General features: G+C 68.0%; 52 protein-coding genes, 1 tRNA gene and 1 riboswitch (1 of these 54 only partly in view). Of the genes, 27 read left to right on the forward strand and 26 right to left on the reverse strand.

From position 1 onward, the window contains the following. On the reverse strand, positions 1–720 hold the 5' portion of the coding sequence (locus J3367_RS06505) for a sulfite exporter TauE/SafE family protein (protein WP_029703179.1). 30 nt of this gene lie to the left of the window's left edge; only the first 720 of its 750 coding nucleotides appear in the window; its start codon is at positions 718–720; the stop codon falls past the left edge of the window. 56 nt (positions 721–776) lie between these two features. Beyond that, the gene (locus J3367_RS06510) at positions 777–1,781 is read right to left on the reverse strand and encodes a complex I NDUFA9 subunit family protein (protein WP_035694954.1); all 1,005 of its coding nucleotides are present in this window, start codon (positions 1,779–1,781) and stop codon (positions 777–779) included. Between the two features lie 526 nt (positions 1,782–2,307). Here J3367_RS06510 and J3367_RS06515 point away from each other — a divergent pair. From J3367_RS06515 to J3367_RS06540, 6 genes are all read left to right on the forward strand, one after another. Further along, positions 2,308–2,392 (forward strand) — tRNA-Leu (locus J3367_RS06515). Positions 2,393–2,723: 331 nt separating this feature from the next. Then, positions 2,724–3,002: a hypothetical protein gene (locus tag J3367_RS06520; protein WP_155898472.1), complete on the forward strand. Its 279-nt coding sequence runs from the start codon at positions 2,724–2,726 to the stop codon at positions 3,000–3,002. A 118-nt stretch (positions 3,003–3,120) separates the two neighbouring features. Beyond that, complete coding sequence (locus J3367_RS06525; protein ID WP_050767741.1) at positions 3,121–3,411, forward strand: YARHG domain-containing protein; 291 nt, start codon at positions 3,121–3,123, stop codon at positions 3,409–3,411. Between the two features lie 87 nt (positions 3,412–3,498). Then, positions 3,499–4,536, forward strand: coding sequence for an MBL fold metallo-hydrolase (locus J3367_RS06530; protein WP_024350739.1), 1,038 nt, complete (start codon positions 3,499–3,501; stop codon positions 4,534–4,536). Then, positions 4,533–5,429 (forward strand): YiiX/YebB-like N1pC/P60 family cysteine hydrolase, encoded by an 897-nt coding sequence (locus tag J3367_RS06535; protein ID WP_081651910.1) that lies wholly within the window; start codon positions 4,533–4,535, stop codon positions 5,427–5,429. The genes J3367_RS06530 and J3367_RS06535 overlap by 4 nt, the downstream gene beginning before the upstream one ends. Positions 5,430–5,558: 129 nt before the next feature. Next, positions 5,559–5,915: an SH3 domain-containing protein gene (locus tag J3367_RS06540; protein WP_024350737.1), complete on the forward strand. Its 357-nt coding sequence runs from the start codon at positions 5,559–5,561 to the stop codon at positions 5,913–5,915. Between the two features lie 48 nt (positions 5,916–5,963). On the opposite strand, the gene J3367_RS06545 is transcribed toward J3367_RS06540, so the two are convergent. After that, positions 5,964–7,157, reverse strand: coding sequence for a mandelate racemase/muconate lactonizing enzyme family protein (locus J3367_RS06545; RefSeq protein ID WP_024350736.1), 1,194 nt, complete (start codon positions 7,155–7,157; stop codon positions 5,964–5,966). 271 nt (positions 7,158–7,428) lie between these two features. On the opposite strand from J3367_RS06545, the gene J3367_RS06550 reads away from it, so the two are divergent. The 4 genes from J3367_RS06550 (at position 7,429) to J3367_RS06565 (ending at position 13,681) form a co-directional block, all read left to right on the forward strand. Beyond that, positions 7,429–9,108: an NADH-ubiquinone oxidoreductase-F iron-sulfur binding region domain-containing protein gene (locus J3367_RS06550; protein ID WP_024350735.1), complete on the forward strand. Its 1,680-nt coding sequence runs from the start codon at positions 7,429–7,431 to the stop codon at positions 9,106–9,108. After that, positions 9,105–11,900 (forward strand): formate dehydrogenase subunit alpha, encoded by a 2,796-nt coding sequence (gene fdhF / locus J3367_RS06555; protein WP_024350734.1) that lies wholly within the window; start codon positions 9,105–9,107, stop codon positions 11,898–11,900. The genes J3367_RS06550 and fdhF overlap by 4 nt, the downstream gene beginning before the upstream one ends. Before the next feature lie 366 nt (positions 11,901–12,266). Beyond that, positions 12,267–13,355 (forward strand): isocitrate/isopropylmalate dehydrogenase family protein, encoded by a 1,089-nt coding sequence (locus J3367_RS06560; protein ID WP_024350733.1) that lies wholly within the window; start codon positions 12,267–12,269, stop codon positions 13,353–13,355. After that, positions 13,352–13,681, forward strand: coding sequence for a putative quinol monooxygenase (locus J3367_RS06565; protein ID WP_024350732.1), 330 nt, complete (start codon positions 13,352–13,354; stop codon positions 13,679–13,681). The genes J3367_RS06560 and J3367_RS06565 overlap by 4 nt, the downstream gene beginning before the upstream one ends. Before the next feature lie 96 nt (positions 13,682–13,777). Here J3367_RS06565 and J3367_RS06570 read toward each other — a convergent pair whose 3' ends face one another. Genes J3367_RS06570 through J3367_RS06580 form a run of 3 tightly spaced genes read right to left on the reverse strand, consistent with a single transcriptional unit; the run spans position 13,778 to position 16,581 of the window. Then, entirely contained in the window at positions 13,778–14,476 is a 699-nt protein-coding gene (locus tag J3367_RS06570) for a GntR family transcriptional regulator (protein WP_029703173.1), read from the reverse strand. Between the two features lie 2 nt (positions 14,477–14,478). After that, positions 14,479–15,534, reverse strand: coding sequence for a Gfo/Idh/MocA family protein (locus tag J3367_RS06575; protein ID WP_024350730.1), 1,056 nt, complete (start codon positions 15,532–15,534; stop codon positions 14,479–14,481). A gap of 27 nt (positions 15,535–15,561) precedes the next feature. Beyond that, positions 15,562–16,581, reverse strand: coding sequence for an SMP-30/gluconolactonase/LRE family protein (locus tag J3367_RS06580; protein WP_024350729.1), 1,020 nt, complete (start codon positions 16,579–16,581; stop codon positions 15,562–15,564). A 138-nt stretch (positions 16,582–16,719) separates the two neighbouring features. Here J3367_RS06580 and J3367_RS06585 point away from each other — a divergent pair, with 138 nt between their 5' ends. The 7 genes from J3367_RS06585 to J3367_RS06615 all read left to right on the forward strand — a co-directional run bounded on the left by J3367_RS06585 (position 16,720) and on the right by J3367_RS06615 (position 23,695). Next, a complete protein-coding gene (locus J3367_RS06585; protein ID WP_024350728.1) occupies positions 16,720–17,727 on the forward strand; it encodes a Bug family tripartite tricarboxylate transporter substrate binding protein in 1,008 nt (335 codons plus the stop codon). 91 nt (positions 17,728–17,818) lie between these two features. After that, positions 17,819–18,583 carry a hypothetical protein gene (locus J3367_RS06590; RefSeq protein WP_024350727.1) on the forward strand — a complete coding sequence of 255 codons (765 nt, stop codon included), beginning with the start codon at positions 17,819–17,821 and terminating at the stop codon, positions 18,581–18,583. Between the two features lie 9 nt (positions 18,584–18,592). After that, a complete protein-coding gene (locus J3367_RS06595) occupies positions 18,593–20,137 on the forward strand; it encodes a tripartite tricarboxylate transporter permease (protein WP_024350726.1) in 1,545 nt (514 codons plus the stop codon). A gap of 358 nt (positions 20,138–20,495) precedes the next feature. Then, the gene (locus tag J3367_RS06600; RefSeq protein WP_162142663.1) at positions 20,496–21,461 is read left to right on the forward strand and encodes a TRAP transporter substrate-binding protein; all 966 of its coding nucleotides are present in this window, start codon (positions 20,496–20,498) and stop codon (positions 21,459–21,461) included. Between the two features lie 90 nt (positions 21,462–21,551). Next, positions 21,552–22,103 carry a TRAP transporter small permease gene (locus J3367_RS06605; RefSeq protein WP_024350724.1) on the forward strand — a complete coding sequence of 184 codons (552 nt, stop codon included), beginning with the start codon at positions 21,552–21,554 and terminating at the stop codon, positions 22,101–22,103. Continuing rightward, positions 22,103–23,380 carry a TRAP transporter large permease gene (locus tag J3367_RS06610; protein ID WP_024350723.1) on the forward strand — a complete coding sequence of 426 codons (1,278 nt, stop codon included), beginning with the start codon at positions 22,103–22,105 and terminating at the stop codon, positions 23,378–23,380. The genes J3367_RS06605 and J3367_RS06610 overlap by 1 nt, the downstream gene beginning before the upstream one ends. A gap of 63 nt (positions 23,381–23,443) precedes the next feature. Further along, positions 23,444–23,695: a hypothetical protein gene (locus J3367_RS06615; protein ID WP_060576925.1), complete on the forward strand. Its 252-nt coding sequence runs from the start codon at positions 23,444–23,446 to the stop codon at positions 23,693–23,695. 24 nt (positions 23,696–23,719) lie between these two features. On the opposite strand, the gene glgX is transcribed toward J3367_RS06615, so the two are convergent. Next, positions 23,720–25,954: a glycogen debranching protein GlgX gene (gene glgX, locus J3367_RS06620; RefSeq protein WP_024350721.1), complete on the reverse strand. Its 2,235-nt coding sequence runs from the start codon at positions 25,952–25,954 to the stop codon at positions 23,720–23,722. Between the two features lie 289 nt (positions 25,955–26,243). Between glgX and J3367_RS06625 the strand changes: the two genes are divergently transcribed. Beyond that, positions 26,244–26,654 carry a hypothetical protein gene (locus tag J3367_RS06625; protein ID WP_050767596.1) on the forward strand — a complete coding sequence of 137 codons (411 nt, stop codon included), beginning with the start codon at positions 26,244–26,246 and terminating at the stop codon, positions 26,652–26,654. Positions 26,655–26,687: 33 nt separating this feature from the next. On the opposite strand, the gene J3367_RS06630 is transcribed toward J3367_RS06625, so the two are convergent. Next, the gene (locus J3367_RS06630; RefSeq protein ID WP_024350719.1) at positions 26,688–27,491 is read right to left on the reverse strand and encodes a polyphosphate kinase 2 family protein; all 804 of its coding nucleotides are present in this window, start codon (positions 27,489–27,491) and stop codon (positions 26,688–26,690) included. 218 nt (positions 27,492–27,709) lie between these two features. Between J3367_RS06630 and J3367_RS06635 the strand changes: the two genes are divergently transcribed. Further along, on the forward strand, positions 27,710–28,843 hold the full coding sequence (locus tag J3367_RS06635) for a YbfB/YjiJ family MFS transporter (protein WP_051141588.1): 1,134 nt from the start codon (positions 27,710–27,712) through the stop codon (positions 28,841–28,843). Positions 28,844–28,870: 27 nt separating this feature from the next. Here J3367_RS06635 and J3367_RS06640 read toward each other — a convergent pair whose 3' ends face one another. The 8 genes from J3367_RS06640 to ugpB all read right to left on the reverse strand — a co-directional run bounded on the left by J3367_RS06640 (position 28,871) and on the right by ugpB (position 38,095). Further along, on the reverse strand, positions 28,871–30,286 hold the full coding sequence (locus tag J3367_RS06640) for an alpha,alpha-trehalose-phosphate synthase (UDP-forming) (protein ID WP_024350717.1): 1,416 nt from the start codon (positions 30,284–30,286) through the stop codon (positions 28,871–28,873). A gap of 78 nt (positions 30,287–30,364) precedes the next feature. Continuing rightward, positions 30,365–31,108 (reverse strand): trehalose-phosphatase, encoded by a 744-nt coding sequence (gene otsB, locus J3367_RS06645; RefSeq protein ID WP_024350716.1) that lies wholly within the window; start codon positions 31,106–31,108, stop codon positions 30,365–30,367. A gap of 125 nt (positions 31,109–31,233) precedes the next feature. Beyond that, complete coding sequence (locus J3367_RS06650) at positions 31,234–32,067, reverse strand: N-acetylmuramidase domain-containing protein (RefSeq protein ID WP_024350715.1); 834 nt, start codon at positions 32,065–32,067, stop codon at positions 31,234–31,236. Positions 32,068–32,194: 127 nt separating this feature from the next. Continuing rightward, entirely contained in the window at positions 32,195–33,490 is a 1,296-nt protein-coding gene (locus tag J3367_RS06655) for a D-amino acid dehydrogenase (protein WP_024350714.1), read from the reverse strand. A gap of 150 nt (positions 33,491–33,640) precedes the next feature. After that, a riboswitch (glycine riboswitch) is annotated at positions 33,641–33,730 on the reverse strand. A gap of 124 nt (positions 33,731–33,854) precedes the next feature. Then, entirely contained in the window at positions 33,855–34,928 is a 1,074-nt protein-coding gene (locus tag J3367_RS06660) for a sn-glycerol-3-phosphate import ATP-binding protein UgpC (RefSeq protein WP_024350713.1), read from the reverse strand. A gap of 2 nt (positions 34,929–34,930) precedes the next feature. Then, the gene (gene ugpE, locus J3367_RS06665) at positions 34,931–35,779 is read right to left on the reverse strand and encodes a sn-glycerol-3-phosphate ABC transporter permease UgpE (protein WP_009211221.1); all 849 of its coding nucleotides are present in this window, start codon (positions 35,777–35,779) and stop codon (positions 34,931–34,933) included. An 18-nt stretch (positions 35,780–35,797) separates the two neighbouring features. Then, entirely contained in the window at positions 35,798–36,679 is an 882-nt protein-coding gene (gene ugpA, locus J3367_RS06670; protein WP_009211220.1) for a sn-glycerol-3-phosphate ABC transporter permease UgpA, read from the reverse strand. A gap of 108 nt (positions 36,680–36,787) precedes the next feature. Further along, complete coding sequence (ugpB, locus tag J3367_RS06675; RefSeq protein ID WP_024350712.1) at positions 36,788–38,095, reverse strand: sn-glycerol-3-phosphate ABC transporter substrate-binding protein UgpB; 1,308 nt, start codon at positions 38,093–38,095, stop codon at positions 36,788–36,790. A 342-nt stretch (positions 38,096–38,437) separates the two neighbouring features. Here ugpB and J3367_RS06680 point away from each other — a divergent pair, with 342 nt between their 5' ends. Next, the gene (locus J3367_RS06680; protein WP_024350711.1) at positions 38,438–39,568 is read left to right on the forward strand and encodes an iron-containing alcohol dehydrogenase; all 1,131 of its coding nucleotides are present in this window, start codon (positions 38,438–38,440) and stop codon (positions 39,566–39,568) included. Positions 39,569–39,650: 82 nt separating this feature from the next. Here the strand turns inward: J3367_RS06680 and J3367_RS06685 are convergent, their stop codons facing one another. Beyond that, positions 39,651–41,390, reverse strand: coding sequence for a DEAD/DEAH box helicase (locus tag J3367_RS06685; protein ID WP_024350710.1), 1,740 nt, complete (start codon positions 41,388–41,390; stop codon positions 39,651–39,653). A gap of 320 nt (positions 41,391–41,710) precedes the next feature. Here J3367_RS06685 and J3367_RS06690 point away from each other — a divergent pair, with 320 nt between their 5' ends. Both J3367_RS06690 and J3367_RS06695 read left to right on the forward strand, forming a co-directional pair. Continuing rightward, entirely contained in the window at positions 41,711–41,923 is a 213-nt protein-coding gene (locus tag J3367_RS06690; protein WP_009211216.1) for a cold-shock protein, read from the forward strand. Between the two features lie 213 nt (positions 41,924–42,136). Further along, positions 42,137–42,694 carry a metallophosphoesterase family protein gene (locus J3367_RS06695; RefSeq protein WP_024350709.1) on the forward strand — a complete coding sequence of 186 codons (558 nt, stop codon included), beginning with the start codon at positions 42,137–42,139 and terminating at the stop codon, positions 42,692–42,694. Between the two features lie 3 nt (positions 42,695–42,697). Here J3367_RS06695 and J3367_RS06700 read toward each other — a convergent pair whose 3' ends face one another. After that, positions 42,698–43,951: an ATP-binding protein gene (locus tag J3367_RS06700; protein ID WP_024350708.1), complete on the reverse strand. Its 1,254-nt coding sequence runs from the start codon at positions 43,949–43,951 to the stop codon at positions 42,698–42,700. Next, entirely contained in the window at positions 43,948–44,697 is a 750-nt protein-coding gene (locus J3367_RS06705) for a response regulator transcription factor (protein ID WP_024350707.1), read from the reverse strand. Before J3367_RS06705 ends, J3367_RS06700 begins: the two co-directional genes overlap by 4 nt. Before the next feature lie 215 nt (positions 44,698–44,912). Between J3367_RS06705 and J3367_RS06710 the strand changes: the two genes are divergently transcribed. Continuing rightward, a complete protein-coding gene (locus tag J3367_RS06710; RefSeq protein ID WP_024350706.1) occupies positions 44,913–45,854 on the forward strand; it encodes a hypothetical protein in 942 nt (313 codons plus the stop codon). A 66-nt stretch (positions 45,855–45,920) separates the two neighbouring features. Here J3367_RS06710 and J3367_RS06715 read toward each other — a convergent pair whose 3' ends face one another. The 6 genes from J3367_RS06715 to J3367_RS06740 form a co-directional block, all read right to left on the reverse strand. Beyond that, complete coding sequence (locus tag J3367_RS06715) at positions 45,921–46,994, reverse strand: tartrate dehydrogenase (RefSeq protein WP_009211212.1); 1,074 nt, start codon at positions 46,992–46,994, stop codon at positions 45,921–45,923. A gap of 99 nt (positions 46,995–47,093) precedes the next feature. Further along, positions 47,094–47,705, reverse strand: a complete 612-nt coding sequence (locus tag J3367_RS06720) for a glutathione S-transferase family protein (RefSeq protein ID WP_024350705.1) — start codon at positions 47,703–47,705, stop codon at positions 47,094–47,096. 33 nt (positions 47,706–47,738) lie between these two features. Beyond that, a complete protein-coding gene (locus J3367_RS06725; protein WP_024350704.1) occupies positions 47,739–48,623 on the reverse strand; it encodes an SMP-30/gluconolactonase/LRE family protein in 885 nt (294 codons plus the stop codon). Positions 48,624–48,750: 127 nt separating this feature from the next. Continuing rightward, complete coding sequence (gene phnN, locus J3367_RS06730; protein ID WP_024350703.1) at positions 48,751–49,350, reverse strand: phosphonate metabolism protein/1,5-bisphosphokinase (PRPP-forming) PhnN; 600 nt, start codon at positions 49,348–49,350, stop codon at positions 48,751–48,753. Further along, on the reverse strand, positions 49,340–50,476 hold the full coding sequence (locus tag J3367_RS06735) for an alpha-D-ribose 1-methylphosphonate 5-triphosphate diphosphatase (RefSeq protein WP_024350702.1): 1,137 nt from the start codon (positions 50,474–50,476) through the stop codon (positions 49,340–49,342). Before J3367_RS06735 ends, phnN begins: the two co-directional genes overlap by 11 nt. Before the next feature lies 1 nt (position 50,477). Beyond that, on the reverse strand, positions 50,478–51,161 hold the full coding sequence (locus J3367_RS06740; protein WP_024350701.1) for a DUF1045 domain-containing protein: 684 nt from the start codon (positions 51,159–51,161) through the stop codon (positions 50,478–50,480). Between the two features lie 375 nt (positions 51,162–51,536). Between J3367_RS06740 and J3367_RS06745 the strand changes: the two genes are divergently transcribed. The 4 genes from J3367_RS06745 to J3367_RS06760 all read left to right on the forward strand — a co-directional run bounded on the left by J3367_RS06745 (position 51,537) and on the right by J3367_RS06760 (position 55,545). Further along, a complete protein-coding gene (locus J3367_RS06745) occupies positions 51,537–52,649 on the forward strand; it encodes an ABC transporter substrate-binding protein (RefSeq protein ID WP_024350700.1) in 1,113 nt (370 codons plus the stop codon). Between the two features lie 72 nt (positions 52,650–52,721). Beyond that, positions 52,722–53,639 carry an ABC transporter permease gene (locus J3367_RS06750; RefSeq protein WP_024350699.1) on the forward strand — a complete coding sequence of 306 codons (918 nt, stop codon included), beginning with the start codon at positions 52,722–52,724 and terminating at the stop codon, positions 53,637–53,639. Continuing rightward, positions 53,636–54,460, forward strand: coding sequence for an ABC transporter permease (locus J3367_RS06755; RefSeq protein ID WP_024350698.1), 825 nt, complete (start codon positions 53,636–53,638; stop codon positions 54,458–54,460). The genes J3367_RS06750 and J3367_RS06755 overlap by 4 nt, the downstream gene beginning before the upstream one ends. Continuing rightward, the gene (locus J3367_RS06760; RefSeq protein WP_024350697.1) at positions 54,457–55,545 is read left to right on the forward strand and encodes an ABC transporter ATP-binding protein; all 1,089 of its coding nucleotides are present in this window, start codon (positions 54,457–54,459) and stop codon (positions 55,543–55,545) included. Before J3367_RS06755 ends, J3367_RS06760 begins: the two co-directional genes overlap by 4 nt. A 19-nt stretch (positions 55,546–55,564) precedes the next feature. On the opposite strand, the gene purU is transcribed toward J3367_RS06760, so the two are convergent. After that, complete coding sequence (purU, locus tag J3367_RS06765) at positions 55,565–56,419, reverse strand: formyltetrahydrofolate deformylase (RefSeq protein ID WP_024350696.1); 855 nt, start codon at positions 56,417–56,419, stop codon at positions 55,565–55,567. Between the last annotated feature and the right edge of the window lie 7 nt (positions 56,420–56,426).

Raw genomic sequence — 56,426 nt, forward strand, 5'->3', positions numbered from 1 at the left:
GAGGTCGAGCGAGATCACGACGAGGATCGCCGTCAGGACGAAGCGGAACAGCCGCTCGTCGATGCGTTTGAGCAGCGCCGTTCCGGCCAGCGTGCCGGCAAAGCCCGTGACGATCATCGCGGCGATCAGCGGCGCATAGGCGGCGAGCCCGACGCCGAGGGCGAAGAAGGCGAGGCTCTTGAACAGATGCTGCAGGAAGGTCGTCGCCGCCAGCGTCGCGACCAGTTCCGAGCGGTCGTCGAAGGCCTTGGCGAAGAACGCCGCGTTGATCGGCGCGGTGGCCCCGACGAACATCGACAGAAACGTCGTGGCGAGACCCGCAAAGGCAAAGCCCGGCGGCCCGATCCGGCCGATCGCCGGCAGCTTCGCCAGGGCAAGGATCAGGATGAACGCCCCGAGCGTCGTCTGCAGCACCGCTTCCGGCAGGGTGACGACGAAGCGTGCGCCGATCAGCGCGCCCAGCGCCGCGCCGGCCAGAAACGGCAGCAACGCGCGCCAGGACACGGCCCGCCGCTGCACCAGCACGCGTCCGAGATTGGAGGCGAGCTGCACCAGGCCATGGACGGGAATCAGCACCGCCACCGGCAGCACCGTGCTCATGATGGCAAGGAGCGACAGCCCGCCCCCGATCCCGAAGGCGGCGGTGGCGGCCGAGGTGAAGAAGCTCGCCACGACCAGCAGCAGCGCGGTGCCGGCCGCAAGGCCCGGCGGAAGCAGCATCGCGTCCAAGCCGGTCAGCCGGTCACGGCCATGTGGCGCTCACCGATCGCCGTGGCTCAGACCGCCTCGTCGTCGGGCATCCGCACGCCGCCGGCCTGGGGCTGCGGGTGGGTGAACTGCCCGTGCTTGCGGAAGCGGACGAGATAGGTCGGCAGGATCGCGTCGACGGTGCGCGGCCGGATGCCGAAGGCCTCCAGCGTGCGGCCGTCCTCGATGGCGTCCTGCGACACGACATTGTCGGTCTGCAACTGGGTGACCTGGTCGGGCGTCAGCGGCGCGCCCGGCAGGAAGCGCATCAGCTTCGCCATCGAGGCGGCGGCGCCGAACGGGATGGTGACGAAGTTGCGTTTGCGCTCGATGATGCGCAGCATCTCCTCCATCATCTGGCGGAAGGTCAGCACTTCCGGCCCGCCGAGCTCGTAGACCCGTCCGCCGGGAACCTTGCCGTCCACCGTGTCGGCGATCGCCTCGGCGACATCGCCCACATAGACCGGCTGGAACCGGGTCTTGCCGCCGCCGATCAACGGCAGGAACGGCGAGAACCGCGCCATGTCGGCGAAGCGGTTGAAGAACTGGTCCTCGGCGCCGAAGACGATCGACGGACGCATGATGTAGGCGCCGGGGATGGCGTCGAGCACCGCCTTCTCGCCCTCGGCCTTGGTGCGGGCATATTCGGATTCGGAGGTCTCGTCGGCGCCGATGGCCGAGATCTGCGTCATGCCGGCGCCGATCTTCGCGGTCGCCTCCGCCACCGTGCGAGCGCCGAAGGACTGCAGCGCGTCGAAGCTCTGCTGGCCGCTTTGTGCCAGAATGCCGACGAGGTTGACGACATGGTCGGCCCCCTCGACCGCCCGCTCGACGGACCACGGATAGCGCAGATTGGCCTGGATCGGCATGATCTGGCCCATATTGCCGTTGGGCTGCAGGTGATAGGCCAGATCCGGGCGCCGGCAGGCGACGCGAATGCGATGGCCGCGGCGGGCGAGCGCCTGCACCAGGTAGCGGCCGACAAAGCCCGAACCGCCGAACACCACCACCGTCTTGTTCGTGTCGACACTCATCGTACTCAAGCTCCTGCCTTGCCTGTGGCCCGTCGGCCCGGTTCGCGTCCGGGCGGGGCCGGATGATTCGCGCCGCCCGGCGCGGGCCCCGTTCCGCCGCGTCATAGCCCGTCTGCGGCGTCAGGTGAAGGCGGCGCCGCGCCGCGAGCCGGCTGTTTCACGCCGCGTCCGCCGGACCGGGGACGCCGGTCCCGCACAATCGCGCAGATGGCGCACCGCACCCGATCCGCAAGCCCGCGGCACAAACCGTCGCAGGGCGCTGCCGCGGCCACGGGAACGCCCGCCGCCCGGCGCCATTGCCCCGCTCCCGCCGCGCGCCCTGGCATGGCCCGCGACAGCCGGCGGGCGCGTCCGGCATCCGCGTCCCGGTCTCCCTGCACTTGGCGGAACGGCGCGCCATCGCCTGCGAAAAACCGCGCCGTCCACGCCGGTCCGCTGCACTGCGACAGAAAATTCGTGTGCCGGCGCCAATCGTCGCAAAACTGCGTTGACAGCGACCCGGCCTCCCTCTAATGCTCCGCGCCGTGCCCAGGTGGCGGAATTGGTAGACGCGCACGGTTCAGGTCCGTGTGCCGCGAGGCGTGGAGGTTCGAGTCCTCTCCTGGGCACCAATTGACTGTTCGAGATGATCCGCAGCGATCCGGACAGTAGCCACACCCCCCCGAACACTTCGCGATATGATGGCTCCGGCATCGGCCGGGCATGGCGTGCGCACCATTTTGCTTCGGCGCGCGGATGCCGGGTGGTGCCTGCGCGCTGCCGTCACGGCTGGACAAAGTGCTGGTCTGCGATCCGGGCGCAATCGCCTGATGTTCCTCACGATATCCGGACCTGCTTGCAGCCTGCCGAAAGACTGACGTTAATCCTGCGCGTGCCGCAGGGCCTGTCGTCATGCTGCTTTTCCGGACGCCGGGGAGCGTGCCACGGAATCGGGGAAAAAGCGTGGCGAATCTCGAGTGTATTGTCTGCGGAGAGTTCCAGGCGAGGAACGCGAAAGCCGTCGGGATGTGTGGTTTGGGATGGATGACGACGGCAATTGATCGTCGCCTGCGCGGCGCGAGCGTCGAGGTCTCGATGAGCGACACTGCTGCCAACGGCGCGCCGCGCTTCAGGATCGGCGAAGATATCGTCACCGAGACCGTCTGTGCCTCGGTCGACCATCGGCCGGACGCCCATGTGGAAACGTTGATCCTGACCGCCGACGACGACTCCTGGGCTTAGCGCGTCCAGCCTGTCTTCCGCTGGGGAAGAAACGCGGGTAGTTTTGATGCACGTCAAGTCGGAGCGCGCGAATGGCCGTCACGCTCGGGCATCGACAACCCGGCGGGAGGCGCCCAACATGAAGATGCAGACAACTGGAACCCTGCGAGGCACGCTGATCGTCGCTGCGCTCGTCTCGTTTGCCGGCGCATCGCAGGCGGTGGCCCAGAGCTACCGGAGCATGAGCTGCGACGAGCTCTGGTATGCCCGCAACGCCATCTATGCCGACAATGGCTATTGCTTCGAAACCCGCCGGGCGCGCCGCGCCTTCGGCCGCAGCTGCTTTCCGCCCTATGGCGAGCTGTCGGGCCCCGACAGGCGGGAGGTCGCCGCGATCCAGCGATGGGAGCGCCGCAAGGGCTGTCGCTAGGCGGCGAACGCCACCGCTGATCCGTCGCCGGCCCACTCCTGGGTCGGCTCGCGTCGCAGCCTGTTTCCGCGTTCCGGGAAATTCCTCATGTTGCGTCTTCGGGGCATCCGGGCTGCGCTGTGCCTGACGGTCTTGCTCTGCGGCTGTGCCGCGTCTTTGCCGGGCAGACCGCCGCGCACCGACGCGGCACCGGTTGTGCTCGCGCCGCAGCCGCTGCGCGGTGTCGGCCTCGCCATCCATCATGTCTCGATGGCTTCCGGCGTCTATGCGCTCGCCGAACGCCTGCGGGGACCGGGCGAGCCCCCCGGACCGGAGGAGGCGCGCGAAGCACCGACATCCGCCAGGCCGACGCAACGGGGCGGGATGACGGTGGCCTGGTACGGTCATTCGACCGTTCTCCTGCAGATGGGGAAGACCGTGATCCTGACCGATCCGGTGCTGGCGGGTGCCGTCTCGCTCGCAAGCCCGCTGCCGGTTCGCTATGGCTGGCCGCAATTGCACCTCGACCAGCTTCGAGGAATCGATGCGGTGGTGCTCTCCCATGGCGACTTCGACCATCTCCACGCCCCCTCCCTGCGGATGCTCGCCGGACGGTTTCCGGAGGCGGCCGTCGTCGTGCCGGACGGTCTCGCACATCTGGCGGCCGATGCCGGATTCCGGCGCATCCATGCGCTCCCGCTGAACGGATCCGCCAGGATCGGCGCGGTCACGATCACCGGCCTGCCGGCGATCCACGCCACCCGGCGCAACCTTCTCGGCATCCCGGACGGGACGGCGTTCTCCTGGAAGCTCAGGGACCCGTCCCACCGCGTCCTGTTCATCGGCGACAGCGGCTACGCGCCGGTGTTTGCAGAGATCGGTCGCCGGCGCGGGCCCTATGACCTCGTGCTGGTGCCGATCGGCGCTTCCGAGCCCCGGCACCTGGTCGGCGACATGCACATGACCCCGGAAGAGGCGGTCCGGCTGGCGGGCGATGTAGGGGCGAAGGCGGCGATCGGCATTCACTGGGGCACCTTCGCCCAGTCGCCGGAGCCCCGCGCCGAACCATCGCGGCGGTTTCTGCGGGCCGGCGCCACGAGGAATGCCCGCACCCTGTCGATCGGCGAAACGGCGCGCTTTCCATGACAGGCCCCAGGCACCTGACGGCGCGTTGGCCGATACGCCTGCTGCTCCTGCCCTGCGCCCTGATGCTATCGGCGCTCGCCGGCTGCGTCACCGGTTCGGCAGGCGGCGATCTCGGCCCGGAGCCACCGCCGCCGGCGATCCGCAAATGCTGCGCGAATGTCGAACGCTATCCCGACTGGCTGGTGGCGGTGCTCGACCCGGTCGCGCCGGTGATCGGCCGCGTCGTGGCGGCGGTCGAATGGCGCAATGGCCATCTGTATGGCCGGGACGGGGCCGTCCGGCTCCTGCGGCGACATCTGCGGCCGCTCGACATCGTTCTCGTAACCTCGGGCGGGCGGCTGACCAACGCCACCCTGCCGGGCCTGTTCAAGCATGTGGCGATCCATCTGGGGTCGGACGCCGACATGCGCCGGCTGGGCATCTGGAGCGATGCGGTCGCGCAGGGGCAGGCACCGGACATCCTCGCGGGCCGGACCTTCATCGAAGCGGATCAGGACGGGGTGCATCTGAGTTCGGCCGAGACCGTCCTCAACGCGGATTATCTGGTCGTGCTGCGCCCGACGCTCGCCGCGCGCGCCGAACGCCGCCGGGCGATGCGGTTCCTGCTCGGCGCCATCGGCCAGCCCTTCGATTTCCGCTTCGACGCGGATACGGCGGATTGCTTCTTCTGCAGCGAACTCGTGCGCCGGGCCCTTCCGAGCCTGCCGGTGGAGGCCCGCCACATCTACGGCCGGCACGTCTTCGTACCCGACCAGTTTGCCGATCTCGCGGCCGCCCGTCCGTCGCGGCTGCGGCCGGTCCTCTATCTGGTGGGCCATCGCGACGAATGGGGAACGCGATCGCCGGCCCGGCTGCGCAGCGATCTTGCGCGCTACTGGGCGGCACAGCCCTGACGCCGACCTGTCGGCGCGGAAAGGCCCGAGCCCGCCGCGCCGCTTGATGCGGATCAAGGGGCTTGCCGCCGTCTTCGGCAGGATGGGCGCGGCACCTGCCCACGACGGGCGCTTCGAAAGGACGATCGGATGACGCGACTGACATCTGGGATCGCAGCGGCGGTTCTCGTCGCTGCGGGGCTTGGCACCGCGCCCCAGGCGCTCGCCGGCGACTGCACCGGACGGGTGAGCGGCGTGCGCCCGATCTCCTCCTACGACCACCGGACCGGCGCGGGATTTCTGGCGGTGCGGCGCGGGCCGTCCTCCAGTACGCGGCAGATCGGCGAGGTCTATGCCGGCGATCTCCTGTCGGTCTACGACCGGCGCGGCAACTGGTACCACGTGACCTGCATGGAAGGGGACTGCGAGGACCCGTTGTGGGGCCCGGCCTCTCCGTCCGGCTGGGTCTCCGCCCGCTATGTCCGCGCCCGGGGCGTCTGCCCCTGAGGCATCGCTGGATGCCGGTCCTGGCGACGGTCGCCAAAGGCCGGCCTGTCAGGAGCCGGCGTCGATCGTCTCGTGCCGCACGCAGTGCCGGCGCACGGCGCCCTCGTCGACCGTGACACCGAGGCCGGGGCCGGTGGGGATCGCCAGGCACTCGTCCTCGAGCACGAATGCCTCCGTCAGGATGTCGTCGCGCAGCGGATTGTAGGTGCGGTCGAACTCGATCATCGTCTCGTTCTGCAGCGGCACCGGACGCGCCGTGTAGGGCGCATGGGGCACGATCGCCAGCGCCTGCAGGGCCGCGGCGACGGCCACGCCCGATCCCCAGACATGCGGCACCACCATGATGTTATGGCTCGTCGCCAGCGCCAGGATGTTCTTCCATTCGGTGAAGCCGCCGGCCGCGCAGATGTCCGGCTGGGCGATGTCGATGCAGCCGCCGCCGATGAGGTCGCGGAAGCCGAAGCGGGTGAATTCGGCCTCGCCGCCGGCGATCGGCACGTCCAGCGTCTCGCGCAGGCGGCGATAGCCCTCGCGGTCCTCCGGCACCACCGGCTCCTCGAACCAGCGGAAATCCAGCTCTTCCATGACCCGGCCGATCCGCACGGCGGAGGCGTAGTTATAGGCGTGGTTGGCATCGGCCATGATCTCGACGTCGTCGCCGAGGGTCTCGCGCACGAGGCGCATGCGCTCGATGTCGTCGCGGATCGGCAGGAGGCCGATCTTCATCTTGACCGCGGCGACGCCGGTGGCGCGGATGCGCAGCACCTCTTCGCGCAATTTGTCCAGCATCACCGGGCGGTCGGCATAGTCCGGCGGATAGTAGCAGCCGGTCCCGTAGGCCCGCACGCGCTGGCGGATCGCGCCGCCGAGAAGCGCGTGGACAGGCTGGCCGACCATCGTGCCGAAGATGTCCCACAGGGCGATGTCGATGGCGCTGAGCGCCTCGACATAGGCGCCCTTCTGGCCGAAATCCCGCGTGCGGGCGTAGAACTCCTCGAAGATCGCCGTCGGTGCGGCCGGATAGCGTCCGATCAGCCGCGGGCCGATGACGTCCCGGATGCAGCTGGCCGGCGGCTCGGGCGGGCCGTACTGGCCGCCTTCGCCCCAGCCGGTCGTCCCGTCGTCGCAGGTGATCCGGACCAGAAGGCTGGTGCGTTCGGCGAAATAATCCTGCGACGAATAGAACGCGTTCTCCCGGCTGGAGACCTTGAGAACATAGGTGTCGATGCGCTCGATCTTCATCGGCGTCCCCTCCCTTGCAACCGGTGCGGCCGCGAAACGGCCGCTGGAGCCCGCGCGGGTGCGGACCGATGGCGCTCACGCGAAACCGGCCTGCCCGCGTCTCCCTCTCCCCTCGTCAGGCTGACGCATCGTTCCGTAAGCTACAAGTACGAAAATCGCCGGTTCGGGGCGCCGTTGCGGTCGCCATGTCGGGATATTTTTTGGTACGGTCTTTTGCCTCAAGGCGTTATGCGGCATTGAGGTTCATGGTGGGCACCGTGAAGGAGGAAGAATGGCGGTGCGGGAGCTTCGGCCACGGGATCGTGGGCCCAAGGGACGGGAACTCGACGAGACGGCGTGGTCGGACATACGGGAGCTCCTCGGCGAAGGGGAGCGGCGACGGGACCTACTCATTGAATATCTGCATCTGATCCAGGATCGCTTCGGCTGCCTGAGCGCGGCCCATCTGCGCGCCCTGGCCGAGGAGATGCGGCTGTCCCAGGCGGAAGTCTACGAGGTGGCGTCCTTCTACGACCATTTCGACGTGGTGCGCGAAGGCGAGGAGAAGCCGGCGCCGCTGACCATCCGGATCTGCGATTCGATCAGCTGTGCGCTGGCCGGCGCCGAAGCGCTGATCGGTGAAGTGTCGGCAGGCGTCGATCCGGCCGCCATCCGCGTCGTGCGCGCACCCTGCATGGGCCGCTGCGCCACCGCGCCGGCCGCCCGCATCGGCGACCGCGAGGTCGACAACGCCAGCGCCGAGGGGTTGGCTGCCCTGGCCGCTGCCGGCGAGACCACCGTCCGCGTGCCCGACTACACCAATCTGGCCGATTATCTCGCCGCCGGCGGCTACAAGCTGCTCGCGAAGATCCGCGACGGGTCGCTCGCCGTCGACACGCTGATCGAGACCATGCAGTCCGCCGGCCTGCGCGGGCTCGGCGGTGCCGGCTTCCCGGCCGGCAAGAAATGGGGCTTCGTGCGCTCCTATCCGGGGCCGCGCCTGATGACCATCAATGGCGACGAGGGCGAGCCCGGCACCTTCAAGGACCGCTACCACCTGGAGCGCGACCCGCACCGCACACTGGAAGGCGCGCTCGTCGCCGCCCATGCGGTCGAGGCCGAGCGCATCTACTTCTACATGCGTGACGAATACCCGGCCGTGCTGCACATCCTGCGCACCGAGATCGCCGCGCTGGAAGCCGGCGGCCTGATCACGCCGGGCTTCATCGAGCTGCGCCGCGGCGCCGGCGCCTATATCTGCGGCGAGGAAAGCGCGATGCTGGAGAGCATCGAGGGCAAGCGCGGCCTGCCGCGGCACCGGCCGCCCTACATCGCCGAAGTCGGCCTGTTCGGGCGTCCGACGCTGAACCACAATGTCGAGACCCTGTGGTGGATCCGCGACATCGTCGACAACGGGCCCGAATGGTTCACCGGCCTCGGCAAGCCGGGCTTTCCGGGACTGCGCTCCTGGTCGGTCTCGGGCCGCGTGCGCGAGCCGGGCGTCAAGCTCGCCCCGGCCGGCATCACCGTGCGCGAACTGATCGAGGAGCATTGCGGCGGCATGGCCGAGGGCCATGCGTTCAAGGCCTATCTGCCCGGCGGCGCCTCGGGCGGCGTCCTGCCCGCCTCCCTCGGCGACATTCCGCTGGATTTCGGCGGCGAGCTCGCCCGCCACGGCGCCTTCGTCGGCTCCCATGCCGTCGTGGTGTTCTCCGACCAGGACGATATCAGGGAGGCCACGCTCAACCTTCTGCGCTTCTTCGAGCATGAGAGCTGCGGCCAGTGCACGCCCTGCCGCGAGGGCACCGGCAAGCTGGTGTCGCTGCTGGAGTCCCGGGGGCCGATCGACGAAACGGCGATCCGCGATCTGGAGACCGTCCTGCGCGACGCCTCGATCTGCGGTCTCGGCCAGGCGGCGCCCAATCCCGTGAATCATCTTCTGACGCATTTCCGCGAGGAGCTGTCGCGATGACGAGCAAGATCACCTTCGAACTCGACGGCAAGTCCGTCGCCGCGGATGCCGGCGAGACCATCTGGGAAGTGGCCAAGCGCGAGGGCACGCGCATCCCGCATCTGTGCCATGTCGACATGCCGGGCTACCGGCCGGACGGCAATTGCCGCGCCTGCATGGTGGAGATCGACGGCGAACGGGTGCTGGCCGCCTCCTGCATCCGCAAGCCCGCCGAGGGCATGGTGGTGCGCACCGCCACCGAGCGCGCGGTGAAGTCGCGCCAGATGGTGGTTGAGCTTCTGGCCAGCAACATGCGGCCGCCCGAGGAAAGCCCGGACAACCAGTCGATGTTCTGGGACTGGGCGTCCTCCATGGGGGTGGCCGGCAGCGACCGCTATCCGTCGAAATTCGCCGACGGGCACGCCACGGCCGAGTTCGACGTGACCAATCCGGCCATCGCGGTCAACATGGACGCCTGCATCACCTGCGGCGCCTGCGTGCGCGCCTGCCGCGAGGTGCAGGTCAACGACGTCATCGGCATGGCCGAGCGCGGCAACCGCTCCGTGCCGGTCTTCGACATCCACGACCCGATGGGCCTGTCGACCTGCGTGACCTGCGGCGAATGCGTCCAGGCCTGCCCGACCGGTGCATTGTACGAGAAGTCGCTGATGGACGAGACACGCACCGTCCGCGCGATCCAGGACTTCGACAAGGTCGTCGACAGCGTCTGCCCGTTCTGCGGCGTCGGCTGCCAGACCAAGGTCGCGGTCAAGGACAACCGCATCGTCCAGGTCGACGGCCGCGACGGCTATGCCAACGAGAACCGGCTGTGCGTGAAGGGCCGCTTCGGCTTCGACTACGCCATGTCGCCGGAGCGCCTGACCAAGCCGCTGATCCGCCGCGACGATGCGCCGAAGGCCGGCGACATCGACATGCGCAACGTCGATCCGCTGACCGTTTTTCGCGAGGCGACCTGGGAAGAGGCGATGGAGCGCGCCGCCGGCGGGCTGACATCGATCATGGCGGCCCATGGCGGCCAGGCGCTGGCCGGCTTCGGCTCGGCCAAGGGATCGAACGAGGAGGCCTATCTCTTCCAGAAGCTGATCCGGCAGGGTTTCGGCACCAACAATATCGACCATTGCACGCGGCTCTGCCACGCCTCCTCGGTGGCCGCGCTGATGGAGGGCGTCGGCTCCGGCGCGGTCTCGGCGCCGTTCAACGACGCCATGAAGGCCGAGTGCATCATCGTCATCGGCGCTCGCCCGACGACCAACCACCCAGTCGCCGCGACCTATTTCAAGCAGGCCGCCAAGCTGGGCAAGCAGCTCATCGTCATGGACCCGCGCGGCCAGGACCTGATGCGTCACGCGACCCACTCGCTGAAGTTCAAGCCCGGCACCGACGTCGCCATGCTGAACGCGCTGATCCACGTGATCATCGAGGAACAGCTTTATGACGAGCAGTATATCCAGGCCAATGTCGCCGGCTTCGAGGCGCTGAAGGAGAAGGTCAAGGACTTCTCGCCCGAGGCCATGGCCAACATCTGCCGGGTGCCGGCCGAGACGCTGCGGGACGTCGCCCGCACCTATGCCAAGGCCGAACGCTCGATCATCTTCTGGGGCATGGGCATCTCCCAGCACACCCACGGCACGGACAATTCCCGCTGCCTGATCGCGCTGGCGCTGATCACCGGCCAGATCGGCCGCCCGGGCACCGGTCTGCATCCGCTGCGCGGCCAGAACAACGTCCAGGGCGCGTCGGATGCCGGGCTGATCCCGATGTATTATCCCGACTACAAATCCGTCGAGAATCCCGATATTCGCGGGACCTACGAGAATTTCTGGGGCCAGACGCTCGACCCCAAGACCGGGCTGACCGTCGTCGAGATCATCGACGCGATCCATGACGACGTCATCAAGGGCATGTATGTGATGGGCGAGAATCCGGCCATGTCGGATCCCGACCAGGCCCATGCCCGTGGTGCGCTGGCCAAGCTCGAGCATCTGGTGGTGCAGGACATCTTCCTCACCGAGACCGCCTGGCACGCCGACGTCGTCCTGCCGGCCTCGGTCCATGCCGAAAAGCTCGGCACCTTCACCAACACCAACCGGCAGGTGCAGATCGGCCGGCCGGCGCTCGACCTGCCCGGCGAGGCCCGGCAGGACCTCGACATCATCATCGACCTTGCCCGCCGCATCGGCCTCGACTGGAATTACGGCCATGTCTCGGAGGTCTATACGGAGATGGCGGCGGTGATGCCGTCGCTGAAGCATATCTCCTGGGAGCGCGTGGAACGGGAGGAATCGGTGATCTACCCGGCCGACGGCCCCGACCAGCCGGGCAACGAGATCATCTTCTCGACCAGCTTCCCGACCGCCGACGGCCGTGGCCGCATCGTGCCGGCCGATCTGCTGCCGCCGGACGAGGTGCCCGACGCGGACTATCCGCTCGTGCTGACCACGGGGCGGCTGCTCGAACACTGGCACACCGGCGCCATGACCCGAAGGGCCGGCGTGCTGGACGCCATCGAGCCCCAGGGCATCGCCTCGATGAACCCGCGCGAGATCGGTCGCAGGGGCCTGCAACAGGGCGAGATGATCGCGATCGAGACCCGGCGCGGCACGGTCGAGGCGATCCTGCGGGCCGACCGGGAGGTCGCCGACGGCATGGTCTTCATGCCGTTCTGCTTCAACGAGAGCCCGGCCAACATGTTGACCAACCCGATGCTCGATCCTTTCGGCAAGATCCCGGAGTTCAAATACTGCGCCGCCCGCATCGTCGCGCCCGCGACGACCCGAGAAGCCGCGGAGTAGCCCGATCACGGACCGTCGGCGCTCCTCGTAGCGCCGGCGGTCCACCCGGGCAGCCCCCGTGCGGCACGCCCTCGGCAGCTGCCTTCCTTCACTTGCGACCCGCCTCGTGGGCGCTCAAGCGCTGCCGTGGAGTGACCCTGGCGGCTTGCCGTTCACGTGCCACCCCACCCATTGCCCGCAGGCATGCGTTCAGAGGCGACAGCTCCGGGAGCGCGGCTGAATCCGGCTAACCAAACGCAATCAGGCGCGATCGACAGGCGCGCCAAGCTCGAGATTCGCGACCGCTGCAACAATGCATGCATTGACGCATTCATTGAATGGGGCTAGGCCTGATCGCGAGGATTGAGTGGCGACAGGAGTGTCCGAATGAGTGATCTGGAGATCGTGGTCCTTCCCGGTGACGGGATCGGAGTCGAGGTGATGGACAGCGGTCTGGCGGTTCTGGACGCTCTGGAGGCGCGTTGCGGCTTCCGTCTCGTGCGCCACCAGCATCCAGGCGGTGCGGCCTATTACAAGGAAACCGGCATCGCCCTGACCGACGAGGCCGCCGACGCGACGAGGTCCTGCGACGCGATCCTTTTTGGCGCCATGGGCCTTCCCGACATCCGCTATCCGGACGGCACCGAGATTGCCCCGCATCTGGAGATGCGCCGGGAATTCGGCCTCTATGCCGGCGTCCGCCCGGTCCGCCATCTGCCCAATACGCCGAGCCCGCTGGCCGATCCGCGCGCCAAGGACATAGACCTCGTCATCATTCGCGAATCCACCGAGGGGCTGTTCTATTCCCGCGGCAAGGGCACGATTGAGGACGACAAGGTCGCGCGCGAGACCATGGTCATCACGCGCTCGACCTCCGAGAAGCTGTTCGATTTCTCCTTCCGCCTCGCCGAGCGGCGCCAGCGGCTGCGCGGCAAGACCGGCCGCGTCACCTGCGTCGACAAGTCGAACGTCTTCGTGGCCATGGCCTTCTTCCGCAAGATCTTCAACGAGCGGGCCAAGAACTTCCCCGGCGTGGACGCCGATTCCGCCTATGTCGACGCGACGGCGCTGGATCTGATCCGCAAGCCGTGGGACTTCGACGTCATGGTCATGGAGAACATGTTCGGCGACATCATCTCCGACCTCGGCGGTGGTCTCGTCGGCGGCATGGGGCTGGCACCCTGCGCCGAGATCGGCGACGAGCATGCGCTGTTCCAGCCGAGCCATGGCAGCGCGCCGGACATCGTGGGCACCGGCAAGGCCAATCCGACCGCTATGCTCCTGTCGACCGCGATGATGCTGGACTGGCTGGGCGCCCGTCACAAGCTGGACGCGCTGACCGATGCCTCGCTGATCCTGGAAGCTGCGATCGACAAGGCCTATGCCGAGCGCATCCGGCCCTTCGAGTTCGGCGGCAGCAACGGCACCGCCGACATCACTCGCGCCGTCATCGCGGAAATCGAGGCTGCCAAATGAGCGAAGCCAAAGCGGTCGCCGCCGCACCCTACGTCATTCTCGTCGAATTCGCGGTCGCCGAGGGCTCCGGCCCGGCCTTCGAGAAGCTGATCGTCGAGAACGCCCGCCGGTCTTTGGCGGACGAGCCCGGCTGCCGCGTCTTCGACGTGTGCGCCCGGCCCGGCGACGCCTACGGGATCATCCTCTACGAAGTCTATGACGACCGCGCGGCGTTCGAGGCCCATCTGGCCTCGCCGCATTTCCAGACCTTCGACGCGGCGTCGCGGGACATGGTGACGGGCAAGCGCGTGACCGAGCTCACGCTTCTGGCTGGCGCGTCGGGCTGATCGCCCGGCTGCGACGGGGCGTGGCGGGCGAGGGGGCAAGCCACGCCCATTCTTCTGAGACGGGCGACCGCGGGTCCGTGCGCCGTCCGCCGGCGGCTAAAGCTGGGTCAGGCCGTAATCGCGCAGCAGGCCGACCAGCATGCGGCCATTGCGGAAGCGATGTTCGCGGTGGATCTGCCGGGCGGCATCGGCGTCCCGGCGCTCGATCGCATCGAGCAGCGCTTCGTGGTCCTCGTTCGACCCCACCGGCTTGGGGCGCAGGCGCAAGGTGAGCATGCGGACCCGGTGCGACTGGGCAAGGAACTGCGAGACCAGCGCGCGCAGACGCCGGTTCGGACAGTTCTCCATCAGCAGGCGATGGAAATGATCGTCGGACTGCGCCCAGGCCAGGAGGTCGTCGCTCTTGAGCGCGGCGTCCATGTCGTCCACCGCCTGGCGCATGGCCTTCATCGCTTCGTCGGCGACGCCCTCGCGGGCGATCTCCTCGGCCGCCTCCGATTCCAGCGCCGTCAGGATCTGGTAGATTTCCTGCATGTCGTCGGCCGAGACCGGCAGGACGCGCATGCCGTGCCGCGGCTTGATCTCGACCATGCCTTCCTCGGCGAGGCGGATCATGGCTTCGTGGATCGGCGTGCGGCTCATCTCCAGAAGAACCGACAGTTCCTTTTCCAGGACATGCGTGCCGGCAGGCATCTCGTTGTTCAGGATCAGCCTGCGGATCTCACGATACGCACGCTCGGCATAGGAGATCCGCTCCTCCGCGACGGAAGCGGGCGTTCCAGTCTCTGTCGCCACTGTCACAAGGCACCTTCCGCATGAGAATCATCTTGGACCGTCTTTAGCATTCCGTCGCGGGCGGAGGCATAGATGGCCGCCTCGATCCGCAGATTGGCCAGATAGTCCGCCGCCGCGTTGACGACAGGTATCTGGCGCAGGAGATGGTCCACCACATGGCGTTGCAGGGCGAGGACGCTGTCCCCGCCGAACCCCTCCATGTTGCGCTCATAGGCGATCTCGCTCTCGTCATTGCTGCCGAAGGCGCGGAAGAACAGCCGTCCGTAGCCGTCGAGCCGGATCGTGCCGTCCGAGCCCTCGACCAGCATCTCGCCCATGGTCAGGCGCCGGTCGTCGGCCTGATGGTCGCCCAGCCGGTTGCCGTCCAGCATGGCCCGCGCGCCGTTCGCGAACTCGAACAGGATGATGCCGGCATCCTCGCCGACGATCGCCGGATTGAGCCGCACCAGCCGGGCCATCACCGCCTCGACAGGGCCGAAGAGGTAGCGGAACGTGTCGATGAAATGGATCGCCGTCTCGTGGACGAGGAAGCGCTCCATCTTCTGGAAATAGGGCTGGCGATCGAGATAGGCCCGCGGGCCCTGCCCGTCGCCGGGCCGCAGGCGGAAGCTGGCCTGGTAGACGCTGCCGATCCGTCCGGCCTCGATCTGGCGGCGGATCTCACGGTGCCAGGGCTGGAAGCGGAAATTCTCGTGCACCACCAGCATGGTGTCCGCCTCGGCTGCGATCCGCGTCGCCTCTTCGGCTTCCGCGACGCTGGTGCAGAAGGCCTTCTGGCAGATCGTCGGAATGCGCCGCGCCGTGGTCTTGCGGATCAGGTCCAGATGGGTGTGCGGCGGGGTGATGATGTCGACGAGATCGGGGCGCTCGGCCTCGAGCATGGCGTCGACATCGGTATAGACCGCGGGCACGGCGAAGCGCTCGGCATAGTCCTGCGCCTTTGCCGCATCCTGGTCGCAGACCGCGACCAGCGAAGCGTCCTCGATGCGCGACCAGGCATCATGGTGGAAGCGGCTGAAATAGCCGGCGCCGATGGTCGCAACGCGCAGTGTGCTCATGGGTCTCGGGCTCCTCGGCGTTCAAGATCAGGACGGGTTCGGGGCGACGGTCGGCAGGTCGGCGATCCGCCGTTCCAGCGCATCGATCGGCAGCGACCAGTGCAGCGGCGCGAAACCGGCCACCGGGCTCTCGAAACTGGCGATCGCCTCGCCCTGCAGGCAGCCGAGATAGGCGGTTCGAAGGTCGGGCCCGCCGAAGGCGAGGCTGGAGATCGCCCGCAGCTTCTCGCTCTTCATCGTGTCGAGATGCGAGCGCTCGATGGTCTTCGACGCATAGGCCGCCTCGACATAGGCGACGTGACCGGCATCGCAGTCTTCCAGCATCAGGGTCTGGTCGCCGCCGGGGCTGACCCGGATGACCCGGTTGCTGACGATGCTGGTGATCCACAGATGACCTTCTGCATCGAAGGTCATGCCGTCGGGATAGGTGCCGGGGCCGAACTCGGCCACCACCTGCCGCGCCTCCAGTTTCCCCTCCGCGATGGTGAAGCGGGTGAGGCGCCGGGTGAAGGTCTCGTTGATATAGAGATGGCGGCCGTCGGGGGAGACGAGGCATTCGTTGCTGAAGCCGATCCCGTCGGCGACGATCCGCGCATGTCCGTCCTCGACGAGGACGATGAAGCCGTCGGCAACGTCGCCGCGCGCCGCCAGATGGCGCGGATTCATGCGCGTGCTGACCGTCACCCACATGCGGCCGGCCGCATCCAGATGCACGAAATTGGACGGCGGCAGCGGCGTGCCGTCCACCTCCAGCAGCACCGGGTCCACCGTGCCGTCCGGGTGAAGCCGCCACACGCCGCCGGTGTCGACGCCGAGCTCGGTCAACAACAGGCTGCCGCCGCGCTCCAGCGCGATGCCGTTCGGTCGCAGCGGCCGGGGCGGGTTCTGCGCCAGATGCCGGCTGACCCGCCCCGACGGCTCGATGATCGAGACGCCGCCGCCACCGGTCCAGTCGGCGGTGATCAAAAGCCCTGACGCATGGGCAAGGACGCATTCCGGACGGTTCAGCCCGTGGCCGTGAAAAGCGATCCCGGAAAGACTGAGCATCAGGCGACCTCGACAAGGATATAAAAGAGCAGTACCCTATCAGTAGACTAATACATAAGCGCATACAATGTGCCGAGATTGCTCCGACTGGGAGGTCGGAGGAATACCGAGTGGAACGTCTCATGGGAGGAAAATCAGATGCTTGACTGGAAAACTGCAGGCGCGGCAGCGCTGCTGGCCGGGGCCCTCGCAATGCCCGCAATGGCGCAGGACTACCCGGATCGCGACATCTCCAACGTCGTCGTCTGGGCCGCCGGCGGCGGAACCGACACGCTGAACCGGCTGATTTCGGCGGAGATGCAGGACGGGCTGGGCGTCAATATCAACGTCTCCAACCGCACCGGCGGCGTCGGCGGGTCGGTCGGCATGAGCTACGTCCATTCGCAGCCCGCCGACGGCTACACGCTGGCCGGCATTTCGGAATCCGTCGTCACCGCCGGCATCCAGGGCGGCTGGGACCAGCGCATGGACGTCTGGGACTTCTTCCTCGTCGGCGGCTCGCCGGAAATCATCTCGGTCTCGGCGAACGCCCCGTACCAGACCCTCGACGAGCTCATCGCCGCCGCCAAGGAGGCTCCCGGCACCATTCGCGCCGGCGCCAGTGCGGCCGGCTCGATCCACCATCTCAACCTTCTGGCCCTGCAGAAGGGAACGGGGACGGAGTTCAACTTCATTCCCTATACCGGCTCGGCCCCGGCCCAGAATGCGGCAATTTCCGGCGAGGTCACGTTGGTCGTCACCTCGCTCGCCGAGCAGCAGCAGCTCATCCAGGCCAAGCGTCTGCGGCCGCTCGCCATGCTGGTGGCGGACGCCACGGAGCTTCCCGACATCGGTACCGTGCCGTCGGCCTTCGACGCCTATCCGGGCCTGACCGAGACGCTGCCGGTCAAGCAGGCCATCGGCCTCGCCGTGCGGGCCGACACGCCCGACGACGTCAAGGCCAAGCTGGTCAGCGCCTTCGATGCGGCCATGGCCACCGACGCGGTCGTCGAATGGGCGGCGGACAATCACTACACCCTGTCCGGCCTCACCGGCGAAGAGGCGAGTGCCGAGATGAACCGGCTGGAATCGCTGTTCGCCTGGACGCTCGAGGATCTCGGCGCGGCGACGGTCAGCCCGGAGAAACTGGGGATTCCGCGCCCGTAACCGGCAGACCCGACAGGACCATCACCGGGGGCGATGCGGCCAGGCCGCCTTGCCCCCGGCCTTTCCGGGAATGTGAGGAGTGCCGCAGGGCATGGATCGAGATCGCTCGCTCAAGGACGCCCGCGCCGATTTCTGGGCCGGGCTCGCCATTCTGGCCGCCGCCACGGCGATGCTGGTTCGGTCGCTGACCTACCCCCTGCAGGGCAGCTATGCCGGCGTGCGCAACGCTTGGTACGTGTCGCCGGCGCTGTTTCCGCTCATCGTCGCCACCGGCCTGGTCGTCTTGAGCCTGATGCTGCTGGCCCGCGCCCGGCGCGCCGGCGGGGCCGCAGCGGCGCTGGCGTCGATCCGCCAGATGGCGCCCGGCCGCCTGTCCGAGCGCAGCGCCACCTTCTGGCTGATCGCCGCGCTCATCGTCTTCTATGTCTACGCCCTCGTGCCACGGGTCGACTTCATCGCCGCGACGGCGCTGTTCCTGCTGGCCTTCGCGACGCTCTTCCACCTCACCGCTGCGCCAGCGACCCGGCTGATCCTGGCGCTGTTCTTCGGCGTGTCCCTCGCGGTCGGCGGGGCGGCGCTCCTCGGAGTGGAGACCGGCGTGCGGACGCCTGCCGCGCTGATCGTCGACGCGCTGATCTGGCTGGCCGTCCTGGCCGCCTGCGCCGCGCTTCTGCGCGCCACCCGCATGCCGAAGGATGCCGCGCGCCATGCAAGGCAATGCGTCGGCCTCAGCCTCCTCGCGCCACTGATCCTCGGCATCGTCTTCAAATACGGGCTCCTGGTGCCGCTTCCCCACGAGGGGCTGACGATCGTGGCGAGCGACCATGTCCGGGCGCTGCTCCGCTCCAGTTTCTAGGCGATCTCCATGTGGCTCCTCGACACCTTCGGTTCGTTCTTCGCGGCCCTCGGCACGCTCTTGGCGAGCCCGTCCAACTGGGCGCTCCTCATCGGATCGAGCCTTCTGGGGATCGTCTTCGGGGCGCTGCCCGGCTTGACGGCGACCCTCGGCGTCGGGCTCCTGGCGACGCTGACCTACGGCTTCGACCTCGACGTCGCCCTGATCGCGCTCCTGTCCATGTATGTCGGCGCGGTCTATGGCGGCTCCTATTCCGCCATCCTCATGAACATTCCCGGCACGGCCGCCTCTGCCGCTTCTGCCCTCGACGGCTACCCGATGGCGCGGCGCGGCGATGGTGGCCGCGCGCTGGGACTGACCACCACCGCCTCCTTCATCGGTACCGTCATCGGCATGCTGGCCCTGGTCGTCTCGGCGCCGCTGATCGTCGAACTGGCGCTGCAGTTCACCTCCTACGAATTCTTCGTCCTGGCCCTGTTCGGCATCCTGATCTCCGGCACCCTGACCAGCCCGGACCTGGTCCTGAAGGGCTGGATCGCCGGCTTCATCGGTCTCGCTTTGTCGACAGTCGGGCGCGATCTCCTGATGTTCTTTCCGCGCTTCACCTTCGGCCTGCCGGAACTCGATTCCGGTCTCGAGGTGGTGCCGGTGCTGATCGGCGCCTTCGCCGTGCCGCAGATCATCCGGTCGCTGCAGGAGCGGCACGTCGCCGGTCCGATCCAGAAGGTCGGCCGGGTGCTGCCCGATTTCCGCACCATCTTCGGCAATCTGCGCCATATCGTGCGGTCCGGCCTGATCGGCGTCGGCATTGGCGCGGTGCCCGGCATCGGCGAGGACATCGCCGGCTGGGTCTCCTACGGCACCGCCAAGAGCATGTCGAAGACCCCGGAGGAGTTCGGCAAGGGCGAACCGGCCGGCCTGATCTCCGCTGAAACCGCCAACAATGCCTGCATCGGCGGTGCGCTGATCCCGCTGGTCACGCTCGGCATCCCCGGCAGCCCGCCGGCGGTCATGCTGCTGGGCGCGCTGATGCTGCACGGCCTGACGCCGGGCCCCATGGTCTCCATTGAGCGCCCGACCTTCCTGACCGAACTGGCCGCCATCATGGTGCTGGCGTCGCTCGCCATGTGGCTGAACGGCATCTTCCTCGCCCGCCAGGTGGTGCGGGTGCTGAGCATTCCGGTGACCCTGTTCATGCCGGTCGTCGCCGTGATCAGCGTTCTCGGCTCCTATGCGCTCGGCCTCAGCGTCTTCAATCTCTACCTGATGGTGCTGGTGGGGCTTGCCGCCTACCTTCTGACCGAGATGGACTATCCCATCGCGCCGCTGGTCATCGGGGTGATCCTCGGGCCGATGGCCGATACCAATCTGCGCCGCGCGCTGATGGTGGGGCAGGGCGATGTCACCGGCTTCTTCACCCGTCCGGTCAGCCTGATCCTGATCCTTGCCATTATCCTGATGGTGCTGGTCCAGCTGCCGGCCTATCGCCGTCTGCGCCAACGGCAGAACGCTTGGCTGGGGCGGGCCTTTTCGCGGATCCGGAACCGCGACTGAGCGACCGGTTGATGCCGCTCGGGCGTCGATGACGGAGACCGCTGCCTTCGCCTGAGGGGCGGTCCGTCACCATATGTTCGCTGTAAGCGACGGACACATCACGCGATGATCGCCGATCAGTCATGGCGCTCGCCCAATCGCCTCCCGGAACCTCAAGTGAAGGTGCCTCAGCGCCAGATCTCCCAGCCTGCCACCGCGCATTCTTTCCGTACAATCTAACGTATGCATTGACGAATGCGCTGGCATGCGACCATAGTGCGGCCGGATCGCGGGGAGCGCGAAGGCGGCCAGCGGCACCCATCGTGCCGGTCCGCTCTTCGCATGTGCGGTCCACTGGCTCTAGGGAGGAGAGATGACCATGAAGATGATGACGGCCGCGATGGCCTTGCTTCTGGGCGGTGCGCTGACGGCGCAGGCCGATGCGCGCGAGATCAATCTGGCGCATCTCGCACCGATCAACGATCCGCGCCACGAGACGCTGGTCGAGTTCGCCGAGCAGGTGAAGGAAGAGACCGGTGGCGAGATCACCGTCAAGATCTTCCCGAACTCCACCCTCGGCAAGGACCGCGAGGTGTTCGAGCAGCTGCAGGGCGGACTGACCCAGCTTGCCCTCAACGGCGAGATCGTCTCGAACTTCTATCCGAAATGGTCGATCATCAACCTGCCCTTCTTCTGGCGCGACCAGGACCACCTCAACGCGTTCCTCGCCAGCGACACCGCCAAGGGCTGGACCGAGGACATGGCCGAACAGGCCGGCGTGCGCACGCTCGCCTTCCTCAACCGAAACCCGCGCATCCTGTCCACCAAGGAGACCGAGGTGAATTCGGTCGACGACATCCAGGGCCTGAAGATCCGGGTGCCGCGCATCGACATCTACATGGACACTTGGCGGGCCTTCGGCGTGCAGCCGACGCCGCTGTCCTCGTCGGAATTCTTCCTGGCGCTGAAGACCGGCACGGTCGACGGCATGGAGAACCCGATCGAGGTCATGCACGACTGGAAGATCTACGAGGTCGCCGGCAATCTGTCCCTGACCAACCACATGCAGACGCGGCTCTTCCTGAACGCCAGCGTGAGCTTCCTCGACAGCCTCAGCGAGGAGCACCGCAAGGTCATCGTCGACGCTGCGGCCGATGCTGAAACCCGGCATGCCGAGAAGATGAGCAGGATCAGCGGCGAGTATGTCGCGCTGCTGCGCGAAAAGGGCATGACCATCGTCGAGGACCCGGACGTCTTCGGCTTCAAGGAACGCGCCGAAGAGGTCCACGAGGCCTATCGCGAGGTGATCGGCAACGACGTCTTCGAAGCCGCCAAATCCATGTGATCCCGGCGGGGGGCGGGGGGCGCCCCCGCCCGGCCGCGCGCCGCCGAATGCTTGTCTGAGACATATCCGCGACCGCTTGAGAGGCGAAACATGTCCCTGTCCACTGCCGACCGGCCGGGCCCGGCGCGCGCGCTCGCCCTGCTCAACCGGCTGGTCGCGTTCGTCATCATCCTCGCCTTTCTCGCCATGGTCTCGTCGGCCTGGCTGCAGGTCATCTCGCGCTATTTCTTCGGCTATTCCCTCGGCTGGACTGAGGAGGTCGCCCAGATCTCGCTGTTCTGGGTCACCTTCATGACGGCGGCACATCTGGCCGCCGGGCGCCGCCTGATGAAGGTCGACGCCTTTCTCGTCCTCGCCCCGCCGCGCCTGCGCCTTGCGCTCTCGGCGCTGATGCAGCTGATCGCGGCGCTCGGCTTCGCCTATCTCGCCTGGCTCGGCATCCGGCTGATGGGGCTGGCGGCCAACCAGACCTCGACGGCGCTGAAGATCCCCTATTCGGCGATCTATCTCAGCCTGCCGGCCGGCGTCGGCATTCTCGTCCTGCACCTTGTGATCCACGCGGTCCACGATGCCCGCTACGCCCTGCGTGGCGAGGTCCGTCCCGACGATCCGACCGCGTCCCGCGATCTGAGGGATCAGTAATGACCTATCTTCTCGTCTTCTTCCTGCTGCTGGCAGCCGGCATGCCGATCGCCGCCGTCATGGTGGTGGTCGGCCTCGGCTACGTGGTGCTGGTCATGGGCATGGACCCGCTGATCGCGGCCCAGCGCGTGGCGACCGGCATCGATTCCTTCCCGCTGCTGGCGATCCCGTTCTTCATGCTGGCGGCCGAGCTGATGAACCATGCCGGCATTACCGACCGCATCTTTCGCCTGGCCAAGGCGATCGTCGGCGCTGTGCCCGGCGGCCTCGGCCACGTGAACGTCGTCGCCAGCATGCTGTTCGCCGGCATGTCCGGTTCGGCCGTGGCGGATGCCGGCGGGCTCGGCAAGATCGAGATCAAGGCGATGAAGGAGGACGGCTACGACGTCGAATTCGCCGCTGCCCTGACCGCCGCCTCCTCGACCATCGGGCCGATCATCCCGCCCAGCATCTCCTTCGTCATCTACGGCCTGACCGCCGGCGTCTCGATCGGCGGGCTCTTCGCCGCCGGGCTGGTGCCCGGCCTGATGATGGGCGGCGCGCTGATGGTGATGGTCGCCGTCTATTCGATGAAGCGGGGCTATGGCCGTTCGCAGCCCTTCGGCTTCGGCGAGCTCGGCGCGTCCTTCGTCCACGCCTTTCTCGCTTTGATGACACCGGTGATCATCATCGGCGGCATTCTGGGCGGCGTCTTCACCCCGACCGAAGCGGGGGCCTTCGCGGTTCTCTACGCCTTCATCCTCGGCAAGTTCGTCTATCGCACAGTGCGCTGGGCCGACGTGCCGGAACTGGTGATGGAAACCGCCCGCAGCTCGGCCAACGTCCTGTTCATCATCGCCGCCAGCGCGCTGCTCGGCTGGATCCTGACCGCCGAGCAGGTGCCGATCCATCTGGCCGAATCGATCATCGGCTTTTCCGCCGAACCCTGGGTCTTCCTGCTGCTGGTGAACCTCATCCTGTTCGGCCTCGGCTGCTTCATGGCCTCCGCGCCGGTGATCATCATGCTCGCCCCGGTGCTGCTGCCCTCGGCGACGCTGCTTGGCGTCGACCCGCTGCATCTGGGCGTCGTCATGGTGCTGAACCTGATGATCGGCCTGATCACGCCTCCGGTGGGGCTGTGCCTCTTCGTGGTGGCGGATGTCGCCAAGCTGCCGGTCACGCAGCTCGCCCGCGCGCTGGTGCCGTTCTTCATTCCGCTGGTCGTGGTGCTGCTGCTGGTGACCTACGTTCCCCAGCTCACCCTCGCCCTGCCGGCGGCGCTCGGCTATGGTGGATGACGTTGGCGGCCGGTCTGGTTGGCCGGCCTGTCACGATGCAGCGACGATGAGGACTTTGCGCAGATGATGAGCAGCAACGAGGCCGCGCACCCGTTCTACCGCCCGCTCTGGGTGCGGGTCTGCCTGGTCGCGTCGCTGATCGGCTGGTCGGCGCTGGAGTGGTTCCACGCCGCGTCCTTCTGGGGCATCGTCACGGCGGCCGCGGCGGTCTGGGCGATCTGGACCTTCTTCGTCACCTACGATCCGAACGCGGCGAAGGGCACTCAAAACGACACCGGCCCGCACGCGCCGGAAGGCGCGAACGAGCCGGATTGATGCGACGGGCCGTGGCCCGCGCCCTCAGGGCCGCGAGATGTCCAGCGGCCGCTCCTTGATGTCGAGGATGGCGCCGATCGCCTCGCGCAGGTTCTTCGGCTGCCGGTCTTCCTGGCTGAGAACGAAGACGAGCAACGAGCGCCCGGTCACCTCGAAGACCTCACCGAATTTGAAGGACGGCACGTCGGTGCGATCCGGCGTGTTGGTGTCGATCAGGCAGACCCAGCGCTTGCCTTCCGGCACCTCGGGCAGGGTGAACTCCACCACGTCGTGGTAGGAATTGGTGATGATCAGCAGCGTGGCGTCGTCGCCGCGCTTCTTGATGCCGGTCGGCTGGGCGCGGCCGTCGAGCAGCATGCCGAAGCACTTCGCACCCTCCTCGTCCCACTGCTCCTGCGCCATCTCGTCGCCGGTCGGCGACAGCCAGGTCACGTCCTTGACGTCCAGTTCCTCGTTGTACTCGCCGACGAGGAAGCGGCCGCGATGCAGGATCGGATAGGCGCGGCGCACGGCGATCAGCTTGCGCGTGAACTCCTGCAGCGCCCGGCCGTCCTTGCTGATGTTGTTCCAGTCCAGCCAGTTGATCTCGTTGTCCTGGGCGTAGGAATTGTTGTTGCCGTCCTGGGTGTGGCCGAACTCGTCGCCCGCCAGGATCATCGGCGTGCCCTGGGACAGGAGCAGCGTCGCCAGCATGTTGCGCTTCTGGCGCTCGCGCAGCTCCTGGATCTCCGGATCGTCGGTCGGACCTTCGACGCCGTGGTTCCAGGAATGGTTGTTGGAATGACCGTCGTTGTTGTCCTCGCCATTCGCCTCGTTGTGCTTGTCGTTATAGGAGACGAGGTCGTTCAGGTTGAAGCCGTCATGGGCGGTGATGAAGTTGACGCTCGCCCAAGGCTTGCGGCCGCGGCTGTTGAACAGGTCGCCCGATCCGGAGATGCGGCGGGCGAACTCCGGCAGCACGCCGTCGTCGCCTTTCCAGTAGGAACGGACCGTGTCGCGGAACTTGTCGTTCCACTCGGCCCAGCCCGGCGGGAACTGGCCGACCTGATAGCCGCCCGGACCGATGTCCCACGGCTCGGCGATCAGCTTGACGCGGCTCAGCACCGGGTCCTGGCGGCACACGTCGAGGAAGCCGCCGCCCTCGTCGAAGCCGTGGGGCTCGCGGGCGAGGATCGTGGCGAGGTCGAAGCGGAAGCCGTCGACGCGCATTTCGTTGACCCAGTAGCGCAGCGAATCCGCCACCATCTGCAGCACCCGCGGATGCGACAGGTTCACCGTGTTCCCGGTGCCGGTGTCGTTGATGTAGTAGCGCTTCTGGTCGGGCAGCAGCCGGTAGTAATTGGCGTTGTCGATGCCCTTCTGGGAGAGCGTGGGGCCCAGCTCGTTGCCTTCGGCGGTGTGGTTGTAGACCACGTCGAGGATCACCTCGATGCCGGCATTGTGGAACTGGTTGATCATCTCCTTGAACTCGTTGACGAACGGCGTCTGGAGATAGCGCGGCGCTGGGGCGAAGAAGGCGAGGCTGTTATAGCCCCAGTAGTTCTTCAGCCCCTTCTCGATCAGGTAGCTGTCGTCGACGAAGGCATGGATCGGCAGGAGCTCGGCCGAGGTGACGCCGAGCGCCCGCAGATATTCGGCGACGCGCGCATGGGCGAGACCGGCGAAGGTGCCGCGCTCGGCCTCGGGAATGCGGGTGTTGAGCTTGGTGAAGCCCTTCACATGCATCTCGTAGGTGATCGTGCGCTCCCACGGCACCATGGGATGGGTCGCCGAGCCCCAGGTGAAGGCCGGATCGATGACCCGGCACTTGGGCATCAGATGCGCGCTGTCCTGGTCGTTGAAGGACAGATCCTTGTCGGCATGGTCGAGCTGGTAGCCGAACAGCTCGGGGCCCCATTCCAGATTGCCCACCAGCTGCTTGGCATAGGGGTCGATCAGCAGCTTGTTGGCATTGAAGCGGTGGCCGGCCTCGGGCTCGTAGGGTCCATGGACCCGGAAGCCGTAGACGGTGCCCGGACGCGCTTCCGGCAGATAGCCGTGCCAGACCTCGTCGGTATATTCGGGCAGTTCGATCCGCTCGCGCTCGGTGACGCCGTCGTCGTCGAACAGGCAGAGCTCGACCTTGGTCGCATTGGCCGAGAAGATGGCGAAATTGACGCCGAGGCCATCCCATGTGGCGCCGAGGGGGAAGGGCCGCCCTTCGCGGACCACGGCGCGCTGCTGCACTTGCGGGGCTGACTGCCTGGGCGAGTCGATCATGAATCAGGTTTCCTGGGTAAGAAGGCAGGCAGCAACGCCGGACCCCGCGGTCCGGTTCCGCGCGCATGGGCGCTCATGTGCGAATCCGTGAACCCGGCGGTAACCATGTCGCCGGCTATTGCCACGGCATTGAGGGAACCTCGCAACTTCCGTCGCCGCCGCGTGTTTCGTCTGTGACGATCGGCGGAACAGGTCCCGATAACCATTACGGGACACGGGTATCGCCCACTTAACGGGCGCTTCATCGGTTCCGGCGACGATCGGCACGCAATGAACCGAGTGACCGACGATGCCCGCCCCAAGTTTTGAACAGATCCTCGACGAGGTCGCCACCGCCGAAGCGGCCTTGGCGCAGAACGGCGCGGGTCCTCGCAGTTCGCCGGGATTCTGGTCGGCCTTCGCCCGCATCGTTCCGCCCCGTTCGGCCACGGCCGGCAGCGCCCGCAAGAAGCCGGTGACGCCGGAGCCGATGGATCTGCCCGATGCGGCGCAGCCGCCGAGCGTCGATCCGGCGGTGATCCTCGACGAACTCGGCCTGCGGCCGGGCATGACGGCCGCCGAACTGCAGGGCGTGCGCCGCAGCTTTGCCCGGCGCAATCATCCCGACGGCTACGGCCACGATTTTCCCGTCCAGGCGACGACCCGGATGCAGATCGCCAACGCGCTGATCGATCAGGCGCTGAAGAAGATCCTGCCCTAGACGCCGCTCGCGTTGCCGTCACGGCACGCCCGGTCAGCCGGGCTTCGCCGCCGCGATCTCGGCGGTGAAGCGCTTCTCGAGCTCCGGGTCCAGCTCGGCCGGTGCGAGGTTCACCCCGGCCGACAGCCGGTCCGCAATGGTCTCCAGAGCCGTGACCCGCGCATATTTCTTGCTGTTGGCGGCGATCACCGTCCAGGGCGCGGCGGCCGTATCGGTGCGATCCAGCATGTCGTCGGCCACCGTCAGATACTCGTCCCATTTGTCGCGATTGCGGAAATCCTCGTAGGACAGCTTCCAGCGCTTCAACGGGTCGTGCAGGCGCCGCTCGAAGCGGTCGAGCTGCTCGTCGCGGTCGATATAGAGGAAGATCTTGGCGATCTTCACGCCGTCGTCGACCAGCAGCTTCTCGAAGCCGTTGATCTCGTCATAGGCCCGGCGCCATTCCGGCTCGCTGGCAAAGCCCTCCACCCGCTCGACCAGCACGCGACCGTACCAGGAGCGGTCGAAGACGGCGATCTCGCCCTTGGCCGGCAGGCGCGACCAGAACCGTGCCAGGTAATGATGCGACAATTCGGTCGGCGTCGGAGCGGCGATCGGCCAGACCTTGAAGCCGCGCGGATCCATGACGGCGGCCATGCGGCGGATCGCGCCGCCCTTGCCGGCCGCGTCCCAGCCCTCGAAGACGACAACGGCCTTTTCCTTGCTGTTCAGATAGGCCTGCTGGATCTGTCGGAAGCGAAGCTGCACGGCCTCGAGCCGGGCGTCGTATTCCTTGCCGCCCAGCTTGGCGCTCATGTCGAGCGCTTCGAGGCGCCGCTTGCCGCTCTGATCGTCCATGCCGTCCTCACATCCCGTTGGTGTATGGCGTCCGCAACTAGGGCGGACGCCACCGATTCCGAAGAGCGCTGTCCAACGCAGGGGCGGCCATGCGCTGGCGGGCAGGGCCGCATGCGCGGCTGGGCATATCGTCTCGTGGACATCTGGCCTACAAGCGGCCAACCGAGCGCCGTGCTCGCTCCACATGACCAGTGCGTGCCATGCACCCGACCAATCGAATGCTCCTCGGCGGTTTCCTGACGCTGGCCATCGTCATGGGCGTCGGCCGCTTCTACTACACGCCCCTGCTGCCGCTGATGCAGCGCGATTACGGCTTCGGGCCGGACATCGCCGGCATCGTCGCCGCGGCGAACTTTGCCGGCTATCTCGCCGGCTCGCTGATGGCGACCTTCATCAGCCGGGGCGCCCCGCGGCTCGCCGCCTTCCGGATCGGCATCGTCGCCAGCATCGTCACCACCTTCGCCATGGGGCTAACCGACGATCTGGCGCTCTGGCTGGTCCTGCGCACTGTCTCGGGCCTTGCCAGCGCCTTCGCCATGATCGCCGCCGCGGGCATGGTCGCCGAAGCCCTCGCCGCAATCGGCGCCGAAGCCCGGCTGAGCTGGATGTTCGGCGGCGTCGGCATCGGCATTGCCGGATCGGGGCTGCTGGTGCATTTCGCCGCGCCCTTCATCGATTCGGCCGGGCTATGGATGGCGGCCGGCCTTCTGACGGCGATCCTGGCGCCGATCGTCTTCATCGAGATCGGCGAGCGCGACCTGCCCGCCACGCTGCGGGTACCCGATCCGCGCCGCCGCGTGCCACGCCCGCTGCCGTTCTGGCCGCTGATGCTGAACTATAGCTGCGAAGGCCTCGGCTATTCGGTCTTCGCGACCTTCATTGTTGCCATCGTCAAGTCGCGGCCGGGGCTGGAGGGCATGGGCGACTGGGTCTGGATCATCGCCGGGCTGGCCGGCCTGCCGAGCTGCCTGTTCTGGTCGCGCATGGCGGAACGCTTCGGCTTCTCCGCCGCGCTGATGGCGGCCTATGCGGCGCAGATCGTCGGCGTCTTGCTGCCGGTCGTGTCGGACTCCGGCGCGGCGGCGCTCGTCGCCGCGGTGCTCTTCGGCGGCACCTTCATGGCCATCACGCTGCTGACCATTCCGCTGGGACGGCACGGTCTCGGCGGTCGCGGCTTTGCCGTTCTAACGGCCGGCTTCGGCCTCGGCCAGATGCTCGGCCCGCTGATCGCCGGCTTCCTCGTCGCGGGCGACGGCAATTACGACATGGCGCTGGCCGGATCGGCCGCCGTGCTCGGGATCGGCCTTGTGGCTCTGGCGGTGGCGATCCGAATGCGGCCCGCCACCGTCTGACCTGTCATCATTCGCGGCGCTCGCCGATCACGGCTGCGGCGCGTCCTCCGGCAGGCTGGCGTCGGCGTTTTCCAGCGCCTCGATGAAGGTGTCGCACCAGATCTCGGACGTGCCGGCAAAGACCGCCTCGCGCATGCCCTCCCAGCGCCGCTTGCGCTCGTCGAAGGGCATGGTCAGGGCCCGCTGCAGGGCGCGCGCGACATCGTCGGTGGAGTAGGGATTGACGATCAGCGCATCGGGCAGCTCGGCCCGCGCCCCGGCAAAGCGCGACAGCACCAGGACGCCCGGATCGTCGGGGTCCTGCGCGGCGACGAATTCCTTGGCGACGAGGTTCATGCCGTCGCGCAGCGGCGTGACCAGGCAGACCCTTGCCGCGCGGTAGATTCCGGCGAGCGCCCGGCGGGTGAAGCCGCGGGTCATGATCTGGATCGGCGTCCAGTCGAGGGTGGCGAAGCGGCCGTTGATATGGCCGGCCAGTTCCTCCAGCTCGCGCCGCAGCTCGACATAGGCGCCGAGCTCGGACCGCGACAGCGGCGCCACCTGCAGGAACTGCACGTTGCCGCGGTTCTCCGGATAATCCTCCAGCAGGCGCTCGAAGCCGCGGAAGCGCTCCACCAGCCCCTTGGAATAGTCCATCCGGTCGACGCCGACGATCTGCAGCCGCTCGCCGGCCATGTCGCGCAGCATCTCCTCGTGCTCGCCGGCCTCCGGCGAGACGGCAAAGCGCTCGTAGCCCGGCGCGTCGATGCCGATCGGGAAGACCCGCGCCGTCACCACCCGGTCGCCGACCCGGATGCGGTTGTCCGACAGCTTCTGGCCGCCCAGCTCGCGGATGCAGAAGGCGAGGAAGTTGCGCCGGTCGGTGTCGGTCTGGAAGCCGACGAGATCGTAGGCAAGCATCGCCCGGACGATGTCGTGGCTGGCCGGCAGCGCCGTGAAGATTTCCGGCGGGCAGAAGGGGATGTGCAGGAAGAAGCCGATGCGGCCTTCGAAGCCGCACTGGCGCAGTTCGGAGCCGAGGAAGAAGAAATGATAATCGTGGACCCAGACAATGTCGTCGTCGTCCAGCATGGGCGCCAGCCGGGCGGCGAAGCGCTGGTTCACCGAGCGGTAGACGCGCTCCGACTGCCGGTCGAACTGGGCGAGGTCGAGCCGGTAGTGCAGCAGCGGCCAGAGCGAGCGGTTGGCATAGCCGAAATAGAAGCCCTCGAGCTCTTCCTGGTTCATGTCGATGGTGGTCATCGACACGCTGTCCTGGACCTCGGTATGGGCTTCGCTGAAGGTTCCCTGTTCCGACGTGTCGCCACTCCAGCCGAACCACAGGCCACCGCGCCGCTTCAGCGCGTCCGACAGCCCGACCGCCAGACCGCCGGCCTTGCCCTCGTCATTGAGGGGGCCGACCCTGTTCGACACCGCCACCAGTCGCCGCTGCCCGTCCGCCATCGTCTCCCGTCTCCTGTTGCAAAGCCGCCTTCGGCTTCGTCGTCGTGATTGCCGTTTGGTCCAGCCTCCGGCGCTCCCTCAGGAGGCCGCGGCGATCCAGGCGTGAACGGCGGCGATGTCCGGCAGCCGGAACTCCGCCACGCTGGTCTTCTCGGCGCCGCCCACCTTGATGGAGACGCCGCCCTGGTTGCGCACGTGGCGCAACGCGAATTCGTCCGTCGTGTCGTCGCCGACATAGACGGGAATGCGGCCGGCAAAGGGCGCATCCTCCATCATCGCGGCGACGGCCTTGCCCTTGTCCATGCCGGCGGGATGCACCTCGACGATGCAGTCGCCATGCATGACGACGAGGTCGTCGCGGCCTTCGGTCGCCTGCGCCATGATGCGCTCGGCCAGATCCTGCAGGTCCGGAGCCGTGCGGTAATGCAGGACGAGGGCGGTGTCCTTGTCCTCCAGATGCAGGCGCCGGGCGGACTCTACCGCGCTGGCGATGCGGTCACGCACCGGGTCGAGGGTCTCCGGACCGGCCAGCATCTCCACCGCGCCGTCGGGGCTGCGCCGACGCTCAAGCCCGTGGACGCCGGCCGCGGCAAAGCGGTCGGGCGACAGGAAGCGGTCGAGATCGGCGATGCGGCGGCCGCTGACGACGGCGAGCGCGCCGTCCAGCTTCCGGGCAAGGCCGGCCAGCTCCCGTTGGGCAGCGGGCTGCATCACCACGGCCTGCGGATCGTCGACGAGCTCGACCAGCGTCCCGTCGAAGTCCAGAAAGACGGCGTGACGGGTCGTGTCGAGGGCGGGGGGGAATGCGGATTCTTGTACCATCTCGGTTGCAGTACATAGCATCCGGAACGCCCGCGGCCACAGGATCGATACGAAAGTCGACCGGTTTCTCGCCGACCGCGTGAGCCGGAGGAAGTGCCGCCGGGCGCGGATCGCCGCTCCGCCGGCTAGCGGACCTTGGTGCAGGGCTTTGCCGAAACACCCAGCCGCGCCATGGTCGCGGCATCCGCTGCCGCCGAGACCGGCAGGCCGTGCGCTGCCTGGAAACTCGTCAGCGCGGCCTCGGTCCCGGCGCCGAAGATGCCGTCCACGATGAGGCGGTGACCATGGGCGACGAGGGCGCCCTGCAGCCGGCGGACACGGTCGCCGCGCGCCCCGCGGCGCAACTCGCCGGTCGCCGGGTCCGTACCCAGCAGGCTTCTCGCCTTGCGCAGGGCTGCCGCGATCTTTTCGTCATAGCGATTGCGGCGATAGGCCGGGCCGTTGTAGCGCCGGGCAAAGCCGGCGACGTCGCCGTTGACGAGGCGATCGGCGAGCCGTCCGGCGGCGAGAAACCGCGCCGCGATCTCGAACTGCCCTTCGGCCGAGGCGCGCGCCGAGGCCGCGAGATCGGCGGCATCGCCATAGCCGAGCGCCTTCCAGTGCGAGCCCATCACCTGGCAAAGGCCCCAGGAGACCGACGCGGCGGCCGCCGCCGCATCGATCGCGGCCGCCGAGTCGAAGAGCTTCCAGCGCGCGCTCTGGGAGGCGGGATTGCGGATACGCCCGGCCCGCGGATCGGCTAGCCCCGCCGCCCGGGCGCGCTGCCGCGCCGCCCCCGACAGCAGCCGGTCGAAATAATGGCCCTCGAAGCGGATCAGCGGTTCGCGGCGATCGCCGATACGCGCGAACGCCACCGCGTTGGTTTCCACCAGCGCGACGGCGACCAGCACCGCCGCGTCGATGCCGCTCGTCTTCGATACATGGCGCGCTGCGCCGAGAACCGCCTGATCCACCCTCATCGCTCCCTCCCGTCCCGTCACCGCGACCAGTGTCGCCGGATCGAAGCAGGCGGGGAGAAAACAACGGCCGCCCCTCAGGCGAGGGACGGCCGAAATGGTCGGGGTGGATGTATGCGAAGCCGCAACGTCAGGCGGCGGCCGGCAGGTCCGTCTCGGCGGGCATCTGCCTGAAACCGGCGGCACGCGGGCGGGCATAGCGGGCCTCGACCTCGCCGGCGATCATGTCCGCCGTCACCGCCGACAGGGTCCAGCCGAGATGGCCGTGGCCGGTGTTGTAGAACACCCCGGCCGCCCGGCCGGCGCCGACCCGCGGCATCATGTTCGGCATCATCGGGCGCAGGCCCGCCCAGGGCACGACCGAAACCGTCGCGATCTCCGGGAAGCGCGTGCGGCACCACTCGACCAGCGGCCGGATGCGGGCCGCCTTGATGTCGCGGTTCTCGCCGGCGAATTCCGCGGTGCCGGCGATGCGCAGCCGGTCGGCGCCGAGGCGGCTGGTGACGACCTTGGCGTGGTCGTCGAGGAGGCTGACCCAGGGCGCGCCGGCCCGGCTCGCCTCATCGGTGAGGTTCACCGTCACCGAATAGCCCTTCACCGGGTAGATGTTGACCCGGTCGCCGAGCTGGCGGGCGAAGGCGCGGCTGGCGACGCCGGCGCAGACGACGATGCCGTCGAAGCGCTGCTGGCGCGGCGCGTCCTGTGGCCGGCGGCCATCCTTCCAGGTCACGTCGACGCCGTCGGCGCCGCGCGAGGCGAGCTTGCGCACGTCGGCATCGAAGGCGAAGGTCGCGCCCTTCCGCCGGCAGGCCTCGGCCAGGTGGCGGGTGTATTTGTGGATGTCGCCAGTGAAGTCGGATTCGGTGAAGAAGCCGCCGACGAAATCCCCGCGGATGGTCGGCTCGATGGCGGCGATCTCGGCGGGCGTCACCGCGTCGCGGCGCAGGCCACCCTCGGCCAGGAGCCGGTTCACGCCGGCGGCATGGGCCATCTCCGCCCGGCTTTCATAGACATGCAGGATGCCGCGCTTCTCGGCGTCGAAGTCGAAGCCCTCGCGCTCGGCCGCGTCCAGCAGATGCCGGCGCGCCGCGATCGCCAGCCGGGTGGTGGCGATGGTGTTGGCCTCGTAGCTGCGCGCGGCGAGGACGAATTCCATCATCCAGGACAGCTTGTGCCAGGAGGGCGAGGGATGGACGAGCAGCGGCGCATCCTTGCGCAGCATCCACTTCAGGCCCTTGAGGAAGGTGCTCGGCTGGTTCCAGACCTCGGCGTTGGAGGCCGAAAGCTGGCCGCCATTGGCGAAGGAGGTTTCCATGGCGGCATGGGCATGACGGTCGAAGACGGTCACGTCGAAGCCACGCTGGACGAGCTGATAGGCAGTGGTGACACCGGTGATGCCGGCGCCGATGACGGCGATGGAGGTCATGACGATCCTTTCGCCCCGCCGCAGCGGGGGCGTCGTTCATGCCCCTCCCGTCATGAGCCTGAGAGCTTCGCAGTCGCGGAGGAATTTCCGGCGGCCACTTTCTCCTTCGGCGGACGCCCGATGAATGGCCGTCGCTCTTCGGAATTTGCAGAGACGCAGGCGGTCCTTTTGCCTGAGAGTTTCCGGGGCGGTTGCTCCTTCGGCGCCGGCCTTGCGGCCGGTCTCTCCCGCTAGCGTCTGTGCATTTATCCTATGCCTTTCGCGGGGCGCCGGCAAGCGGCCGCGTATCGGCGTCGGCGCAGGGCCAGCCATGTCGGCAGCGCGGGTATGAGCCTCGCGGTTGGCGGCTCGCTGACGGCGCGCCTCAGTCGATGCGCAGGCCGCTCGACGTGTCGAAGCGGTGCAGGGCCGAGACCGGCGCGGCGGCGCGGACCTTCGTGCCCGGCTCCAGATGGCTGTAGCCGGCCACCCGCACGGCGATCTCCGGACCCTTGTCCGGCAGCGCGCCATAGACGTAGCTCTCGGCGCCGACCACCTCGACGCCGCTGACGGTGAGGTCGCAGACGAATTCGCCCGGAGCGGCCGGCGCATCGGCGAGAAGCCGCATGTGCTCGGGGCGGATGCCGAGGGTCACGCCGGACGCCGTCGCCGCGCCGGCGTCGTCGAGGCCGCTGATGCCGGAAACGCCCGCGGCCCCGCCGCCGAGCGGCACGAGGTTCATCGCCGGCGAGCCGATGAAGGTGGCGACGAACAGGCTTGCCGGACGCTCGTAGATCTCCATCGGCGAGCCGGCCTGCTCGATGCGGCCGGCGTTCAGCACGACCAGCCGGTCGGCCAGCGTCATCGCCTCGAGCTGGTCGTGGGTCACGTAGAGGCTGGTGGTGGCGAACTGGCGCTGCAGCCGCCGGATCTCGGCGCGCATCTGGACCCGCAGCTTGGCGTCGAGATTGGACAGCGGCTCGTCGAACAGGAAGGCCGCCGGCTCGCGCACGATGGCGCGGCCCATGGCCACGCGCTGGCGCTGGCCGCCGGAGAGCTGGCCGGGCTTGCGCGACAGGAGCGGGGCGATCTCCAGCACCTTCGAGGCCTCCTCGACGCGCCGGGCGATCTCGTCCTTCGCCATCTTGCGGTTCTTCAGGCCGTATTCGAGGTTCTGGCGCACGCTCATATGCGGATAGAGCGCGTAGTTCTGGAACACCATGGCGATGTCGCGCTGGGCCGGCTCCAGGTCGTTGACCACCCGATCACCGATGGTGATCGTGCCGGAGGAGATCGCCTCCAGCCCGGCCACCATGCGCAAGAGCGTCGACTTTCCGCAGCCGGACGGGCCGACGAGGACGACGAATTCGCCATCGGGAATATCCAGCGAGACGCCCTTCACGGCCTCCACATTGCCGGCATAGACCTTGCGCACGTCCCTCAGTTCGATGCCTGCCAAGTTTACTTCTCCGCTTCGACGAGGCCGCGCACGAACCAGCGCTGCATCAGGACGACGACCAGGACGGGGGGCGCGATCGCCAGGATCGCCGTCACCATGACCAGATGCCACGGCGTATCGGCGTCGGCGAAGGACACCATCTTCTTCAGGGCGATGACGATCGTGTTCATCTGGTTGTCGTTGGTGACGAGCAGCGGCCACAGATACTGCGTCCAGCCATAGATGAAGAGGATCACGAACAGGGCCGCGATGTTGGTCTTGGAGAGCGGCAGCAGGATGTCGCGGAAGAAGCGCATCGGCCCGGCCGCGTCAACCCGCGCCGCCTCCACCAGTTCGGACGGAATGGTCATGAAGAACTGCCGGAACAGGAGCGTCGCGGTGGCCGAGGCGATCAGCGGCAGGATCAGCCCGGCATAGGTGTCGATCATGCCAAGATCGACCATCACCTTGTAGGTCGGCAGGATGCGCACCTCGACCGGCAGCATCAGCGTAATGAAGATCAGCCAGAAGAAGGTCATGCGCAGCGGGAAGCGGAAGAACACGATCGCGAAGGCCGACAGGATCGAGATGACGATCTTGCCCACCGCGATGCCCAGCGCCATCACCGAGGTGTTGAACAGCAGGGTCCAGACGCTGACGCCGCCGATCCGGTCGACGCCGCCGAACAGCGCCTCGCCGTAATTGTCGAGGAACTGGTCGCCCGGCACCAGCGGCAGCGGTGGCCGCAGGATGGTCTGCAGCGTCTGCGTCGAGGCGACGAAGGTGTAGTAGATCGGGAAGGCGACGATCGCCAGGCCCAGCACGAGAAGCACGTGGGCGACCGGCCGGCCGATGGGGCTGCGCTCGATCATGGGCGGTGGTTCCGGGGATCAGCCATAGTGCACCCGCCGTTCCACGTAGCGGAACTGTACCGCCGTCAGGGCGATGACGATCGCCATCAGGATCACCGACTGGGCCGCCGAACTGCCGAGGTCGAGATTCACGAAGCCGTCGATATAGACCTTGTAGACCAGCGTCTCGGTGGCCCGCGCCGGACCGCCGGCGGTGACCGCGTCGATGATGCCGAAAGTGTCGAAGAAGGCGTAGACCGTATTGACGACGAGCAGGAAGAAGGTCGTCGGCGCGATCAGCGGGAAGACGATGGTCCAGAACCGCTTGGTCGAGCCGGCGCCGTCGATGGCGGCAGCCTCGGTCAGGGATTTCGGGATCGACTGCAGCGCCGCGACGAAGAACAGGAAATTGTAGCTGATCTGCTTCCAGGCGGCCGCCACCACCACCAGCAGCATCGCCTGGTCACCGTTCAAGAGCGGGTCCCAGTTGTAGCCGGACCGGCGCAGCATGTAGGCGAAGGTGCCCATGGCGGGGTTGAACATGAACAGCCACAGCATGCCGGCGACCGCGGGCGCCACCGCATAGGGCCAGATCAGCAGGGTGCGGTAGAAGCCCTTGCCGCGCACCACCTTCTCGGCCGCCGACGCCAGCAGCAGCGCCAGCGCCATGGCGAGGATCGCGGTGGAGAAGGAGAAGATCGCCGTGACCTTCACCGCGTTGAGATAGCCGGGGTCGCTCAGCACCGAGCGGAAATTGGCGAGGCCGACGAATGTCGTCTTCAGCCCGAACGGGTCCTGGCGCAGCACCGATTGATAGAGCGCCTGGCTGGCCGGCCAGTAGAAGAACACCAGCGTGATCGCCACCTGCGGCGCGAGCAGCAGATAGGGCAGCCACTTGTTGGGAAAGACGGCTTTCGACACGGCGTCTCTGGGACTGGGCCGCCGCGCATGGCGCGTGGCGACGGGAAAAGGGCGACAGGCAGAACAACGCCGGGCGGTCGAACCGCCCGGCGTCGGTGACGATGGCGCTTACTGCGCTTCGGCGATCGCCTCGTTGCCGAGTTCGACGATCTTGTCGAGCGCGGCCTGGGCGTCCTGCTGGCCCGACAGCATCAGCTCGAACTGCTCGTTCTCAATGTCGCGCAGCTGCGGCAGGTTGGGCAGGCGCACGCCCTTGGAGTTCTCGGTCGGCTCCTTGCCCATCATCTGCAGGATCGGGGTCTCGCGGCCCGGGTTCTTCTCGTAGAAGCCCGAATCCTTGGTCGCCTCGTAGGCGTCCATGGTCACCGGCAGGTAACCCGACACCTGGTGCAGGCGCGACTGGATCTCGGTCTGGGACAGGAAGTTGAAGAACTCCGCGATGCCCTTGTACTCCTCGTCGGACTTGCCGCCGAAGACCCAGAGGCTGGCGCCGCCCGGAATGGTGTTCTGCGGCGCGCCCTCGGCATTGGCGTCATAGGGAAGCTGGCCGATGCCGTAGTTCATGCCCGACTTGACGATGTCGCCGAGACCGCCGGAGGATTCCGTCAGGATCCCGCACTCGCCCGACAGGAAGAGCTGCTTGGCTTCCGAGGTGCGGCCGCCGTAGCGGAAGACGCCGTCCTTGGCGAGATCGGCGATGTCCTGGAAATGCTGGACATAGAGCGGCTCGTTGAGCTTCAGCTCGACATCGGTGCCGGCCAGGCCGTTCTCGTTGGTGCCATAGGCCACGTTGTTCCACGCCGCGAAGTTCTCGAGGTGGATCCAGGTCAGCCAGGTCGAGGTGTAGCCGCACTCGGCCGCGCCCGATTCCTTGATGGTGCGGGCGGCCGCGAACACGTCCTGCCAGGTCTCCGGCGGGCTGTCGACGTCGAGGCCGGCCTTCTCGAAGATGTCCTTGTTGTAGTACAGGATCGGTGACGAGGAATTGTACGGGAAGGACAGCATCGTGCCGTCCGGCTTGGAGTAATAGGCGACGATGCCGGGCAGGTAGTTCGACTTGTCGAAATTATAGCCGCCGGCTTCCAGGACGTCGGCGACCGGCATGACCGCACCCTCGGCGCCCATCATCACGCCGGTGCCCACGTCGAACACCTGAATGATCGCCGGCGGCTGCTTGGCGCGGAAGGCAGCGATGCCGGCGTTCAGCGTCTCGGGGTAGGTGCCCTTGAAGACCGGGGTGATCTTGTAGGCGTCCTGGCTCTCGTTGAATTCCTTGGCGAGCGTGTCGACGACTTCGTTGTTGGCGCCCGACATCGCGTGCCACCACTGCAGCTCGGTCACAGCGACGGCCTGACCTGCGCCAGCGACCAGCGCGCCCAGCGCGACGGCGGCGCCCAGAATTTTGCGGTTCATCATGTTTCCTCACCCTTGATGCGACTCTCGGGCCCTGTTGCCGAGCTCGTTGCAAGCCGCTTCTCTAGGAGTGCTTCAAAACCGATCGGTGACACAAGCATGAAGGTTCGATGACAGTGGAAAAACTCGGTCTGGCGGCTGTAACGACCGCGTTCTGACGCACGTCGTGCGCCTGCTGGCTGCCATCAGCCGGTTTCAGGCTGCTACGCGCGAACCGCGTAGCGTTGGCCGCGCAAGCCGCGGCGGCATTCCCAAAATCGTTCGCAAGGATTAGGACATGTCCCCGTGCGCGTCCGCCGGAGGGGCAAGGGGCCCGCGCGCCAAAATGCCATTGGGGAGATTCGCATGGCCTTGATCACCTATCTGACGAAGATCCAGTTCGAGGTCGGGGCCGCCAGCCTGCTCGGCGCGGAATTGCGCGAACTGGGCGTTCGCACGCCGATGGTCGTCGCCGACAAGGGGATCGTCGCGGCGGGGCTGGTGGAGCGCGTGCTGTCGGCCGGCGGCCTGCCTGCCGACACGGTGGTCTTCGACGGCACCCCCGAGAACCCGACCGAAGCGGCGGTCAACGCGGCTCTGGCGCTCTATCGCGAGCATGGCTGCGACAGCCTCGTGGCGATCGGCGGCGGCTCGCCCATCGACCTGGCCAAGGCGGTGTCGCTGCTGGCCACCCATGCCGGACCGCTGGAACAATACGCCGCGATCCTCGGTGGCATTCCGAAGATCACCGCGAACAAGCCGCCGCTGATCGCCATTCCGACGACCGCCGGCACCGGCAGCGAGGTCGGGCGCGCCGCGCTCGTCACGCTCGACGACGGCCGCAAGCTCGGCTTCATCTCGCCGCACATGATCCCGAGCGTGGCGATCTGCGATCCGGAGCTGACCGTCGGCCTGCCCTCGGGACTGACCGCGGCGACCGGCATGGACGCCGTCACCCACTGCATCGAGACCTATCTGTCGCCGCGCTACAATCCGCCGGCCGAGGCGATCGCGCTGGACGGGCTGGCCCGCGCCATGCGCTGGATCCGCCGGGCGACGGAGGCCGGCGACGACATCACCGCGCGCAGCGAGATGATGATGGCGGCGCTGCAGGGCGGCATGACCTTCCAGAAGGGGCTCGGCGCGGTCCACTCGCTGTCGCATCCGCTCGGCGGACTGAAGAGCGTGCGCCTGCATCACGGCACGATCAACGCCATCCTGCTGCCGGCGGTGCTGCGCTACAACGCGCCGTCGGCCGAGGAAAAGTACCGGGCGCTGGCCGCTGCGATGGGGCTGGAGGCGGGCGCCGATCTGGCCGCGGCGATCACCGCGCTGAACCGCGATCTCGCCATGCCGACGACCCTGTCGGAAATGAACGTGCCGCGCGACTGTTTCGGCCTCGTCGCCGAGGGCGCCGAGCGCGACCATTCGACGGCCACCAATCCGCGGCCGGCCGTCGCGGCCGATTTCCTGAAACTGCTCGAAGAGGCCTATTGAGCCGAAAGGCGCAACGCCTGGCTCGGGAGGTTATCGAGGATTGACGAACCGGGCGCCGGGCGCCCGGTCGTCATTGGCTGGATCAGCCCTTCGGCTTGGGCCGCGGGCGGCGCGGCTTGGCGCTGCCGGGACCGGTGCCGCCCTTGCGGTTGAACGGCTTCTTGCTGAAGCCGCCCTTGCGGTCGGCATCGCCCCCGCCCGGTGCGCCCGTCGGGGAGATGGTGATGTCGTCGCCGTCGCTGACTTCGGCGGCGTCGGCAAAGCGCTTGGCGACGCTCTCGGAGATCTCGAACTTCGTCTCGCGATCGAAGATCTTGATCATGCCGATCTCCTGCCGGGTGATCTTGCCGCGGCGGCACAGCAGCGGCAGGATCCACTTCGGATCGGCATTGTTGCGCCGGCCGACATCCATGTGGAACCACACCATCGGGCCGCTGGCCTGATCGCGCTCCTTGCGCGGCGTGCGTTCCTTGCCGGCGAAATCCTTGCCGGCCTTCGGGTCGGGGCCGAAGCCGGGATCGAAGACGTCCTCGGGCGCCGGCAGGCGCGAGCGATAGAGCCTTGCCAGTGCCGCGGCGATGGTTTCCGGCGAATGCTTCTCCAGGAGGCTGCGGGCGGCGGCGAGATCGTCCTCGCCGGGCTCCTGCGCCAGTACCGGATCGGTCAGGAGCCGGTCCTCGTCGAGCTTGCGGATGGCGTCGGCCGAGGGCGTACCGCCCCATTCGGCCCGGATCCGCGCTTCGGCCAGAAGCCGCTCGGCCTTGCGACGGCGCGAGATCGGCACCAGCAGCACCGAGATGCCCTTGCGCCCGGCGCGGCCGGTGCGGCCGCTGCGGTGCTGCAGCGTCTCGGCGTCGCTCGGCAGATCGGCGTGAATGACCAGCGCGAGGCCCGGCAGGTCGATGCCGCGGGCGGCGACGTCGGTGGCCACACACACCCGTGCACGGCCGTCGCGCAGCGCCTGCATGGCCTGGTTGCGCTCGGCCTGGCCGAGTTCGCCCGACAGCGTCACCGCCGAGAAGCCGCGCTCCAGAAGGCCGGACGACAGATGCCGCACCGCCTCGCGGGTGTTGCAGAATACGATCGCGCTTGGCGCATCATTGAAGCGCAGGACGTTGACGACGGCGTGTTCCAGCTCGTTCGGCGCGATGCGGATCGCCTTGTATTCGATGTCGGCATGGGCGGCGCTGCTGCGCGTCGCCTCGATGCGCAGGGCATCGCGCTGGTAGCGCTTGGCCATGGACGAGATCAGCTTCGGCAGCGTCGCCGAGAACAGCAGCGTGCGCCGCTCGCGCGGGGTGGCCTCCAGCAGGAACTCCAGATCCTCGCGGAAGCCGAGATTGAGCATCTCGTCGGCTTCGTCGAGCACCAGCGCCTTCAGGCCGCCGATCTGCAGGGCGCCGCGTTCGAGATGATCGCGTAGGCGGCCGGGCGTGCCGACGACGATGTGGGCGCCCTGGGCCAGCTTGCGCTTTTCGGCGCGCGGATCCATGCCGCCGACGCAGGTCACCATTTCGGCGCCGGTCTGGGCGTAGAGCCAGGCGAGTTCGGTCGTCACCTGCATGGCGAGTTCGCGCGTCGGCGCGACGATCAGCGCCATCGGCGCGCCGGCCGGGCCGAAGCGCTCGGCCTCGCCGAGCAGGGTGGGGGCGAGGGCGAGCCCGTAGGCAATGGTCTTGCCCGAACCGGTCTGGGCGGAGACGAGGAGGTCGCGGTCGGCCGCCTGCGGCTCCAGGACGGCGTCCTGGACGGGGGTCGGGTCGACATAACCGCGCTCTGCGAGCGCGTGAGCGAGTGGCGTGCTCGTCGTGCGAAACGGCATCTGGTAATCCTTGGGTATCGGCAGTGGCGGCGGCAACGAGCACGCGCGCGAGTGGCGGCATTTCCGCCCAGCCGCGCCCCCTATTGCACAGGCAGGGCCGCGGCTCAACCGAAACGGCGCCTGACGGTGCTGTCCGGACCGCCCGCGCCGGCAGTTTTCGCGCACCGATCGCCGTCCCGATGGTGCATGCACTGTGCACTGCCGCAGCGGAATATCGTCATTCCGGGACAGCCCCCGCTTGCATCGCGCGTCATTGCCCACCATTCTGTGCCGGCGCGCGGGCGGTACGTCCGGCGCCGACTGGAAAAACAGGTAGTAAAATGGCTCAGACTGGTACGGTGAAGTTCTTCAACATGGACAAGGGCTTCGGCTTCATTAGTCCGGATGCGGGCGGAAGCGATGTGTTCGTGCACATCTCGTCCGTCGAGCGCTCCGGCATGACTTCCCTCACGGAGAATCAGAAGGTTTCCTTCGACACGGAACCCGATCCGCGCGGCAAGGGCCCCAAGGCGGTCAACATTCAGCCCGCATAATTCGGCCAGCAGGACCGTTTCGTCCGCTCCCCGTCGGGCCCGTCGCGAGACGGTTTCCGGCAGGCGCCGAAACGCCCTCTGATCGACCTGCCCGCAGACGGGCTCGATCGCTGCACCGGCCTGGCCGAAGCGATCGCCCGGATGCCCGCCGCGGGTGGCAGACACGACCGTGCCGGACCTTCCTGAGGCCCGGCACGGCAACGAGACCGATCGATGTTCTTCACGGCCGACACGCATTTCAACGATCCACGCGTCCTGCGGATCGACCGGCGCCCCTTTGCCGATCTTGCCGACCATGATGCCGCGCTGATCGATCGCTGGAATGCCGTCGTGGGACCGGACGACATCGTCTGGCATCTCGGCGATTTCGCGCGCGGCGATGCCGCCGCCAAGGCCGCGCTCCTGTCCCGCCTCAACGGCCGCAAGCAGTTCGTCACCGGCAACAACGACGATGCCGACACGATTGCCGCGCCCGGCTGGGAAACCGTCCAGGCCTATCGCGAACTCACCGTCGACGACCGCCGCGTCGTCTTGTGCCACTACGCCTTCCGGACCTGGAACGGCATGGGCAAGGGCGCCATCGACCTGCATGGCCATTCCCACGGGCGGCTGAAGAAGATGACCCGCCAGTTCGATGTCGGCGTCGACGCCTGGGATTTCCGGCCGGTCACGCTGGACGAGATGCTGGCCTCGAGGCCGCAGCGCGGCAAGGCGGCCGGTCCTGCCGACGTGACGTCTTCCAGGACCCAGGCGAGCCCCGCAAAGCCGTAGGCGTCAGCCCGCCAGCGGCAGCCGGATGGTCTGGTCGAGCCCGCCGCCGGCGCGGTTGGCGACCACGATCGAGCCGCCGGTCTGGTCGATGATCTCCTTGGCGATGGCCATGCCGAGACCGGCGCCGGGCTTGAACTGGCGGCGGCCGAGATCGACCCGGAAGAACGGCTCGAAGGCGCGTCCGAGCAGCTCTTCGGGAATGCCCGGCCCGTCGTCGGCGAGGCTGACCACGGCGTCCTGCCCGTCGCGGGTCAGCGCAACCCGGGCGCCGCCGCCATGCACGGCGGCGTTGTCGACGAGGTTGCGCAGCGCCCGCTTGACCGCCAGCGGCCGGGCCCGGATCGACAGGGGCGGCCCATCGAGGCGGGGCGGCTCCACCGGCCTTCCGATCTCGCGCAGCTCGGCGATGATCTCGGTCAGCAGCCGGTCGAGCCGCACTTCTTCGAGCGAACCTGCATCCACCTCCTCGCGCACCAGCCGGATGGCGCTGTCGGCGATGCGGTCGAGCTCGGCCAGATCCTTGAGCCAGACCTCCCGGTCCTCGTCGGGCAGGAACTCGGCGCGCAGCCGCATCCGCGTCATCGGGGTGCGCAGATCGTGGCCGGCGGCCGCGACGAGGCGCATGCGGCTTTCTACCGCCTCGCGCACCCGCGTGGTCAGCCGGTTGAGCGCGGCGGCGGTGGCCCGCACCTCGGCAGGCCCGTCCTCGGGAATATGGGCGGGCAGGCCGTCGCGGCCGACGGTGGAGACCGCCTGGTCGAGGATGCGCAAGGGGCGGGTCATCTTGGTGGCGACGAAGATCGAGACCGCGGCGGCGCCGACGACGACCAGCGTCATGTAGAAGACGAAGATCGGCCAGTTGCGGGGCGGAAACCCGGTATAGGGCAGATAGGCCCAGCGGCCCGGCGCAAATTCCAGCGCCAGTTGCCGGGTGCGCGCGGCCGGGTCGCCGACGACCCGTACCGGGATCGACAAGCCCTTGGCCGCGACGGCGCTGGCGATGCCGCGAGCGTCACGCACCCGCATGTCGTCTTCGCGCACCGGCTCCGGACCGACCTCGATGCCGAGCCTGTCGGCGGCCGCCGGGTCCTCGACCAGCAGCGCGGCGACGATACGTACCTCTTCGGCGAAGACCTCGCGAAAACTGTCGCGGTCCGGCCGTTCCAGGACGACGATGGAGACCAGTGAGGCGACCGCCACGACCCCGACAATGGCGAGGATCAGGAGCAGCGCCAGGCGCGAGCGCAGCGATCTCATGGCTGGCCATCCCCGGTGCCCGTGGCGGCTTCGCTCCGCTCCACCCGGGCGGCGAACTGGTAGCCGCCATTGCGCACCGTCTTGAACAGCCGGAACACGCCGCCATCGTTGAACTTGCGCCGCAGCCGGCTCATCGTCACGTCGACCGAGCGGTCGAAGGGGTCGGCGGTGCGCCCATGCAGGAGATCCATCAGGATGTCGCGGGACAGAACACGGCCCGGTCGCTCCAGAAAGATCATCAGGAGATCGAACTCGGCCCCGGTCAGCACCACTTCGGCCCCGTCCGGATCGGTGGCGAGGCGCCGCTCGGGATCGACGGTGAAGCCTTCGAAGGTGAAGCGCGTCGGTGCCGCCTCGCCCGGAGCGGCGTCCCCGCCGCCGCCGCGCCGCAGCACGGCGCGGATGCGCGCGGCCAGTTCGCGGGGATTGAACGGCTTGCCCAGATAGTCGTCGGCGCCGATCTCCAGCCCGATGATCCGGTCGACGTCTTCCTTCAGCGCGGTCAACAGGATGATGGCGATCTCCGGCCGCCGGTCCTTCAGGTCGCGGCAGATGTCGAGACCCGAGCCGTCGGGCAGCATCACGTCGAGCACGACGAGATCGATGCGGGCGTCGGCGATCTTCTGTTCGCAGGCCCGCCGGCTGGCCGCGATGGTGCAACGGAAGCCCTGGCTCTCCAGATACTTCCCGAGCAGGCGTCCGATCTCGGGGTCGTCGTCGACGACGAGGATGTGGGGCTGGCTCATGCGGGGCTCTCGAATGATGGCTCTCGCCCTTCTGTGACCGGGCTGCGCGCGGGACGCGAGACCATTCTTGTAACGGCGCGTTGCAGGAACCGCGTCCCGCAACATTGCGTAACAAGTTTCCGTGTCGGCGACACGCTTCGCAACATTCTGCCGCATCCTCGCAACATCGGCGCACTAGCTTCGGTTTCGGTAGTCACCAAGGGAAGGAAATCTCCATGACCTCCAATCACAGCCAGACGAACACCCGCCGTTCGCACCGCCTCATCGGCCTCGCCGGCGCCGCGCTCCTCGCCAGCGCCGCCGCCACCTCGGCCTTCGCCCAGGCGACGCCGGCACCGGCCGCACCGGCTGCGACCACCACCTCCTCCGAAAATGCCGGCCAGCGCGGCGACAACAAGCAGGTCGCCGAGCACCGGCGCGAGCGCGGCGGCAAGCATCATCGGGCCGGCCGTGGGGGCCGTGGCGGACATCACGCCATGCACCGCATGTTCACCCCGGCCAAGGTGGCCGGCGCGCTCGCCGCGATCGAGACCGGCATCGGCGTGCGGCCCGACCAGATGGAAAGCTGGCGCGCCTTCACCGCGGCGCTGGTTGACTTCGCCGACGCCTCGCAGCCGCCGCGCATGGGCCGGGGCAACGACCGCGGCGGCATGCGGATGATGCCGAATGACGACGCCGGCCCGGCCGATGGCGCCGATGACGAGGCCGCCGACGATCAGACCACGATCGATGCGGACGAGACGGACGACGCGGACACCATGGCCGAGGCCGATGCGCCCGAGGCCGGTGACGACGCAGCTGCACGGGGCGACCGCGCCTTCCGGATGCTCGACCGCATGGCCGACCACGCCATCGCGCGCGGCGACAAGGCCGAGACGCTGAAGAGCGCGCTGGCCGATCTGCAGACGACGCTGACGCCGGAGCAGGTCACCACGGCCCGCAAGATCGTGCGCTCGATGATGCGCGATGCCCGCATGGAAATGCGCGGTGGTCGCGGCGGCGAGCGCGGCGGTCATCACGGCCGGATGGAGCGCGGCGGTGGCCGTGACCATGGCGAGATGCATGGCCGGCATCACGGCGGCGACAAGCGCGATGGCGGCGAGCGCCGTCACGAGCGTCACCACGGCGGCGGCGAGCAGCGCCCCGACCGCGGCTGATCCTGCCATCTCCTGACGAACGCCATGCGGCCGGCCCTTCGGGGCCGGCCGTTTTCATGCGTGGTCTCAGCCGAGCGCGTCGGCGATGGCCTTGCCACAATCGACCGTGCCGAGCGGGCCGCCGAGATCGCCGGTGCGCAGCTTGTCTTCGGCCAGCACGGTCTCGATCGCCCGAACGATCGCCGCACCGGCGTCCTTATGGCCGAGATGGTCGAGCATCATCGCGCCGGCCCAGATCTGGCCGACCGGATTGGCGACGCCCTTGCCGGCAATGTCCGGCGCCGAGCCATGGACCGGCTCGAACAGCGAGGGGAAGTCGCGCTCGGGATTGATATTGCCCGACGGCGCGATGCCGATGGTGCCGGTGCAGGCCGGGCCGAGATCGGAGAGAATGTCACCGAACAGGTTCGAGGCGACGACGACATCGAACCGGTCCGGATTCAGCACGAAATGGGCGGTCAGGATGTCGATATGGTACTTGTCCCAGGCGATGTCGGGATAGGATTTCGCCATCTCCTCCACCCGCTCGTCCCAATAGGGCATGCTGATCGAGATGCCGTTGGACTTGGTCGCCGAGGTCAGGTGCTTCTTCTCGCGGGTCTGGGCGAGATCGAAGGCGTAGCGCAGGATGCGGTCGACGCCGGTCCGCGTCATCACCGTCTCCTGCAGCACGAATTCGCGGTCGGTGCCCTCGAACATCCGGCCGCCGACCGAGGAGTACTCGCCCTCGGTGTTCTCGCGCACCACGAAGAAGTCGATGTCGCCCGGCTCGCGGCCGGCCAGCGGGCTCTTGACGCCGGGCATCAGCTTGACCGGGCGCAGATTGACGTACTGGTCGAACTCGCGGCGGAATTTCAGCAGCGAGCCCCAGAGCGAGATGTGGTCGGGCACGGTCTCGGGCCAGCCGACGGCACCGAAATAGATCGCGTCATGGCCGCCGATCTGCGCCTTCCAGTCGCCCGGCATCATCTCGCCATGCTTGGCGAAATAGTCGCAGGAGGCGAAGTCGAATTCGTCGAATTCCAGCGCCAGGTCGAATTTCGCGGCAGCCGCTTCGAGGACCCGAAGGCCTTCCGGCACGACTTCCTTGCCGATGCCGTCGCCGGCGATGACCGCGATCCTGAGCGCGTTGGATGACATGAAAGACCTCGTTCTGGCTGCGATGGCCGGCGATGCCGGCGAAGGGGAATGGGAGGGCCGCGCACGGCCCGCGAACGAGCTATAGCGGAAGTAAGTCCGTCATAGAAATGGCCGCGTGTCGCGAAACACCGGTCGTTCGGCCGTTGCCGCGCGCAAGGCTTCCAGCCGCGGCGTGTCGGGAATCCAGTCGGCATCGGGAAACCGCAGCGCCACATAGTCGAGCGCCGTGACCGCGGCGATGGTCGCGAGATCGAGCCGTTCGCCGGGCGCCGCGTCGATCCGGGCGCCGAGTTCGGCCAGCCCGTCCACCATCGTGCGGCGGCGCTTGCGGCCAATCGGGCTGGCGTCGAAGGTCGTGACGGCAAAATCGCCGCTGACGATCTTGCGACCGACCAGCGTCTGCACCGCGGCGTCGCAGACGCCCAGTGCCAGGCCAGCGATCGACAGGACCCGCGGAGCGTCGTTTCCGGGCGAGGGCGCCTCTCCCACGTCGTCGGCGTAGCGTGCGATCAGCAGGCATTCGGCGATCGCCGTGCCGTCGTCGAGGACGAGGCAGGGCACGCGGCCGGCGCTGTTGACGGCCAGCAGCGCCGGATCGTCGTTCCACTGGTCGGCGATCTGGACAGTCAGATCAGGCACCGCCGCGTCGATCAGCGCGGCATGGGCGATCCGGGCGAAGGGCGAGGTGTTGTTCTTCAGGAGCGTCGGCATGTCACGGCTCGCGGTCGGAACAGGCGGTTTCCATCACAGCACCAGCTTCGGTTCGAGCCGGCCGCGCACCGGCAGATCGACGAGGAAGGTCTTGCCGGCATCGAGATCGGCGCGCCGGCCGGCCTCGTCGAGGCCCGTCCAGGCCGAGGTGACGATCATCCGGTCGGCATTCGGGCCGACGAAGGACGGGCAGGTGACCTGCCGCGCCCCGAGCGTGATGCTTTTTACGCGCGCGCCGTCCGGCGAATAGGCGTCGAGCCTGCCACCGCCCCAGCGGGCATTCCAGAGCGTGCCGTCGGCGTCGCAGACCGAACCGTCGAGGCCGCCGTCGCCGCCGGAATGATCGTGGAAGAGCACCGGGTCGGCGACCGGCAGGCCGCTGGCCGGATCGACCGCGACGCGCATCAGGCGGTTTGCCTGCGTGTCGACGAAATAGGCGATGGCGCCGTCGGGCGAAAAGCAGATCGAGTTCGGAATGCCGATCCCGGCATAGAGACGTTTCAGCTCGCCGGCGCGATACCAGTAGATCGCCCCGGCCTGCGGCTCGGCGTGCTTGCCCATGGTGCCGATCCACAGCGCGCCGGAGGGATGGACGCGGCCGTCATTGGAGCGGGTGACCGGATTGTCGGCTTCGAGCTGTGTGTGCAGGGACAGGTGGCCGGTGGCGGTCTCCCGGATATACAGCCCGTCCTCGGCGGCGATCATCTGCCTGTCGCCGTCGATCACCGCCAGCGCGCTGGCCATCACCGGCAGCGGATGCGCCGTCGCCTCGGCCGCATCGCCGCGCTTTTCGAGCAGCATCCGGCCCTCGATGTCGAACCAGAAGGCAGTGTCCGTCGCCGGATCGTAGGTCGGCCCCTCGCCGAGCCGGCAGGCGATGTTCGAATAGAGGCTGACGGATATGTCGGCGTCGCGCATGGTGTCGGGCCCGGATTGTCCTCTTGGCGGCTCGGCAGCCGCAGCGCGGCGGACGCGCGCCGCCGCAAATCGGGGCCGAAGATGACTTGGCCGGCCGCCCCTGTCGAGCCTCGGCCTGCGAGGACGGTCAGCTTGCGGCGCGCAGGATCTCGAGGAGCTTGCGGCGGCCGTCCTGCGGGCTGCCGTCATTGACGATGCGATGATGCGCCTCGGCGCTGGGCGGCACGGTCAGCTGCACCTGCCGGGCGATGCGGGCGGAGATCTCCTCCGGCGTTTCGCGGCCGCGCGCGGCGATGCGGGCGACCAGCACGGCCGGCGGCGCGGTGATCTCGACGATGGCGAGCCGTGCGAAGCGCTCTGCGGCCTGGGCGAGGACCCGGCGCGAGACATTGGCGACGACGATGGTTCCGTCCGTCAGCGCGGTCGTCAGATACGCCGGCAAACCATAGGCGAGGCCGTGGGCCCGCCACGACAGGCAGAACGCCCCGGACGCCTCCGCCGCGGCGAAATCGGCGGGGCTCATCACGTCGTGATCCTCGATCGCCGCGATGGCGTCCCGGGTCACGATCCGCCGGGCAAAGACGATGCCGGGTGTCTTCGCCAGATCTTCCGCCGCCAGCGCCAGCAGCGTGTCCTTGCCGGCGCCGCTCGGGCCGACCACGGCGACGAACAGGCCGGGGCCGCTCGGGGCCGTTCCGCCTGCGCTGCGGCTGGGATCAGGCGACACGCCGGCCCTCCCGCCAGACCGCGCGCACCACCGGCGGATCGCCGGCGCTGGTGGAAACCCGCACCAGATCGCCGCGCAGCCCTTGGACGATGGCGCCGCGATCCGCGAGGCCGACGGCGGCGGCCGGATTGGCGGTGACCAGCCGGATCGCCGCCGGCAGGTCGCATTCGCCGCTCTCGGCCAAAGCGAACACCGCCTGCAACATGGAGAAGGGAACATAGTCCGAGGACAGGATGTCGAGGGTGCCCCGGCGCAGGAGCTCGATCGCCGAGACATTGCCGGAATGCGATCCGCCGCGCACGATATTGGGCGCGCCCATCAGGACGTGCAGCCCGGCCTCGCGCGAAGCGGCGGCCGCCTCGACCGTCGTCGGGAACTCGGCGATGCGGGTGCCCAGTTCGATGGCTTCGGCGACATGGGCCGCGGTGGCGTCGTCATGGGAGGCGACAGCGATGCCGCGCTCGCGGCAGACGCCCGCGATGGCACGCCGGGCAGGCGGCGCGTGGCGCTCGGATTCGGCAAGCCGGCGGGCGCTGAAGGCGTCGAAATCGGCATCCGACAGGTTCAGCTTCTTCTGGAAATAGGCGCGATAGGCGTCCATGTCGGCGAACTGGCGCTGGCCGGGCGCATGATCCATCAGCGACACGAGCTTCAGCCGCGGATTGGCGGCGATCTTGTCGAAGCCCTCGACCACGTCCGCCGCCGAGACCTCGCAGCGCAGATGGATGTAGTGGTCGGCCCGCACCCGCCCCTCGGCGACGGCGCGGTCGATGGTCCGGCCCATCTCCGCCATGTCGTCGGCGGTCAGCGTGCCGTTCTCCTCGGTGCCGACCCTGAGCGCGTCGAAGACGGTCGTGATGCCGGAGCCGGCGATCTGGTTGTCGTGCGCCTGGATGGCGGCCATCTTGTTCCACATCACCCGCGGCCGCGGATTGAAATGGCCCTCGATATGGTCGGTGTGCAGCTCGACGAGGCCCGGGATGAGGATGTCGCCGCCCATGTCCTCGCCGCTGGCGGGGCCTTCGTCGAAGCCGGCGATCACGCCGTCGCGCAGGACCACATGGCCGTCGATCACCGCCTCCGGCGTGACGATGCGGGCATTGGTGAGGATGGTCTCGTCGGGCATGTCAGGCTTCTTCCGAAGGGCGGCGGAACGGATGGACCGAATGGACGCGGAACGGTGCGCCCGGCTCCGGCTCCATGAAGAGAGCCAGATGGTCGATGGCAAGCGGGGCGCCATCGAATGGGGCGAATCTGTCGCGCAGCCGCGCTTCGACCGGCTTGCGCTCGGCGGCCGGAACCTTGCCGGTCAGGGTCATGTGGAAGCGGAATTCCTCGAAGACGTGAGGATAGCCCCATTTCTCCAGATAGTCGCGCTGGCGTTCGGTCAGCTTGTGCGGCTTGCGGCGCGCGATCTCCTCGGCCGTGGCGGGGGCGCGCAGCGGCTCGAAGCTGCGGACGACGGCCGATTCCAGTTCGCCGAGAGCCGGCGGCGCGGTCTCGGGCACCAGCGCGAAGAACGGCCCGAGCCTCGCCAGCACCAGCTCTGCGATCCGCACCGGGTCGCGCGAGGCGCAGAAGGCCGCCAGCCGGGCATCCACTTCGGACAGATCGACGCCCTCGGCAAGCCGGAACGGCGCGCGCATGGTCGCATGAAAGCCGTAGCGCGCCGGTGAGGCGACGAGCGGATCAACGGCCGGATCGGGGTCTCGGGTCGGCTCGCCGTCGAAGGCGCTGCGGCCCAGCCATTCGGCGGCGGTGCGGGTCAGCGGCGCGCCGGCGGGGGGCGTGAAATAGATCGCGGCGCGCATGGTCAGGGTCCTGGGACTGGAGGGCAGCGGAAGGGCATGTCGGTCGGCGACGCTCGCGCTCGGCTTGGTCGCGGGAGAGGGTGGGTCCGCGGGGGATATAAGCGGCATTTCGATCCGGCCACCCTGCGGAGGTGTCGCACGGCACCCGAAGGTTGCGGCGACAGCGGGGACCGGCGCGGATCGCGGCCGCTTCTAGCGCCTGCGCCTGTCCGCTTGATGACACCGGCAAGCCCTGTGCGCCAGTGGCCCTGGCGATGCATGCGACACGCAACTGTCATGGGCCGGTGCTACCGGACTGGCGCTTCCCCGCAACGGAGGCGCAATCCGGTTTTTCGCCCGCGCCGTCAATGGCCGCGGCTCCCCAGAGGGTGACCCATGAAGATTTCCCGCATGTCCACGACGGCACTGGCGACGGTCCTGTCGCTGTCCACCAGCCTCGCCTTCGCCCAGTCCGGCGAGATGTCGATGGACGATCTCGTGGCGGCCGCCAAGAAGGAAGGCCAGCTCACCACGATCGCGCTGCCGCACGACTGGTGCAATTACGGCGAGATGATCGAGGGCTTCAAGGCCAAATACGGCATCGAGATCAACGAGCTGAACCCGAATGCCGGGTCCGGCGACGAGATCGAGGCGATCAAGGCCAACAAGGGCAACGCCGGCCCGCAGGCGCCCGACGTCATCGATGTCGGCCTGTCATTCGGCCCGTCTGCCAAGGCCGAAGACCTGCTGATGCCCTACAAGGTCGCGACCTGGGACGAGATTCCGGACGACGCCAAGGATGCTGACGGTTACTGGTACGGCGATTATTACGGCGTGCTGGCCTTCGGCATCAACAAGGACGTCATCGACACCGCGCCGCAGAGCTTCGAGGATCTCCTCAAGTCCGACTACGCCAATTCGGTCGCCCTTGCCGGTGATCCGCGCAGCGCCAACAACGCCATCATGTCGCTCTATGCAGCCGGCATCGCCCGGGGCGGCAAGACCGGCATGGAGGCCGCGACAGCCGGTCTCGAGTTCTTCAAGGAACTCAACGAAGCCGGTAATTTCGTGACCGTCGACGCCGAGGCGGCCCCGATCGCCCAGGGCACCACGCCGGTCGCGATGAACTGGGACTACAACCTCCTGTCGATGCGCGACAATCTCAACGGCAACCCGCCGATCGAGGTCGTGGTGCCGTCCGACGGCGTCGTCGCCGGCGTCTATGTGCAGGCGATCAGCGCCTACGCGCCGCATCCGAACGCCGCCAAGCTGTGGATGGAGTATCTGTATTCCGACGAGGGCCAGCTGACCTGGCTGAAGGGCTACTGCCACCCGATCCGCTTCAACGCCATGTCGAAGGCCGGCAAGATCCCGCAGGACCTGCTCGACAAGCTGCCGCCGGCCGAAGCCTACGAGAAGGCCGTGTTCCCGACCCTCGACGATCAGAACGCCGCCAAGGCCGAGATCGCCGCCAAGTGGGACAGCGTCGTCGGCGCGACCGTCCAGTAACAATACAGCGAGTTCGGAAGGGGCGGCCCGTTTGCCGCCCCTTCCGTCCGGATTTGTCAGCAGCGGGGGATCATGGGCGCAGCCATCGACGCAGCCACGGCTGGGGCCGCCCACGGCAGAACGGGCGCGGCGCCGTCGCGCCGGCCTTCGCGTTCCTTCGCCTGGCTGGGCCTCGCGCCCTTCTTCGGCTTCGCCATCCTGTTCCTGATCGGGCCGACGCTCTACCTCGTCGCCGGCGCCTTCCAGGATCGCAGCGGCGCCTTCACCTTCGGCAACATTCTCGGCCTGTTCACGCCCCAGATCATGGCGGCCTACGCCATCTCGATCCAGGTCAGCCTCGCCTCGGCGGCGCTGGGCGCGCTGATCGGCTTCTTCCTCGCCCACGCCATCGTCCACGGCCGGCTGCCGGCCTGGATTCGGCCCACCGTGGTCACCTTCTCGGGCGTCGCCTCGAACTTCGCCGGCATTCCGCTGGCGTTCGCCTTCCTGGCCACCCTCGGCAGGCTCGGACTGGTGACGCTGTTCCTGAAGGAGGCGGCGGGCGTCAACATCTACGCTCTCGGCTTCAACCTCCTGTCCTTCTGGGGGCTGACGATCACCTATCTCTACTTCCAGATTCCGCTGATGGTGCTCATCGTCACGCCGGCCCTCGACGGGCTGAAGGGCGAATGGCGCGAGGCTGCGTCGATCCTCGGGGCAACCCGCTGGCAATACTGGCGCATGGTGGCGCTGCCGGTGCTGGCCCCGTCGATCCTCGGCTGCTTCCTCCTGCTCTTCGCCAATTCCTTCGGCGCCATCGCCACCGCCTATGCGCTGACCGGATCGTCGCTGAACATCGTGCCGATCCTGCTCTATGCGCAGATCCGCGGCGACGTTCTCTACAATCCCAATCTCGGCTACGCGCTGGCCTTCGGCATGATCGTCATCACCGGCTGCTCCAACCTTCTCTATCTGTGGCTGCGCTCGCGCGCCGAACGGTGGCAGCGATGACGGCCTCGCGCATCGGACCGGCCGTGATCGTCCTCCTCGGCGCCCTCTATTTCGTCCTGCCGCTGGTCGCGACCTTCGAGTTCTCGCTGTCGATGCTGCGCGGCATCTGGAGCTTCGAGGCGTACCGGGTGGTCTTCGCCGACCCGCAGTTCCGCACGACCTTCAGCTTCTCCGTCATCGCGGCCCTGGCCACCATCGTGCTCGGCGCGCTGCTCGTCGTGCCGACGGCCTACTGGGTTCGCCTGCGCTTCGCGAAGCTGCGGCCGCTGGTGGAGTTCATCACCCTGCTGCCGCTGGTGATCCCGCCCATCGTCCTCGTCTTCGGCTATATCCGGCTCTACAATTCCTCGTCCTGGCTGCCCTTCACCAACAGTGCGAGCGGAACCAACCTCCTCCTGGTCTTCGGCTACGTGGTCCTGTCGCTGCCCTACATGTTCCGGGCCGTGGACACCGGCATGGCGGCGATCGACATCCGCACCCTGACCGAGGCAGCCGAAAGCCTCGGGGCGAAGCGCGCGACGATCCTGTTCCGGGTGATCCTGCCCAATGTGCGGGCCGCGGTCCTGTCCGGCGCCTTCCTGACCTTCGCCATCGTCATCGGGGAGTTCGTGCTGGCGAGCCTTCTCAACCGCCCGGCCTTCGGCCCCTATCTCGCCCTGATCGGCGCCAACCGGGCCTACGAGCCGGCGGCGCTGGCGATGATCGCCTTTGCCATCACCTGGGCCTGCATGGGTCTCCTGCAGCTCTTCGCCAACCGCGCGCCGGGTCGGCGGCGATCCGGGCGTCCCCTGTTCAAGCTTGCAAGGCGTGCCGCGCGATGAGCTTTCTGGAAATTCACGACGTGTCCAAGAGCTTCGGGCCGAGCACCGTCGTGCGCGACTTCTCCCTCGAGGTGGCGAAGGGCGAGTTCGTCTCCTTCCTCGGCCCGTCCGGCTGCGGCAAGACGACGATGCTGCGCATGATCGCCGGCTTCGAGACGCCCTCGGCGGGGCGCATCGTCATCGACGGCGAGGACGTCACCGCGTTGGCGCCCAACCGGCGACGGATCGGCATGGTGTTCCAGGCCTACGCGCTGTTTCCCAACCTGTCGGTGGCCGACAATGTCGCCTTCGGGCTGAAGGTCGCCGGTCGGTCGAAGCCGCAGATCTCGGCCCGCGTCGAGGAAATGCTCACGCTGATCGGCCTGCCGCATCTTGGCGACCGCTACCCCTATCAGCTCTCTGGCGGCCAGCAGCAGCGTGTGGCGCTGGCCCGCGCGCTCGCGCCAAGCCCACGGGTGCTGCTGCTCGACGAGCCCCTGTCTGCCCTCGACGCCAAGATCCGCCTGTCGCTGCGCGAGGAGATCCGGGCACTGCAACGCGAACTCGGCATCACCACGATCTTCGTCACCCACGACCAGGAGGAGGCGCTGTCCATGTCGGACCGGATCGTGGTGATGAGCGAAGGCCGGATCGAACAGTGCGACGCGCCTTTCGCCATCTACAACCGGCCGCAAAGCCGCTTCGTCGCGGGGTTCGTCGGCACGCTGAGCCGGGTCGAGGGGATCGTCGCGGCGGACGGATCGGTCATGGTCGAGGGCTGCCCGATCATCCTCGCCGAACCGCCTCCCGGCGCTGCGGGTACGCCGGTGACCCTGGCGCTCCGCCCGGAGGCGATGCGGCTGGAGGCGTCGCCGGACCGGATCAACCGGCTCGTCGGCGTGGTCGAGGACGCGCATTTCCTCGGCTCGGTGGTGCGGCTGAAGCTGAATGTCGCCGGCGGCACGGTGCTGGCCGACACCTTCAACCGCCCGACGACGCCGCCGCCGGCGCGCGGCGCGCGGGTCGATCTGCATTTCTCACCGGCCGACGTCTTCGCGCTCCAGCCGGACGACGCGACGTCGGCAAGGGCAGTCGAGTCCGCCTGAGGCGGGGCGGGCGCTCAGATCAGCGGAAGACCACCGTGCGGTGGTCGTTGATCATCACCCGGCGTTCCAGATGCATCTTCACTGCCCGGGCCAGCACCCGGCTTTCCACGTCCCGGCCGACGGCGACGAAATCGTCGGGCGACATGGCATGGCTGACCCGCTCGGTCTCCTGCTCGATGATCGGGCCCTCGTCGAGGTCGGCGGTGACGTAATGCGCAGTGGCGCCGATCAGCTTGACGCCCCGCTCATGGGCCTGGTGGTAGGGCTTGGCGCCCTTGAAGCTGGGCAGGAAGGAGTGATGGATGTTGATCACCTTCCCCGACAGGCGGCGCGAGAGATTGTCCGAAAGAACCTGCATGTAGCGGGCGAGGACGACCAGGTCGGCATCGCTGTCGCGCACCAGCTTCAGGACCCGTTCCTCCTGTTCGGCCTTGGTCTCGCGGGTCACCGGCCAATGGTGGAACGGCACGCCCTCGTGGTCGGCCGTGCGGCGCGAATCCTCGTGGTTGGAGACGATGGCGACCACTTCGGCTCGCAGCCAGCCGACCCGGATCTGGTAGAGCAGGTGCAGCAGCGCGTGGTCGAATTTCGATACCATCAGGATGATCTTCGGCACCCGCGCCTCGTCGGTGATGGCGAGCTTCATGTCGAACCGCGCGGCCACCGGTGCGAGCTGGCGCTCGAGGGCGTCGCGGCTGGCACTCGCCGGCGCCGTGAAGGCGATCCGCAGGAAGAACCGGCCCGTCTGGCGATCCCAGAACTGGGCGCTTTCCGCGATGTTGGCGCCGGCATCGGCCAGTTCGGTCGTCACCGCGGCGACGATGCCCGGCTGGTCGCTGCAGGACAGGGTGAGGATGAAGGCGTGTTCGGTCATGGCGGGT

This window comes from Aurantimonas sp. NFXS3 (genome assembly GCF_049132005.1).
GTDB classification, from domain to species: Bacteria; Pseudomonadota; Alphaproteobacteria; order Rhizobiales; family Rhizobiaceae; genus Aurantimonas; species Aurantimonas coralicida.

Coding starts and splice junctions, on each gene's coding strand:
- J3367_RS06510 (WP_035694954.1), bottom strand. CDS start 1,781: ATGAGTGTCGACACGAACAAGACGGTGGTGGTGTTCGGCGGTTCGGGC.
- J3367_RS06525 (WP_050767741.1), top strand. CDS start 3,121: ATGAAGATGCAGACAACTGGAACCCTGCGAGGCACGCTGATCGTCGCT.
- J3367_RS06530 (WP_024350739.1), top strand. CDS start 3,499: ATGTTGCGTCTTCGGGGCATCCGGGCTGCGCTGTGCCTGACGGTCTTG.
- J3367_RS06535 (WP_081651910.1), top strand. CDS start 4,533: ATGACAGGCCCCAGGCACCTGACGGCGCGTTGGCCGATACGCCTGCTG.
- J3367_RS06540 (WP_024350737.1), top strand. CDS start 5,559: ATGACGCGACTGACATCTGGGATCGCAGCGGCGGTTCTCGTCGCTGCG.
- J3367_RS06545 (WP_024350736.1), bottom strand. CDS start 7,157: ATGAAGATCGAGCGCATCGACACCTATGTTCTCAAGGTCTCCAGCCGG.
- J3367_RS06550 (WP_024350735.1), top strand. CDS start 7,429: ATGGCGGTGCGGGAGCTTCGGCCACGGGATCGTGGGCCCAAGGGACGG.
- fdhF (WP_024350734.1), top strand. CDS start 9,105: ATGACGAGCAAGATCACCTTCGAACTCGACGGCAAGTCCGTCGCCGCG.
- J3367_RS06560 (WP_024350733.1), top strand. CDS start 12,267: ATGAGTGATCTGGAGATCGTGGTCCTTCCCGGTGACGGGATCGGAGTC.
- J3367_RS06565 (WP_024350732.1), top strand. CDS start 13,352: ATGAGCGAAGCCAAAGCGGTCGCCGCCGCACCCTACGTCATTCTCGTC.
- J3367_RS06575 (WP_024350730.1), bottom strand. CDS start 15,534: ATGAGCACACTGCGCGTTGCGACCATCGGCGCCGGCTATTTCAGCCGC.
- J3367_RS06580 (WP_024350729.1), bottom strand. CDS start 16,581: ATGCTCAGTCTTTCCGGGATCGCTTTTCACGGCCACGGGCTGAACCGT.
- J3367_RS06585 (WP_024350728.1), top strand. CDS start 16,720: ATGCTTGACTGGAAAACTGCAGGCGCGGCAGCGCTGCTGGCCGGGGCC.
- J3367_RS06590 (WP_024350727.1), top strand. CDS start 17,819: ATGGATCGAGATCGCTCGCTCAAGGACGCCCGCGCCGATTTCTGGGCC.
- J3367_RS06595 (WP_024350726.1), top strand. CDS start 18,593: ATGTGGCTCCTCGACACCTTCGGTTCGTTCTTCGCGGCCCTCGGCACG.
- J3367_RS06600 (WP_162142663.1), top strand. CDS start 20,496: ATGAAGATGATGACGGCCGCGATGGCCTTGCTTCTGGGCGGTGCGCTG.
- J3367_RS06605 (WP_024350724.1), top strand. CDS start 21,552: ATGTCCCTGTCCACTGCCGACCGGCCGGGCCCGGCGCGCGCGCTCGCC.
- J3367_RS06610 (WP_024350723.1), top strand. CDS start 22,103: ATGACCTATCTTCTCGTCTTCTTCCTGCTGCTGGCAGCCGGCATGCCG.
- J3367_RS06615 (WP_060576925.1), top strand. CDS start 23,444: ATGATGAGCAGCAACGAGGCCGCGCACCCGTTCTACCGCCCGCTCTGG.
- glgX (WP_024350721.1), bottom strand. CDS start 25,954: ATGATCGACTCGCCCAGGCAGTCAGCCCCGCAAGTGCAGCAGCGCGCC.
- J3367_RS06625 (WP_050767596.1), top strand. CDS start 26,244: ATGCCCGCCCCAAGTTTTGAACAGATCCTCGACGAGGTCGCCACCGCC.
- J3367_RS06630 (WP_024350719.1), bottom strand. CDS start 27,491: ATGGACGATCAGAGCGGCAAGCGGCGCCTCGAAGCGCTCGACATGAGC.
- J3367_RS06635 (WP_051141588.1), top strand. CDS start 27,710: ATGCTCCTCGGCGGTTTCCTGACGCTGGCCATCGTCATGGGCGTCGGC.
- J3367_RS06640 (WP_024350717.1), bottom strand. CDS start 30,286: ATGGCGGACGGGCAGCGGCGACTGGTGGCGGTGTCGAACAGGGTCGGC.
- otsB (WP_024350716.1), bottom strand. CDS start 31,108: ATGGTACAAGAATCCGCATTCCCCCCCGCCCTCGACACGACCCGTCAC.
- J3367_RS06650 (WP_024350715.1), bottom strand. CDS start 32,067: ATGAGGGTGGATCAGGCGGTTCTCGGCGCAGCGCGCCATGTATCGAAG.
- J3367_RS06655 (WP_024350714.1), bottom strand. CDS start 33,490: ATGACCTCCATCGCCGTCATCGGCGCCGGCATCACCGGTGTCACCACT.
- ugpE (WP_009211221.1), bottom strand. CDS start 35,779: ATGATCGAGCGCAGCCCCATCGGCCGGCCGGTCGCCCACGTGCTTCTC.
- ugpB (WP_024350712.1), bottom strand. CDS start 38,095: ATGATGAACCGCAAAATTCTGGGCGCCGCCGTCGCGCTGGGCGCGCTG.
- J3367_RS06680 (WP_024350711.1), top strand. CDS start 38,438: ATGGCCTTGATCACCTATCTGACGAAGATCCAGTTCGAGGTCGGGGCC.
- J3367_RS06685 (WP_024350710.1), bottom strand. CDS start 41,390: ATGCCGTTTCGCACGACGAGCACGCCACTCGCTCACGCGCTCGCAGAG.
- J3367_RS06690 (WP_009211216.1), top strand. CDS start 41,711: ATGGCTCAGACTGGTACGGTGAAGTTCTTCAACATGGACAAGGGCTTC.
- J3367_RS06695 (WP_024350709.1), top strand. CDS start 42,137: ATGTTCTTCACGGCCGACACGCATTTCAACGATCCACGCGTCCTGCGG.
- J3367_RS06700 (WP_024350708.1), bottom strand. CDS start 43,951: ATGAGATCGCTGCGCTCGCGCCTGGCGCTGCTCCTGATCCTCGCCATT.
- J3367_RS06705 (WP_024350707.1), bottom strand. CDS start 44,697: ATGAGCCAGCCCCACATCCTCGTCGTCGACGACGACCCCGAGATCGGA.
- J3367_RS06710 (WP_024350706.1), top strand. CDS start 44,913: ATGACCTCCAATCACAGCCAGACGAACACCCGCCGTTCGCACCGCCTC.
- J3367_RS06715 (WP_009211212.1), bottom strand. CDS start 46,994: ATGTCATCCAACGCGCTCAGGATCGCGGTCATCGCCGGCGACGGCATC.
- J3367_RS06720 (WP_024350705.1), bottom strand. CDS start 47,705: ATGCCGACGCTCCTGAAGAACAACACCTCGCCCTTCGCCCGGATCGCC.
- J3367_RS06725 (WP_024350704.1), bottom strand. CDS start 48,623: ATGCGCGACGCCGACATATCCGTCAGCCTCTATTCGAACATCGCCTGC.
- J3367_RS06735 (WP_024350702.1), bottom strand. CDS start 50,476: ATGCCCGACGAGACCATCCTCACCAATGCCCGCATCGTCACGCCGGAG.
- J3367_RS06740 (WP_024350701.1), bottom strand. CDS start 51,161: ATGCGCGCCGCGATCTATTTCACGCCCCCCGCCGGCGCGCCGCTGACC.
- J3367_RS06745 (WP_024350700.1), top strand. CDS start 51,537: ATGAAGATTTCCCGCATGTCCACGACGGCACTGGCGACGGTCCTGTCG.
- J3367_RS06750 (WP_024350699.1), top strand. CDS start 52,722: ATGGGCGCAGCCATCGACGCAGCCACGGCTGGGGCCGCCCACGGCAGA.
- J3367_RS06755 (WP_024350698.1), top strand. CDS start 53,636: ATGACGGCCTCGCGCATCGGACCGGCCGTGATCGTCCTCCTCGGCGCC.
- J3367_RS06760 (WP_024350697.1), top strand. CDS start 54,457: ATGAGCTTTCTGGAAATTCACGACGTGTCCAAGAGCTTCGGGCCGAGC.
- purU (WP_024350696.1), bottom strand. CDS start 56,419: ATGACCGAACACGCCTTCATCCTCACCCTGTCCTGCAGCGACCAGCCG.